General features: G+C 62.9%; 57 protein-coding genes and 1 pseudogene (1 of these 58 running past the window's edge). 33 read left to right on the top strand and 25 right to left on the bottom strand.

What is annotated here, in order from left to right; translation table 11 throughout:
* Window positions 1–195, top strand: partial view of an aldo/keto reductase gene (locus H2O75_RS10225; protein WP_182171657.1) — the final stretch only. Its footprint begins 732 nt before the window's first position; 195 of the gene's 927 nt are visible here — the last part of the coding sequence; its start codon lies off the left edge, out of view; its stop codon occupies window positions 193–195.
* Window positions 196–197: 2 nt separating this feature from the next.
* On the opposite strand, the gene H2O75_RS10230 is transcribed toward H2O75_RS10225, so the two are convergent.
* The gene (locus H2O75_RS10230) at window positions 198–1988 is read right to left on the bottom strand and encodes a glycoside hydrolase family 15 protein (RefSeq protein WP_204736364.1); all 1791 of its coding nucleotides are present in this window, start codon (window positions 1986–1988) and stop codon (window positions 198–200) included.
* Between the two features lie 117 nt (window positions 1989–2105).
* Between H2O75_RS10230 and H2O75_RS10235 the strand changes: the two genes are divergently transcribed.
* The 6 genes from H2O75_RS10235 (at window position 2106) to H2O75_RS10260 (ending at window position 6248) form a co-directional block, all read left to right on the top strand.
* Complete coding sequence (locus tag H2O75_RS10235) at window positions 2106–3350, top strand: glucose-6-phosphate dehydrogenase (RefSeq protein WP_182171660.1); 1245 nt, start codon at window positions 2106–2108, stop codon at window positions 3348–3350.
* A 77-nt stretch (window positions 3351–3427) separates the two neighbouring features.
* Window positions 3428–3826 (top strand): DUF2177 family protein, encoded by a 399-nt coding sequence (locus H2O75_RS10240; protein ID WP_182171663.1) that lies wholly within the window; start codon window positions 3428–3430, stop codon window positions 3824–3826.
* A 133-nt stretch (window positions 3827–3959) separates the two neighbouring features.
* Window positions 3960–4298 (top strand): hypothetical protein, encoded by a 339-nt coding sequence (locus H2O75_RS10245; protein WP_182171666.1) that lies wholly within the window; start codon window positions 3960–3962, stop codon window positions 4296–4298.
* A 160-nt stretch (window positions 4299–4458) separates the two neighbouring features.
* Window positions 4459–5148 (top strand): YqeB family protein, encoded by a 690-nt coding sequence (locus H2O75_RS10250; RefSeq protein WP_182171669.1) that lies wholly within the window; start codon window positions 4459–4461, stop codon window positions 5146–5148.
* A gap of 12 nt (window positions 5149–5160) precedes the next feature.
* Complete coding sequence (locus tag H2O75_RS10255) at window positions 5161–5568, top strand: (deoxy)nucleoside triphosphate pyrophosphohydrolase (protein WP_182171672.1); 408 nt, start codon at window positions 5161–5163, stop codon at window positions 5566–5568.
* 44 nt (window positions 5569–5612) lie between these two features.
* On the top strand, window positions 5613–6248 hold the full coding sequence (locus H2O75_RS10260; protein WP_182171675.1) for a TetR/AcrR family transcriptional regulator: 636 nt from the start codon (window positions 5613–5615) through the stop codon (window positions 6246–6248).
* Between the two features lie 5 nt (window positions 6249–6253).
* On the opposite strand, the gene H2O75_RS10265 is transcribed toward H2O75_RS10260, so the two are convergent.
* From H2O75_RS10265 to H2O75_RS10275, 3 genes are read right to left on the bottom strand one after another with little or no spacing between them, the layout of a single operon-like run.
* Window positions 6254–6823, bottom strand: a complete 570-nt coding sequence (locus H2O75_RS10265) for a hypothetical protein (RefSeq protein WP_182171678.1) — start codon at window positions 6821–6823, stop codon at window positions 6254–6256.
* Window positions 6820–7794 (bottom strand): vWA domain-containing protein, encoded by a 975-nt coding sequence (locus tag H2O75_RS10270; protein ID WP_182171681.1) that lies wholly within the window; start codon window positions 7792–7794, stop codon window positions 6820–6822. The genes H2O75_RS10265 and H2O75_RS10270 overlap by 4 nt, the downstream gene beginning before the upstream one ends.
* Window positions 7776–8765, bottom strand: a complete 990-nt coding sequence (locus tag H2O75_RS10275; protein WP_182171684.1) for a vWA domain-containing protein — start codon at window positions 8763–8765, stop codon at window positions 7776–7778. Before H2O75_RS10275 ends, H2O75_RS10270 begins: the two co-directional genes overlap by 19 nt.
* Window positions 8766–8937: 172 nt before the next feature.
* Here H2O75_RS10275 and H2O75_RS10280 point away from each other — a divergent pair, with 172 nt between their 5' ends.
* On the top strand, window positions 8938–9702 hold the full coding sequence (locus tag H2O75_RS10280; protein ID WP_001389365.1) for an IS6-like element IS6100 family transposase: 765 nt from the start codon (window positions 8938–8940) through the stop codon (window positions 9700–9702).
* A 55-nt stretch (window positions 9703–9757) separates the two neighbouring features.
* Here H2O75_RS10280 and intI1 read toward each other — a convergent pair.
* Window positions 9758–10339: pseudogene (gene intI1 / locus H2O75_RS10285) on the bottom strand (class 1 integron integrase IntI1); the annotation flags it as partial.
* 145 nt (window positions 10340–10484) lie between these two features.
* On the opposite strand from intI1, the gene H2O75_RS10290 reads away from it, so the two are divergent.
* The 3 genes from H2O75_RS10290 to sul1 all read left to right on the top strand — a co-directional run bounded on the left by H2O75_RS10290 (window position 10485) and on the right by sul1 (window position 12627).
* Window positions 10485–11330 carry an ANT(3'')-Ia family aminoglycoside nucleotidyltransferase AadA11 gene (locus H2O75_RS10290; protein WP_048608579.1) on the top strand — a complete coding sequence of 282 codons (846 nt, stop codon included), beginning with the start codon at window positions 10485–10487 and terminating at the stop codon, window positions 11328–11330.
* A gap of 116 nt (window positions 11331–11446) precedes the next feature.
* Window positions 11447–11794, top strand: coding sequence for a quaternary ammonium compound efflux SMR transporter QacE delta 1 (locus tag H2O75_RS10295; RefSeq protein ID WP_000679427.1), 348 nt, complete (start codon window positions 11447–11449; stop codon window positions 11792–11794).
* Complete coding sequence (sul1, locus tag H2O75_RS10300) at window positions 11788–12627, top strand: sulfonamide-resistant dihydropteroate synthase Sul1 (protein ID WP_094980939.1); 840 nt, start codon at window positions 11788–11790, stop codon at window positions 12625–12627. Before H2O75_RS10295 ends, sul1 begins: the two co-directional genes overlap by 7 nt.
* A gap of 21 nt (window positions 12628–12648) precedes the next feature.
* On the opposite strand, the gene H2O75_RS10305 is transcribed toward sul1, so the two are convergent.
* Window positions 12649–13650, bottom strand: coding sequence for an IS481 family transposase (locus H2O75_RS10305; protein WP_182171687.1), 1002 nt, complete (start codon window positions 13648–13650; stop codon window positions 12649–12651).
* A complete protein-coding gene (locus tag H2O75_RS10310) occupies window positions 13647–14828 on the bottom strand; it encodes a Cmx/CmrA family chloramphenicol efflux MFS transporter (protein WP_065247304.1) in 1182 nt (393 codons plus the stop codon). Before H2O75_RS10310 ends, H2O75_RS10305 begins: the two co-directional genes overlap by 4 nt.
* 353 nt (window positions 14829–15181) lie before the next feature.
* Here H2O75_RS10310 and H2O75_RS10315 point away from each other — a divergent pair, with 353 nt between their 5' ends.
* Window positions 15182–15682, top strand: coding sequence for a GNAT family N-acetyltransferase (locus H2O75_RS10315; protein WP_000376623.1), 501 nt, complete (start codon window positions 15182–15184; stop codon window positions 15680–15682).
* Window positions 15683–16188: 506 nt separating this feature from the next.
* Window positions 16189–16953, top strand: a complete 765-nt coding sequence (locus H2O75_RS10325; protein ID WP_001389365.1) for an IS6-like element IS6100 family transposase — start codon at window positions 16189–16191, stop codon at window positions 16951–16953.
* On the opposite strand, the gene H2O75_RS10850 is transcribed toward H2O75_RS10325, so the two are convergent.
* The 3 genes from H2O75_RS10850 to H2O75_RS10340 are packed head-to-tail and all read right to left on the bottom strand — an operon-like array spanning window position 16925 to window position 19192.
* Entirely contained in the window at window positions 16925–17323 is a 399-nt protein-coding gene (locus H2O75_RS10850; protein WP_220462737.1) for a hypothetical protein, read from the bottom strand. The two genes, H2O75_RS10325 and H2O75_RS10850, sit on opposite strands and share 29 nt — an antisense overlap.
* The gene (locus H2O75_RS10335; protein ID WP_182171690.1) at window positions 17316–18170 is read right to left on the bottom strand and encodes a DUF58 domain-containing protein; all 855 of its coding nucleotides are present in this window, start codon (window positions 18168–18170) and stop codon (window positions 17316–17318) included. The genes H2O75_RS10850 and H2O75_RS10335 overlap by 8 nt, the downstream gene beginning before the upstream one ends.
* A gap of 26 nt (window positions 18171–18196) precedes the next feature.
* Entirely contained in the window at window positions 18197–19192 is a 996-nt protein-coding gene (locus tag H2O75_RS10340) for an AAA family ATPase (protein WP_182171693.1), read from the bottom strand.
* A 74-nt stretch (window positions 19193–19266) separates the two neighbouring features.
* On the opposite strand from H2O75_RS10340, the gene H2O75_RS10345 reads away from it, so the two are divergent.
* The 3 genes from H2O75_RS10345 (at window position 19267) to H2O75_RS10355 (ending at window position 22996) form a co-directional block, all read left to right on the top strand.
* Entirely contained in the window at window positions 19267–21261 is a 1995-nt protein-coding gene (locus tag H2O75_RS10345) for a bifunctional copper resistance protein CopD/cytochrome c oxidase assembly protein (protein WP_182171696.1), read from the top strand.
* A gap of 72 nt (window positions 21262–21333) precedes the next feature.
* Window positions 21334–22176 carry a hypothetical protein gene (locus H2O75_RS10350; protein WP_182171699.1) on the top strand — a complete coding sequence of 281 codons (843 nt, stop codon included), beginning with the start codon at window positions 21334–21336 and terminating at the stop codon, window positions 22174–22176.
* A gap of 40 nt (window positions 22177–22216) precedes the next feature.
* Window positions 22217–22996, top strand: coding sequence for a YwiC-like family protein (locus H2O75_RS10355; RefSeq protein ID WP_182171702.1), 780 nt, complete (start codon window positions 22217–22219; stop codon window positions 22994–22996).
* Here H2O75_RS10355 and hisC read toward each other — a convergent pair.
* Window positions 22989–24053 (bottom strand): histidinol-phosphate transaminase, encoded by a 1065-nt coding sequence (gene hisC / locus H2O75_RS10360; RefSeq protein WP_182171705.1) that lies wholly within the window; start codon window positions 24051–24053, stop codon window positions 22989–22991. The two genes, H2O75_RS10355 and hisC, sit on opposite strands and share 8 nt — an antisense overlap.
* A gap of 35 nt (window positions 24054–24088) precedes the next feature.
* Here hisC and H2O75_RS10365 point away from each other — a divergent pair, with 35 nt between their 5' ends.
* Window positions 24089–24472, top strand: a complete 384-nt coding sequence (locus H2O75_RS10365; RefSeq protein WP_182171708.1) for a phage holin family protein — start codon at window positions 24089–24091, stop codon at window positions 24470–24472.
* Window positions 24472–25230 (top strand): fructosamine kinase family protein, encoded by a 759-nt coding sequence (locus H2O75_RS10370; protein ID WP_182171711.1) that lies wholly within the window; start codon window positions 24472–24474, stop codon window positions 25228–25230. The genes H2O75_RS10365 and H2O75_RS10370 overlap by 1 nt, the downstream gene beginning before the upstream one ends.
* 29 nt (window positions 25231–25259) lie before the next feature.
* Here H2O75_RS10370 and H2O75_RS10375 read toward each other — a convergent pair whose 3' ends face one another.
* Window positions 25260–26873, bottom strand: coding sequence for an AMP-binding protein (locus H2O75_RS10375; RefSeq protein WP_182171714.1), 1614 nt, complete (start codon window positions 26871–26873; stop codon window positions 25260–25262).
* Window positions 26874–26974: 101 nt separating this feature from the next.
* Between H2O75_RS10375 and purB the strand changes: the two genes are divergently transcribed.
* Together purB and H2O75_RS10385 are read left to right on the top strand one after the other, a co-directional pair.
* Window positions 26975–28312, top strand: coding sequence for an adenylosuccinate lyase (gene purB / locus H2O75_RS10380; RefSeq protein WP_182171717.1), 1338 nt, complete (start codon window positions 26975–26977; stop codon window positions 28310–28312).
* A complete protein-coding gene (locus H2O75_RS10385; protein WP_182171720.1) occupies window positions 28312–28962 on the top strand; it encodes a DedA family protein in 651 nt (216 codons plus the stop codon). The genes purB and H2O75_RS10385 overlap by 1 nt, the downstream gene beginning before the upstream one ends.
* A gap of 43 nt (window positions 28963–29005) precedes the next feature.
* Here the strand turns inward: H2O75_RS10385 and H2O75_RS10390 are convergent, their stop codons facing one another.
* On the bottom strand, window positions 29006–29944 hold the full coding sequence (locus H2O75_RS10390) for a Ppx/GppA family phosphatase (RefSeq protein ID WP_182171723.1): 939 nt from the start codon (window positions 29942–29944) through the stop codon (window positions 29006–29008).
* Between the two features lie 53 nt (window positions 29945–29997).
* Between H2O75_RS10390 and H2O75_RS10395 the strand changes: the two genes are divergently transcribed.
* From H2O75_RS10395 to pgm, 7 genes are read left to right on the top strand one after another with little or no spacing between them, the layout of a single operon-like run.
* Window positions 29998–31509 carry a hypothetical protein gene (locus H2O75_RS10395; RefSeq protein WP_182171726.1) on the top strand — a complete coding sequence of 504 codons (1512 nt, stop codon included), beginning with the start codon at window positions 29998–30000 and terminating at the stop codon, window positions 31507–31509.
* A 10-nt stretch (window positions 31510–31519) separates the two neighbouring features.
* Window positions 31520–31714, top strand: a complete 195-nt coding sequence (locus tag H2O75_RS10400; protein ID WP_182171729.1) for a hypothetical protein — start codon at window positions 31520–31522, stop codon at window positions 31712–31714.
* Between the two features lie 10 nt (window positions 31715–31724).
* Entirely contained in the window at window positions 31725–34313 is a 2589-nt protein-coding gene (locus H2O75_RS10405) for a lysylphosphatidylglycerol synthase transmembrane domain-containing protein (RefSeq protein ID WP_182171732.1), read from the top strand.
* Window positions 34310–34849 carry a DUF2079 domain-containing protein gene (locus H2O75_RS10410; RefSeq protein WP_259365254.1) on the top strand — a complete coding sequence of 180 codons (540 nt, stop codon included), beginning with the start codon at window positions 34310–34312 and terminating at the stop codon, window positions 34847–34849. The genes H2O75_RS10405 and H2O75_RS10410 overlap by 4 nt, the downstream gene beginning before the upstream one ends.
* Window positions 34850–34851: 2 nt before the next feature.
* Window positions 34852–35013, top strand: a complete 162-nt coding sequence (locus tag H2O75_RS10415; protein WP_374971574.1) for a hypothetical protein — start codon at window positions 34852–34854, stop codon at window positions 35011–35013.
* A 43-nt stretch (window positions 35014–35056) separates the two neighbouring features.
* Window positions 35057–35605, top strand: a complete 549-nt coding sequence (locus tag H2O75_RS10420) for a hypothetical protein (RefSeq protein ID WP_374971584.1) — start codon at window positions 35057–35059, stop codon at window positions 35603–35605.
* A gap of 49 nt (window positions 35606–35654) precedes the next feature.
* Window positions 35655–37319 carry a phosphoglucomutase (alpha-D-glucose-1,6-bisphosphate-dependent) gene (gene pgm, locus H2O75_RS10425; RefSeq protein ID WP_182171738.1) on the top strand — a complete coding sequence of 555 codons (1665 nt, stop codon included), beginning with the start codon at window positions 35655–35657 and terminating at the stop codon, window positions 37317–37319.
* Between the two features lie 40 nt (window positions 37320–37359).
* On the opposite strand, the gene H2O75_RS10430 is transcribed toward pgm, so the two are convergent.
* Window positions 37360–38100 carry a CPBP family intramembrane glutamic endopeptidase gene (locus H2O75_RS10430; RefSeq protein ID WP_182171741.1) on the bottom strand — a complete coding sequence of 247 codons (741 nt, stop codon included), beginning with the start codon at window positions 38098–38100 and terminating at the stop codon, window positions 37360–37362.
* A gap of 167 nt (window positions 38101–38267) precedes the next feature.
* Between H2O75_RS10430 and H2O75_RS10435 the strand changes: the two genes are divergently transcribed.
* Window positions 38268–39383: an App1 family protein phosphatidate phosphatase gene (locus tag H2O75_RS10435; protein ID WP_182171744.1), complete on the top strand. Its 1116-nt coding sequence runs from the start codon at window positions 38268–38270 to the stop codon at window positions 39381–39383.
* A gap of 27 nt (window positions 39384–39410) precedes the next feature.
* On the opposite strand, the gene H2O75_RS10440 is transcribed toward H2O75_RS10435, so the two are convergent.
* Window positions 39411–40373 carry an ADP-ribosylglycohydrolase family protein gene (locus H2O75_RS10440; protein WP_182171747.1) on the bottom strand — a complete coding sequence of 321 codons (963 nt, stop codon included), beginning with the start codon at window positions 40371–40373 and terminating at the stop codon, window positions 39411–39413.
* Window positions 40374–40404: 31 nt separating this feature from the next.
* The gene (locus H2O75_RS10445) at window positions 40405–41484 is read right to left on the bottom strand and encodes a VIT1/CCC1 transporter family protein (protein WP_182175230.1); all 1080 of its coding nucleotides are present in this window, start codon (window positions 41482–41484) and stop codon (window positions 40405–40407) included.
* A gap of 128 nt (window positions 41485–41612) precedes the next feature.
* Here H2O75_RS10445 and H2O75_RS10450 point away from each other — a divergent pair, with 128 nt between their 5' ends.
* The gene (locus H2O75_RS10450; protein ID WP_182171750.1) at window positions 41613–42176 is read left to right on the top strand and encodes a hypothetical protein; all 564 of its coding nucleotides are present in this window, start codon (window positions 41613–41615) and stop codon (window positions 42174–42176) included.
* Between the two features lie 5 nt (window positions 42177–42181).
* Here H2O75_RS10450 and H2O75_RS10455 read toward each other — a convergent pair whose 3' ends face one another.
* Entirely contained in the window at window positions 42182–43189 is a 1008-nt protein-coding gene (locus tag H2O75_RS10455; RefSeq protein ID WP_182171753.1) for an endonuclease/exonuclease/phosphatase family protein, read from the bottom strand.
* A gap of 40 nt (window positions 43190–43229) precedes the next feature.
* Here H2O75_RS10455 and hrpA point away from each other — a divergent pair, with 40 nt between their 5' ends.
* Window positions 43230–47027 (top strand): ATP-dependent RNA helicase HrpA, encoded by a 3798-nt coding sequence (gene hrpA / locus H2O75_RS10460; protein WP_182171756.1) that lies wholly within the window; start codon window positions 43230–43232, stop codon window positions 47025–47027.
* 18 nt (window positions 47028–47045) lie between these two features.
* Here hrpA and H2O75_RS10465 read toward each other — a convergent pair whose 3' ends face one another.
* The 4 genes from H2O75_RS10465 to H2O75_RS10480 are packed head-to-tail and all read right to left on the bottom strand — an operon-like array spanning window position 47046 to window position 50052.
* Window positions 47046–47321, bottom strand: coding sequence for a hypothetical protein (locus H2O75_RS10465; RefSeq protein WP_182171759.1), 276 nt, complete (start codon window positions 47319–47321; stop codon window positions 47046–47048).
* Entirely contained in the window at window positions 47318–48145 is an 828-nt protein-coding gene (locus tag H2O75_RS10470; protein WP_182171762.1) for a DUF4352 domain-containing protein, read from the bottom strand. Before H2O75_RS10470 ends, H2O75_RS10465 begins: the two co-directional genes overlap by 4 nt.
* 28 nt (window positions 48146–48173) lie before the next feature.
* Complete coding sequence (locus H2O75_RS10475; protein ID WP_182171765.1) at window positions 48174–48848, bottom strand: hypothetical protein; 675 nt, start codon at window positions 48846–48848, stop codon at window positions 48174–48176.
* A 7-nt stretch (window positions 48849–48855) separates the two neighbouring features.
* Window positions 48856–50052 carry an NAD(P)-binding domain-containing protein gene (locus tag H2O75_RS10480; protein ID WP_204736172.1) on the bottom strand — a complete coding sequence of 399 codons (1197 nt, stop codon included), beginning with the start codon at window positions 50050–50052 and terminating at the stop codon, window positions 48856–48858.
* 46 nt (window positions 50053–50098) lie between these two features.
* Here H2O75_RS10480 and H2O75_RS10485 point away from each other — a divergent pair, with 46 nt between their 5' ends.
* Window positions 50099–50539, top strand: a complete 441-nt coding sequence (locus H2O75_RS10485) for a SprT-like domain-containing protein (protein ID WP_182171768.1) — start codon at window positions 50099–50101, stop codon at window positions 50537–50539.
* A gap of 127 nt (window positions 50540–50666) precedes the next feature.
* Window positions 50667–51950: an extracellular solute-binding protein gene (locus H2O75_RS10490; protein WP_182171771.1), complete on the top strand. Its 1284-nt coding sequence runs from the start codon at window positions 50667–50669 to the stop codon at window positions 51948–51950.
* On the opposite strand, the gene H2O75_RS10495 is transcribed toward H2O75_RS10490, so the two are convergent.
* Complete coding sequence (locus H2O75_RS10495; RefSeq protein ID WP_182171774.1) at window positions 51947–52516, bottom strand: low molecular weight protein-tyrosine-phosphatase; 570 nt, start codon at window positions 52514–52516, stop codon at window positions 51947–51949. The two genes, H2O75_RS10490 and H2O75_RS10495, sit on opposite strands and share 4 nt — an antisense overlap.
* Window positions 52517–52667: 151 nt before the next feature.
* On the opposite strand from H2O75_RS10495, the gene H2O75_RS10500 reads away from it, so the two are divergent.
* On the top strand, window positions 52668–53387 hold the full coding sequence (locus H2O75_RS10500; RefSeq protein WP_182171777.1) for a hypothetical protein: 720 nt from the start codon (window positions 52668–52670) through the stop codon (window positions 53385–53387).
* A 67-nt stretch (window positions 53388–53454) separates the two neighbouring features.
* On the opposite strand, the gene H2O75_RS10505 is transcribed toward H2O75_RS10500, so the two are convergent.
* The 3 genes from H2O75_RS10505 to H2O75_RS10510 all read right to left on the bottom strand — a co-directional run bounded on the left by H2O75_RS10505 (window position 53455) and on the right by H2O75_RS10510 (window position 55274).
* Window positions 53455–54045 carry an HdeD family acid-resistance protein gene (locus H2O75_RS10505; RefSeq protein ID WP_182171780.1) on the bottom strand — a complete coding sequence of 197 codons (591 nt, stop codon included), beginning with the start codon at window positions 54043–54045 and terminating at the stop codon, window positions 53455–53457.
* A 162-nt stretch (window positions 54046–54207) separates the two neighbouring features.
* Window positions 54208–54555, bottom strand: coding sequence for an MDR/zinc-dependent alcohol dehydrogenase-like family protein (locus H2O75_RS10855; RefSeq protein ID WP_220462738.1), 348 nt, complete (start codon window positions 54553–54555; stop codon window positions 54208–54210).
* Window positions 54552–55274: an MDR family NADP-dependent oxidoreductase gene (locus H2O75_RS10510; protein ID WP_220462739.1), complete on the bottom strand. Its 723-nt coding sequence runs from the start codon at window positions 55272–55274 to the stop codon at window positions 54552–54554. Before H2O75_RS10510 ends, H2O75_RS10855 begins: the two co-directional genes overlap by 4 nt.
* Window positions 55275–55395 lie beyond the last annotated feature (121 nt).

Genomic DNA, 55395 nt, shown 5'->3' on the forward strand with positions numbered 1-55395 from the left:
CTGGCGGACAAGTACGCGGTGGATCCGGCCGCGATCGCCACCGCCTGGATCGCGAGACATCCGGCCGCCATGCAGACCATCGTGGGGACGACCCGGCCCGAGCGGTTGCGTGCCGCGGCCGCTGGCGCCGATCTCCAATTGTCTCGGCCCGAATGGTACGGGCTCCTTCAGGCGGCAGGATGGTCCATTCCCTAGTGTTAGAGGGACGGGTTCCTGCCTGCCACCGCGTCGGCGGCCCGGATGAGGCCGAGGTGGGAGAAGGCTTGAGGATAGTTCCCGGCAAGCCTGCGATGGTGGGGTGAATACTCTTCGGATAGCAGGCCGAGAGGGGAAGCTACGGCGACGAGCCTGTCCATCAGCTCCCGCGCTTCTGCCTTCCGCCCAGACAGGGCATAGTGTTCGACGAGCCAGAAGGAGCAGATGAGGAACGGGTATTCCCCTCCCGGCAGGCCGTCCTTGCCGGTTTCGGTCCGATAGCGGTAGAGGAAACCATCTGGGTCGACGAGGTCGCGTTCGATCCTGGCAACCGTGGACAGCATCCTCGGATCGTCGTAGTCGAGGTAGCCGACGTGCGGCAGCTGAAGCAGGGAGGCATCAACGTCGGTGGACCCGTAGGTCTGCGTATAGGAGCCGATCTCACTGTTCCAGCCGTGCTCTTCGATCTCGGCGGCGAGACTGTCGCGATGGTCTCGCCAGGTGTCGACAGGCCCATCGAATCCATAGTCCTCCACGGCACGAATGCCGCGATCGAACGCGGCCCACATCATGACCCGCGAATGGGTGAACTCTGACAGTTCTCCCCTCATCTCCCAGATCCCATGCTCCGGCCTGTCTCGGTGAGCGGCGGCATAGTCGAGGAGCGCGATCTGAAGGCCCCACGATCGTTCGTCTTCATTGATGCCGGCTTTCCTCATCTTGTCGAGAGCGACCATCACTTCGCCGACGACATCTCCCTGGAACTGTTCAGCCGCACCGTTGCCGATACGGACGGGGGCCGAGTCCTCGTAGCCGGGAAGATGGTCGAGCTCATATTCCGGCAGGTGTCTCTCCCCGCCGAGTCCGTACATGATTCGCAGGCTGTGCACATCACCGGCCAAAGCGCGCAGCAGCCATTGGCGCCACGCCATCGCACCGTCCGTGAACCCGTGTGCGATCAGTGCTTCGATCGTGAGCGCAGAGTCCCGCAGCCACGTGTAGCGGTAATCCCAGTTGCGTGATCCGCCGAATTCTTCTGGGAGCGACGTCGTCGGTGCGGCGACGATCCCGCCTGTTGCATGATCCGTCAGCGCCCGAAGGACAAGGAGTGATCGTTCGACGTGTGCGGCATAGGGTCCGTCGGCTTCGATGAGGTCGGACCAGTCATGCCAGTACTCCAGCGTGTCCGTCAGAAGCTTGTCATAGTTCTCGCGATGAGGGAGGGGGCCATAGCTCAGCGCCCATATCGCATCCCACCGGAGCGTCTCTCCCGCGCGGACGGCAAACACGCCCTGATGGGAGTGGCCCACAGGTTCGGGGAGCGGGCCGGTGAGGTAGACAGCGTTCGGACCCGCAATCGCCACGAGTGCCGGCTGACCGGCAAGGTCGACACGTTCCACCCAGGGGATCGACTCCCCATAGTTGAAACGAATACGGAAATCCATGGACAGTTCCACCTCACCCTCGAGACATGTCGCCTCCCGAATGAGATCCGACTCATCCCCGATATCGCCCCGGGTTGGCATGTATTCGGTGATCATGACCCTCCCGGTCGGAGTCTGCCATTCAGTATCGAGAACGAAAGAGCCGTCACGGTACGTGCGGGACACGATGGTGCCACCGACGGGGGCGAGTTTCCATGATCCGTTCGATTCGTCGCCGAGGAGTGCCGCGAACACGGCTGGGGAATCGAACCGCGGGAAGCACAGCCAATCGATCGATCCCTCCTGCGAGACGAGAGCACTCGTTCGCATATCGGACAACAACGCATACTTCTCAAGGTCAGTACTCACACGACCATCCTGACAGGCACCCACACCACACGTGCCCTATTCGGCGCTGCGCGATATTCGTGCGCACTGGGCCGAAAAGACTCCCTTTCGTTCCTTCCATCACATATCGTGGCGCCGATGGAACGCACTTTTATTATCCTTGGCGGCGCAGGTGATCTCGCCCGCCGGCTGCTCCTGCCGGGAATCGCCCACTACTGCGCCCTCACTGGCACTGACATCACTGTCGTCGGCGCGGGACATTCCTCCGTCGACGACTATGCGGGCCTGGTTCGCGATGCGACGGAGCACGTGGACGCACGGGTAGCGGAGCGCCTTGCCGATCGTGCGACATACTCGGTGACAGATGCGACCGACTCCCGCGACCTGTCTGCGCTCCTCGAGGGACGCGAGAACGCCATCCTCTATTTCGCGCTCTCCCCCACGGTCACGGCCGAGGCGGTTTCCGCTCTTCCTGCCCTCCCGCCGGGCATCACCCTGGCCGTGGAGAAGCCGTTCGGCACCGACCGCGAGTCAGCACGTCAGCTCAATGCGCGCCTGGCAGGCCTCGTCGACGAGCCACGGATTGTTCGGGTGGATCATTTTGTTGAGATGGCGGGGGTTCGGAATCTTCGTGCCCTGCGCTCCGCGAATCGACTCATCACATCCTCCTGGACTCCCGCTGATATCGCCGCGATCGACCTCGCGTGGAACGAAACAATCGGTCTTGAGGGCCGCGCCGACTTCTATGACGCAACCGGCGCCGCCGAGGACATGCTGCAGTCTCATCTGCTCCAGACTGTGGCCCACGTACTTGCCGATGGGGATCTTGCGCCGGAGGACATCCTGCGAGGAATTCGCGTGCAGGGAGAGGTCCGAAAAGGCCGATACTCTGCTGGGGAGGTGAACGGAAAGAGCGTCCCCGCCTATGTCGATGAGGACGGGGTGGATCCCGACCGAGGAACCGAAACCTGGTTCCGCGTCACTGTCGAGGTTGATGTGGACCGGTGGCGGGGCATCCCTATCCGCCTCGAATCGGGGAAGGCTTTCGGCCTCGACCGCGGGAACATCGTCGTCACCTTCCGTCCCAACGGTCCTCACCCTGCCAATACGCTCAGCCTCGACCTCCTTGACCACAGCATGGCGATCTCTCTCGCGGGGGCTGATCTCAGGGGCGGCGGCTCTGCAAACCTGACCCTCCATTCCGCCCTCGCACCTGCACCCCTCTCGGCTTACGGCAGAGTGGTGGAACGACTCATCGACGGTGACGGCGGGCTATCGGCCGACGCTGCCGTGGCGGGGTGGGAGGCTATGTCTCACATCAGAGAACAGCTCAATCGCGCACCGCTGGAAGAGTACCCTGCGGGCACGATGACAATTCCTTGAAGAATGAACCATTTCGTCCCAGACCCTCTCGATTCCCCGATAATCTGACAGTCACACACCCAAGCAAAGGAATGATCATGGCACAGACACGACGCTGGCTGACCGCATTGGGCGGAGCGACGGCAACATTTGCTGTTCTCGACGCCGCCTGGATCGGCGGGGTGGCGAAGAAGGTTTACGACAAGAACATCCCTCATCTCATGGCTTCGCAGGTGAATGCCGCACCCGCTGGTCTCTTCTATGCCGGATATCTCGCCGGCACGGTCTATCTCGCGGTGAAGCCCGGACAGGACCGCACGAGCGTCGAACGGTTCAGGGATGGTGCCATTCTCGGAGCCCTGGCCTATGGCACGTTTGGTTTCACGAACTCTGCCGTCCTCAAGGACTTCCCCGTCAAAGTCGCCGCGAGTGACTGCGCGTGGGGCGCTGTCCTCACGGGAACGACCGCCGTCGTCGCAGGCAAGGTCTCCTCGTAAGACTGGTGGGAGGCCCCCTGTGTGTCTCCCACCAGTGGGGGCGCCACATGCCGCCCGTTTGCCTCTCGCCACCGGGCTGTCATAGTGACAGACTCAGCAGGACAGGCATCGGCCTGCACCAAAGGAGTGGGCCATGAGAACGTTATCTTTCGCAGCCGCTATCGTCAGCAGCTTTGCCGTGTGGGAACTGGAAAGCCGTGGGGGCGAGACGACGCTCCTCATCGCGTCCGTCACGGCTGCCGTTCTTGCCTTCCTGGGCGCCCTGCTCCCGACTCGGCGGGCCCCGGGCCGAACATCGTCTCTCAGCCCGGACTATGCGCCGACGATCGCCCCCGCACCGCCAGCCGACTTCCTGTCCGCCTCGCACTCGACGCCTCGCTCGGCGGCACTGACCTCCGAGCAGCGCACCTCCGCGATCCGCAACGTGCGCGAGCACAGGAAGAACGATGCTGTCCGTGACGTGAAACGGTAGACGGGTTTGGGCACGAAAGAGGCGAGAGATCTTGTCGAGCGTCTCGAGAGAGGCCTCTGACCAGCAACTTCTTCAGGGCCTTCCCGTGCGGCGCACATCCCGGGCATCACTCCCCCGCACACCACTGTTCAAGAAAGACTCAGCAGGGCACAGTAGTTGTATGAACGCGACCACCGTCTCCGTGAGCACACGGCAGCGCCTCACGCTCGGCGCGAGCCTTCTCGTGCTCGGCGGTGCCACCGGAGCTCTCGTCGGTTTCGTCCTCGAATACGCTCTGTCGTTGACGACATTCAACGGCTTTTTCGGCGTTGCCGCACATCCGGGCGAGCCGATCGGGATTCTCATCATGGCAGCAGTCGGCATGATCCTCGGCGTCGTGGCCGCCTCGACGATCGTCGCCGAGTCCCTTCACGTGGAAGTCTCCGACGATGAGATCATCCTCCGGTGGAAGGGCGTGCACGTACGAGTGAGAAAGTCCCTGATCCACGCCACTCACGTGGGCCGCGACATCGTCCTCTACAGCAGGGCTGGTGCCGAACTGGCACGTGTGCGCCTGGCACCGGGCATGACCTTGGCATGTACGCTCATCCACCACGGCTATCCAGCCCCGACCCCGACCGAGTTGGGGGAGGGCGACTTCTCGCCAGACATGTCGGGTTTGGACGACAGGGATCAGCAGCTCGCTGTCGCTCGAGGGAAAGCCCTCCGGGCTGGCAATGATGACATTGCCGAGATCCTGCGCCGTCAACTCGTTGCTCGGGACATCATGGCGCGAGACCGCAAGACCAGTCGGACTGGCGTCATCACCGAATTTCGCCGCCTCCAGCCGATCCCCTCAAGGTCGGCCTGATAGTGTGACGGCGTGTCTCTCGTCGTCGCCGCCGCCATCGTCGATTCCTTCGATCATCCCCGCAGGCTCCTTGCCGCCCAACGCTCATACCCCAGCGATCTGGCAGGGAAATGGGAGCTTCCCGGCGGCAAAGTGGAACCGGGAGAGGATCCCCGGGATGCTTGTGTGCGGGAGATCGTCGAGGAGCTGGGAGTCCCCCCGACGCTGGGTGCTCTCGTGCCCGGCCCCGAGGGCGATTGGCCGATCGGCAAGCACACGATGAGGGTGTGGCTGGCGACCGTCTCGGATGAGCCTGTTCGCGGTACCGACCATTCCTCGCTCCGCTGGTGCACAGCATCAGAGATTCTTGGCCTCGACTGGCTTCCGGGCGATGTGGCGCTCGCACGCGTGCTGTCTCAGCGGCTGTCCGAGTCCCCGTGACACAAGCCCTCGGCCTTCCCGCACGAGTCGCGTAGAATACGGACATGCCCAAGATCTCCGCTCGGACCCTCCTCGAGCATCGCGACAAGACCAGGCGTGTCTTGATGGAAGCGCTCGAGGCTCTCATGACGGAGCGCGGCTTCCAGAACGTCTCAATGTCAGACGTCGCCCACCATTCCGGCATCCGCCGCTCCACCATCTACAATCATTTCCCCGACAAGGAAGCCCTTCTCATCGCGTTCGTCGAGGAGAAGACGTCTGCCTATCTGTCGACGACGAAAGAGATGCTGCACGGGGTTGATACGTCGATTGATCGGCTTCGGATCTATGTCCGCAGCCAGCTGCTTGCCGAGCGCAGCTATTTGATGGCTCCCGGCCCGCCTCTCAAGGATGTTGTCAGTCCCGACACCGGCATGAAGCTGGCTCAGCACGTTCGCCAAACCGCAGGGCTGCTCCGCTCCATCCTCGAGGCCGCCATGTCCGACGGCACGATACCGGTGCAGGACATTCCCACCGCCACCCAGATCATCAACGGCATCCTCGGCGGACGCCGCGTTCCCCGCACGGAACCGGAACGGACAGAGTTCTTCCTCTACACTGAGCGCTTCGTCATCCAGGGCCTGGGGGCGGCATGGCCCGAGGAACTGACCGATCTCGGACCGGTTCCTCCACCGCACTGAGCGGACTACCAGTTCTGCCCGGACCCTCCCCCACGGCCCCATTCCTGATCGTTCTGGCGCTGTTCGCGCGCCTCACGGTCACGCTCCGCAAGCTCCTCCTGCTGCGGATCGGGAGGCTCCTCGGTTCCCTCCGGCTCCTCGGGTTCGCCGCTCTCTCCCTCTGACGGGCTCGGATTGGGGCAGGTCTCGATCACAGCCTGAGCCTCCTCATCGCGCCCCGCTTCTGAATAGCCGAGATAGAGATTGGCCCTGACGAGACACTCGTACGAGTTGGGATCTTTCACTCCGTCGACGACCTCTGCAGTCGGAACCGTGTCGAGGGCCTGCTCGAGCTTCGCGATCCCGGAGAGATCACCCTGGGCGAGAAGGCCCGTTCCCTGGCCGAAGTCGGGACGCCAACGATCGAACGGCGAGATACGCTCCGCCGTCCCATAGAGATCGATCGCTTGCTCATAGTCACCGCGTTCATAGGCTGCGCGGCCCAGCCACATGCTGCCCCAGATCAGGCCGGCCCAGACCGCGAGTGCAACGATCAGGGTTCCCACGACCGCCGTTGCCCCGTGATAGGCCTTCACCGTGTCCTCCTCATCGACCCGATCAGCGGGGTGAGATACCACAGTTCCCACGCGACAAGGCCGGTCAAGAGGAGGCCGATGGGCCAGAGGATGGGTGTTTCTGTGGTTCGCCGACCATCGCCCGCAATGATCTCGGTGGGGATGTCGGCAACGAGGGCACCTGCACCTCCGGGTTGGGTGCGGTGGACGTAGTCGAGGCCCAGCTGTTCGGCCAGAGTCCTCAGGTTCTCGGGATCGATGCGCGAGATCGCATCCTCCCCTGTCTCGGGATCGGTGATGTAGACTCCTGCGTCTTCTTCGCCCCAGAACGAGCGGAGCATGGGGGCACCATCCTCCGTGCCATACCCGAAGACATACCCAGCATCGACAAGATCCGCGACGCTGCCGTAGTCGATATCGGTGTTCTCGGTGTTCTCACCGTCGGTGAAGAAGAGTGCGATGCGCACGTTCTGCGGGTTGTTGTCACGGGCCCGCTCGAGCGCGTCTCGCAGTGCGTCTCGCGGCCGGTTGAGAGAAGAACCGGCGGAATAGTTCGTTGATTCCCTCCGTGCCGCGTCAACCCACGAGCGGACGGCTCGAGCATCGGTTGTCAGCGGCAGCTGCTCGGTTGCCGTGGAGGAGAATGCGATGATCGAGTAGCGGGCTCCCGGGTTCGTGTCGACAATATCGGCGATATCAGCCCGGACGCCCTCGAGACGTTCTTCCGTGCCGTCGTAGTCCTGCGCCGCCATCGAGCCCGTCAGGTCAACGATGAAGAAGTACTCGGCATTCGTTTCACGTTCCGCGACCGGTGTCTGGTGGGCGGGTGTCAGGCCGAGAAGAAGGACGCCCGTCACCATGAGCCCGCGGCGCAGCCATGTCCGGCCGTCCCGGGTGTCACGCCACGCGAGAGCACAGAGTCCATAGAGGAGGATGCTGAGGGGAATGAACACCCACCAGGTCAGGGCGAACGTCATAGCCTGTACCGCCATCCCAATCCGACGAGAAGGGCGATGCTGGCAGCGGCGAGGAACGGCCACGGCCCAGGCCTGTCAACGATGGTCGTGACAGGGTCTGTTCCGAGGTCTGCCGCCTGTTGCGCTTCGATCTCCGCAAGGAGCTGTCCTGCCGCGTCGTCGCCAGCCTGGGCAACATATCCCCCGGCGCCTTCGATGAGGTCCACCATCTCGCGCGCCTGATAGTTATCAGTGCCGTAATACGTTTCGATGTACAGACCATGGATCGTGATGGTGCGCTCTTTCGCGAACTCGACCGCTTCGCGCAGAGAATACACTTGGGCCTCCGGCGTGGACACGTCGTTGTCGGTGGCCAGAATGATGGTCCGTGATCTCTCGGGGCTGTCGAACTGAAGCGCGCAGTTCACGAGCCCGTCCCCGACGAGAGAGGCTCCTCCCGTGCTTTCGAGGTACGTTCCTGCCGTGAAGTCGAGGTAGAGCTCGGGGTCTTTCGGATAGTCCGTGTAGGGATCCGCCTCCAATGCTCGGGCGCCCTCACGGAGAGTCTCTTCGATCAGCGGATAGTCGTTCGTGAGAGGGAGGACAACGCGGGAATTGGAATTCCAGATAACAAGGGCAACGCGTTCCCCCTGGAAGCTGTCGACCATTCCTGCGAACGCTTCCATGACGTCGACATCGAAGCCGAGAACAGAGCCGGACACGTCGAGACAGAGCACGATGTCGCGAGATGCCAGCCCCTCATCGCGCACCTCCACGCCGTGCGGGCGTGCCACGAGGACTGCCGCGGAGACTGAGAGGACACCGACACTGAGCGCCGTCAGCACCGCAGCGATTCTCAGCATCCTCAAACGAGCCCGGTAGCGCGGGAGGAGCCTGCCGGGAAGCGTGTGTGCCACGTAGACGGTGGGTGTGGGGCGTGTCGACCACCGGTAGACGACAATGGAGAGGAGGAGGACGGGGAGCAGGAGCGCCCACTCGTTCACCATGATTGCACCACGTCTTTCGCCTCCGCCATCATCCGACCCGTGTCCCCAACCGCCGTCGGTGCGAAGGCGGGCTCTTCCAGCCGGTGAAGCAGGCTCAGAAACGCCTCATCGGGCTCTGTTGCAAAAATCGTGAAGCTTGAGCATGCTTGGCGGAGATTGGACGGACGGAACGATGACGGATTTCAAGTGGCGCCATTTCCAGGGTGATGTGATCCTGTGGGCGGTGCGCTGGTATTGTCGCTATCCGATCAGCTATCGCGACCTTGAGGAAATGCTGGCGGAACGCGGCATTTCGGTCGACCATACGACGATCTATCGCTGGGTCCAGTGCTACGCCCCGGAGATGGAGAAGCGGCTGCGCTGGTTCTGGCGGCGTGGCTTTGATCCGAGCTGGCGCCTGGATGAAACCTACGTCAAGGTGCGGGGCAAGTGGACCTACCTGTACCGGGCAGTCGACAAGCGGGGCGACACGATCGATTTCTACCTGTCGCCGACCCGCAGCGCCAAGGCAGCGAAGCGGTTCCTGGGCAAGGCCCTGCGAGGCCTGAAGCACTGGGAAAAGCCTGCCACGCTCAATACCGACAAAGCGCCGAGCTATGGTGCAGCGATCACCGAATTGAAGCGCGAAGGAAAGCTGGACCGGGAGACGGCCCACCGGCAGGTGAAGTATCTCAATAACGTGATCGAGGCCGATCACGGAAAGCTCAAGATACTGATCAAGCCGGTGCGCGGTTTCAAATCGATCCCCACGGCCTATGCCACGATCAAGGGATTCGAAGTCATGCGAGCCCTGCGCAAAGGACAGGCTCGCCCCTGGTGCCTGCAGCCCGGCATCAGGGGCGAGGTGCGCCTTGTGGAGAGAGCTTTTGGCATTGGGCCCTCGGCGCTGACGGAGGCCATGGGCATGCTCAACCACCATTTCGCAGCAGCCGCCTGATCGGCGCAGAGCGACAGCCTACCTCTGACTGCCGCCAATCTTTGCAACAGAGCCCACGCGACAGCTGCTCGCGCAGGCTGGGTGCCAAGCTCTCGGGTAACATCAAGGCCCGATCCTTGGAGCCCTTGCCCTCCCGCACGATGATCGTGCCGTGATCGAAATCCAGATCCTTGACCCGCAGTTGCAAACCCTCACTGATCCGCATGCCCGTTCCATACAGAAGCTGGGCGAACAAACGATGCTCGCCTTCCAGAAAACCGAGGATGCGAACCACTTCATCCGGGGTCAGCACCACCGGCAAGCGCCGCGACGGCCGAGGTCTTCCGATCTCCTGAAGCCAGGGCAGATCCGTGCACAGCACCTTGCCGTAGAAGAACAGCAAGGCCGCCAATGCCTGACGATGCGTGGAGACCGAAACCTTGCGCTCGTTCGCCAGCCAGGACAGAAATGCCTCGACTTCGCTGCTGCCCAAGGTTGCCGGGTGACGCACACCGTGGAAACGGATGAAGGCACGAACCCAGTTGACATAAGCCTGTTCGGTTCGTAAACTGTAATGCAAGTAGCGTATGCGCTCACGCAACTGGTCCAGAACCTTGACCGAACGCAGCGGTGGTAACGGCGCAGTGGCGGTTTTCATGGCTTGTTATGACTGTTTTTTTGTACAGTCTATGCCTCGGGCATCCAAGCAGCAAGCGCGTTACGCCGTGGGTCGATGTTTGATGTTATGGAGCAGCAACGATGTTACGCAGCAGGGCAGTCGCCCTAAAACAAAGTTAGACATCATGAGTAACGCAGTACCCGCCGAGATTTCGGTACAGCTATCACTGGCTCTCAACGCCATCGAGCGTCATCTGGAATCAACGTTGCTGGCCGTGCATTTGTACGGCTCTGCACTGGACGGTGGCCTGAAGCCATACAGTGATATTGATTTGCTGGTTACTGTGGCTGCACAGCTCGATGAGACTGTCCGACAAGCCCTGGTCGTAGATCTCTTGGAAATTTCTGCCTCCCCTGGCCAAAGTGAGGCTCTCCGCGCCTTGGAAGTTACCATCGTCGTGCATGGTGATGTTGTCCCTTGGCGTTATCCGGCCAGACGGGAACTGCAATTCGGGGAGTGGCAGCGTAAGGACATTCTTGCGGGCATCTTCGAGCCCGCCACAACCGATGTTGATCTGGCTATTCTGCTAACTAAAGTAAGGCAGCATAGCCTTGCATTGGCAGGTTCGGCCGCAGAGGATTTCTTTAACCCAGTTCCGGAAGGCGATCTATTCAAGGCATTGAGCGACACTCTGAAACTATGGAATTCGCAGCCGGATTGGGAAGGCGATGAGCGGAATGTAGTGCTTACCTTGTCTCGCATTTGGTACAGCGCAGCAACCGGCAAGATCGCACCGAAGGATATCGTTGCCAACTGGGCAATTGAGCGTCTGCCAGATCAACATAAGCCCGTACTGCTTGAAGCCCGGCAGGCTTATCTTGGACAAGGAGAAGATTGCTTGGCCTCACGCGCGGATCAGTTGGCGGCGTTCGTTCACTTCGTGAAACATGAAGCCACTAAATTGCTTGGTGCCATGCCAGTGATGTCTAACAATTCATTCAAGCCGAACCCGCTTCGCGGGTCGGCTTAATTCAGGTGTTAGATGCACTAAGCACATAATTGCTCACAGCCAAACTATCAGGTCAAGTCTGCTTTTATTATTTTTAAGCGTGCATAATAAGCCCTACACAAATTGGGAGATATATCATGAAAGGCTGGCTTTTTCTTGTTATCGCAATAGTTGGCGAAGTAATCGCAACATCCGCATTAAAATCTAGCGAGGGCTTTACTAAGCTTGCCCCTTCCGCCGTTGTCATAATCGGTTATGGCATCGCATTTTATTTTCTTTCTCTGGTTCTGAAATCCATCCCTGTCGGTGTTGCTTATGCAGTCTGGTCGGGACTCGGCGTCGTCATAATTACAGCCATTGCCTGGTTGCTTCATGGGCAAAAGCTTGATGCGTGGGGCTTTGTAGGTATGGGGCTCATAATTGCTGCCTTTTTGCTCGCCCGATCCCCATCGTGGAAGTCGCTGCGGAGGCCGACGCCATGGTGACGGTGTTCGGCATTCTGAATCTCACCGAGGACTCCTTCTTCGATGAGAGCCGGCGGCTAGACCCCGCCGGCGCTGTCACCGCGGCGATCGAAATGCTGCGAGTCGGATCAGACGTCGTGGATGTCGGACCGGCCGCCAGCCATCCGGACGCGAGGCCTGTATCGCCGGCCGATGAGATCAGACGTATTGCGCCGCTCTTAGACGCCCTGTCCGATCAGATGCACCGTGTTTCAATCGACAGCTTCCAACCGGAAACCCAGCGCTATGCGCTCAAGCGCGGCGTGGGCTACCTGAACGATATCCAAGGATTTCCTGACCCTGCGCTCTATCCCGATATTGCTGAGGCGGACTGCAGGCTGGTGGTTATGCACTCAGCGCAGCGGGATGGCATCGCCACCCGCACCGGTCACCTTCGACCCGAAGACGCGCTCGACGAGATTGTGCGGTTCTTCGAGGCGCGGGTTTCCGCCTTGCGACGGAGCGGGGTCGCTGCCGACCGGCTCATCCTCGATCCGGGGATGGGATTTTTCTTGAGCCCCGCACCGGAAACATCGCTGCACGTGCTGTCGAACCTTCAAAAGCTGAAGTCGGCGTTGGGGCTTCCGCTATTGGTCTCGGTGTCGCGGAAATCCTTCTTGGGCGCCACCGTTGGCCTTCCTGTAAAGGATCTGGGTCCAGCGAGCCTTGCGGCGGAACTTCACGCGATCGGCAATGGCGCTGACTACGTCCGCACCCACGCGCCTGGAGATCTGCGAAGCGCAATCACCTTCTCGGAAACCCTCGCGAAATTTCGCAGTCGCAACGCCAGAGACCGAGGGTTAGATCATGCCTAGCATTCACCTTCCGGCCGCCCGCTAGCTGTATGAGGTCATGAGGTTGTTGACTCGTGTCGGTGTCGCAGAGGCGGGCGGTTGCCCGTCGTGAGCGCCGTGGGGACGGTGATAGTTGTAGTGCCGGTTCCACACTTCGAGCGCGGTAGCGCGTTCGTCTTCTGAGCGCCAGGTGCGAGCGTAGAGAAACTCTTCGGCGAGGATCCGGTTGTAGCGCTCGACTTTGCCGTTGTGTCGGGGCGTGTATGGGGTGATGCGCTGGTGTCGGCTGGTCCCGACTGCGTCGCGGAAAGCTGCGGATCGGTAGCAGGAGCCGTTGTCGGTTACGACGCGCTCGATCCCGGCGATGCCGTGCTCGGCGAACCAAGCTCTTGCACGCCCGAGGAACGCGACGGCAGTGACGGCTTTCTCATCCGGCAACGCTTCGGTGTACGCGAGTCGGGTGTGCCCGTCGATGGCCGAATGCAGATAGACGTACCCCGTCTTCGTGCCTCGGGTCTTCTTACGTGCAACAGCTTTAGCCTTCTCGCTGCCTTTGCCGTGCACGCGCCACCCGCCGCCATCGGGGATGCGACCGACCTTCTTCACGTCCAGGTGCACCATGTGGCCGGGACGTTTGGTGGTGATGTGTTGCGGTTCCCGGTTCGTCTCGCCGTTGGGGTCAATAAACTTGCGCTGGTTCAGGCCCAGCTGCGCGAGGAGCCGGGTGATGGTGCGCCGGCTGACCGGTGTTCCCGCTTGCTTGAGCTCGAATGCGATACGCGACGCCGACCATTTATGTTCTCGTCGCATTGACTCGATCTGCTTCACGAGGCGGCCAGGCGTTGCAGAGGGCTGCCGGATCGGCGACGACGAGCGGTCCATTAGGCCGACCTTCCCGAATCGTTTGTATCGGTTGACCCATTTCGAGGCGGTCGCACGGGAGACCCCCATCTCGGCGGCAACATGAGAAATGGGTCGAGTCCGACAGCGCGCGACGAGTCGACGACGACCTTCGACCGTCAGGGGCGCGTTTGCGTGCGTCACTTGACCACCTCGCTCTCGACGGGTGCAATCAGCCGAAGAAGCGGAACTGCGAGCAGTAGTGCCGTGGTGGTCACGAGCACGGCTACCCAAACGGGTCCGAGCGCGCCCGGCATAACGCTGAGTGCGGCAGAGGCGAGCACGGGACCGGCTGCCGCGCCCACGTTGAGTGCCGCTGTCGCGTATGACCCCGCCATGGTGGGCGCACCCGCCGCGGCATAAAGCACTCGCGTGATCAGCGTGCTCCCGACGGCGAACCCCACCACACCCTGAGCGAAAACGAGCCCGAGCAGGGCGACGGGGTTCGTTGCGAAGAGCGCCAGCGCGACCCACCCGAGCACCAGAACGCTGCCACCGCCCACGATGACGATGCGGGGTCGGGCATCCGAGAGCCGTCCCGCAACGGTGACGCCGATGAAGGAGCCGACGCCGAAGAACACAAGCGCCACCGGCACCCACCACTGGGTCAGGCCGGCGGTGTCCGTAACGATCGGCGCGAGAAAGGTCAGCGTGGCGAATGTGCCGGCATTCACAAGGGCAGCGAGCAGCATCGTTAGGACGAGGCGCGGAGAGGACAGCTGCGCCAGCTCCACGCGCAACGAGGTCGAGGACGACTCCTCCTTTGACGAGTCGTCGGCTTTAGTGGTGAAGCCCGCAGCGATGCCGATCGCAGCGGGGATGCAGAGAAGTGCGATCGCCCAGAACGTCGACTGCCAGCCAAGTGCCGTACCAAGTAGCGTACCCGCGGGGACGCCTGCGACGGTGGCGACGGTGGTACCCGCCAGCAGAACCGCCACGGCCCGACCTTTGGCATCGGGTGCTACGAGTTTTGTTGCCGCACCCAACGCGACCGCCAAGAAGCCTGCATTAACGATCGCCGCGATCACGCGCGTGATAAACAGAACAGTGAAGTGCGGGGTGAGAGCCCCGATGATATGGGTCAGCGCGAAACCGATCACGCAACCCAGGAGTGTCGCTTTTACAGGGAGGCGACGAGTGAACGCGGCCATCACAGGTGCACCGATTACCATCCCTGCGGCGAACGCCGACGTCAGGAGACCAGCGGTCCCCACGGAAAGGCCGAAGTATCTGGAAATGTCGGGCACGAGGCCGGCGAGCATGAATTCGGAAGTACCCATGGCAAAGACCACCAGGGCAAGAAGATAAAGAGCGAAAGGCATCGAGATAGCTCCGAAGCGAGAGTACGAACAAGAGAACGTCTCGTCACCACGGTCAGCGCCCAAAGGACACCCGAATGACATGCTGCACGTAGCGGGCAGCAGGGAGCTAGGGGCTCAGCTGAGGTGAGGGGCTGACGGCGTGACCGAAAGCCCCTGAGTGTCCGATTCAGGGCTCGACATACGACTCATCGTAGCCGCTTACGTCGCCACCCACAAAGCACGTCAACAACCTCATGGCCAGCAACAGCTAGCGGACCCTGGTCAGGTTCCGCGAAGGTGGGCGCAGACATGCTGGGCTCGTCAGGATCAAACTGCACTATGAGGCGGCGGTTCATACCGCGCCAGGGGAGCGAATGGACAGCGAGGAGCCTCCGAACGTTCGGGTCGCCTGCTCGGGTGATATCGACGAGGTTGTGCGGCTGATGCACGACGCTGCGGCGTGGATGTCCGCCAAGGGAACGCCCGCCTGGGACGTCGCGCGGATCGACCGGACATTCGCGGAGACCTTCGTCCTGAGATCCGAGCTCCTAGTCGCGAGTTGCAGCGACGGCATCGTCGGCTGTTGCACCTTGTCGGCCGAGGATCCCGAGTTCTGGCCCGACGCCCTCAAGGGGGAGGCCGCATATCTGCACAAGCTCGCGGTGCGACGGACACATGCGGGCCGGGGTGTCAGCTCCGCGCTGATCGAGGCTTGCCGCCATGCCGCGCGAACGCAGGGGTGCGCCAAGCTGCGGCTCGACTGCCACCCGAACCTGCGTGGCCTATACGAGCGGCTCGGATTCACCCACGTCGACACTTTCAATCCCGGCTGGGATCCAACCTTCATCGCAGAACGCCTAGAACTCGAAATCTAACGTCCGTTCGGGCATCGAGGTCCATGTCGGGGTGGGACGGGCCCGTGGCTTCAAGATCACTTGCAGTCCGACCGCGATGTCTTGGTTGCGCGAGAGGTTGTCGATATCCTCCACTTCCATCATCAACCCTGGATAATGCCGCCGCCGTCATCGCCGCCGACGCCCGTGCCGGGCTTTTCGGGCCTGTCAGGCTTGCTCGGCCTTCAGCCTGCCTGGGCGAGATCTCCGGCGGACGGATTAACGGCGGAGCTTCGCCGCCTTTCGTGCGTGTGAAGGCCGAAGATAGTTCTCTCAAAAACATCCGTTTATGAGAGATACCAAATGTCATTTTCAGAAGACGACTGCACCAGTTGATTGGGCGTAATGGCTGTTGTGCAGCCAGCTCCTGACAGTTCAATATCAGAAGTGATCTGCACCAATCTCGACTATGCTCAATACTCGTGTGGGCTCTGTTGCAAAAATCGTGAAGCTTGAGCATGCTTGGCGGAGATTGGACGGACGGAACGATGACGGATTTCAAGTGGCGCCATTTCCAGGGTGATGTGATCCTGTGGGCGGTGCGCTGGTATTGTCGCTATCCGATCAGCTATCGCGACCTTGAGGAAATGCTGGCGGAACGCGGCATTTCGGTCGACCATACGACGATCTATCGCTGGGTCCAGTGCTACGCCCCGGAGATGGAGAAGCGGCTGCGCTGGTTCTGGCGGCGTGGCTTTGATCCGAGCTGGCGCCTGGATGAAACCTACGTCAAGGTGCGGGGCAAGTGGACCTACCTGTACCGGGCAGTCGACAAGCGGGGCGACACGATCGATTTCTACCTGTCGCCGACCCGCAGCGCCAAGGCAGCGAAGCGGTTCCTGGGCAAGGCCCTGCGAGGCCTGAAGCACTGGGAAAAGCCTGCCACGCTCAATACCGACAAAGCGCCGAGCTATGGTGCAGCGATCACCGAATTGAAGCGCGAAGGAAAGCTGGACCGGGAGACGGCCCACCGGCAGGTGAAGTATCTCAATAACGTGATCGAGGCCGATCACGGAAAGCTCAAGATACTGATCAAGCCGGTGCGCGGTTTCAAATCGATCCCCACGGCCTATGCCACGATCAAGGGATTCGAAGTCATGCGAGCCCTGCGCAAAGGACAGGCTCGCCCCTGGTGCCTGCAGCCCGGCATCAGGGGCGAGGTGCGCCTTGTGGAGAGAGCTTTTGGCATTGGGCCCTCGGCGCTGACGGAGGCCATGGGCATGCTCAACCACCATTTCGCAGCAGCCGCCTGATCGGCGCAGAGCGACAGCCTACCTCTGACTGCCGCCAATCTTTGCAACAGAGCCCCTCATCGTGCACAATCCCCCTCATATCGGCAATGGAGAGGCTTGCCAGTGGTATCCCCGTCCGCTCGGTCCCGAAATCCCGCAGCAGTTTCGCCAAGGCCAACGCGTAGACCCGAGAATCATCGCGCCCGTAGACGACATCGAGCTTGTCAATCGCCTCGTGCCATGACGTGACCCGCAGGGGCGCCATGGTCTGCCTGGCAGTCAGCCGCGACACCCGCCACGCTATCCACAGTGCCACCAGTGCGAGAAGGGCACCTGCCAGAACGAGATAGAAGGGGGAGGCGGCGAATGGTGCGACAAGGTTGTCAGCCACGGCGCCTCCGCAGAACATCGACGAGGAGGGGGACCACCTCGTCGGAGGAGGAGATGGTGGCGTGGTGGACGCCGCAATCCTGGAGGAGACGTCGAGTAGTCTCGGCCGCACCCTCACGCTGGTGCTGCACGTGGCGCGCCAGCACACGGTCTCCGCGAACGTAGGCCGGGACGATCTCACCAGTCCCGATATCGACCATCTGATCGACCCCGCCCTCCGTCATCGGCATGTCACCGATGCGGACAGCGAAAAGCTCGTGACGCGACCTGACGCGGCGGATCATGTCAGAGTCCTTGGGCCACGCCTCATCCGTCACGAGAATAATGAGGCTGCGTTGGCGCGTCACCGTCAACGCTCTCGCCAGAAGCCCCGCGACGTCACTCGGGGCGGACGCGTTCTCGTATGCTCTCTCCGCGCTCGCGAGAAGGAACTCGACATGGTCTCGGCCGTGGCGCGCCGGCAGCGCGTGATTCGCTCCCGCATCGCCCCACACGAGACCGAGACGGTCCCCCCGGTGGGATCCCAGATAGGCGAGAACATCGGAGGCCCAGAGGGCGATATCGCTTTTGCGTTCCCTCGATGGGGCTGCGGCCAGCATGTCCCGCCCAGTATCGAGGACGAGCTGAGTGAACACATCAGATTCTCGTTCGAAGCGACGAATGATCGGGTGGCCGGCACGAGCCGACGATTTCCAGTCGATCGAGGACACGTCGTCACCGGGACGGTAGTCGACCTGGTCATCGAAGTCGATGCCGTGGCCGGTGAGTATGGAGGAATGATGACCATCGGTGTGGCCGACTGCCCGCCTGACTGTCGGCAGCTCGAGCCGAGCCCGCACGAGAGCCATGCGGGTGGCGGCACTCCCCCGGCGTGTCACGGTGTCGGCACCGCCGCGAAGACGGAGTCGATCAGCGCCTCGGTGGGAATGTCTGCCGCGAGCGCATCGTATGTCCTGATCATCCTGTGCCGGAGCACCGAATATCTCAACGTCCGAATATCGTCCGGGACGACATAGTTGCGGCCGGCGAGGAGTGCGAGGGACTGCCCTGCCCTCATGAGCGCCAGCGAACCTCGGGGGGATGCTCCGACACGGACGTGTCTGCGCAGGTCCGCGACGGGACGGGGGCCTCCCCCGCGGGTCGTGTTGATGAGGGCGACAATGTAGGCCTTGATCGCATCGTCCACGTACACGCGGCCAGCAATATCTTGGAGGAACAGCACGTCGTCCGTGCTGACGGGCTCTGCCGCCGATTGGCCGAAAGCTCGTTCCGCTGTCTTCGTGAGAATCTCCACCTCGTGTGCCGGTGAGGGATAGGTGAGGACTTCCTTGAGGAGGAATCTGTCCATCTGCGCCTCGGGGAGAATGTACGTCCCCTCCTCATCGACAGGGTTTTGGGTTGCCAGCACCATGAACGGATCGGGCAGGTGATAGATCGTTCCCCCGATCGACGTCTGCCGTTCCTGCATTGCCTCCAGCATCGCGGACTGGGTTTTGGCGGATGAGCGGTTGATCTCATCGAGCAGCACCATGTTGGCGTGGACGGGACCCAGCTGGGTCGAGAACCGGCCAGTTTCATACGTGTAGATCTGGGTTCCGACGATGTCATTCGGCATGAGATCCGGGGTGCATTGGATGCGGGAGAACGTTCCGGATGTGGCGCGGGCGAGAGTCACCGCGGCCGTGGTCTTCGCAAGTCCAGGCACCGATTCGAGGAGGACGTGGCCGCGTGCCATGAGGGACACGATCAGAGCCTGATAGAGGCCCGTCTGGCCGACCACCGTCGCGGCGAAAATATCGTTGACGCGGCCGAGGATCTCTCGTGCCCGCGCCATCTCGTCCGCGTCGATCTTCCCGTTCGCGACCTGCATGGTTCTCCCATCGACTCACTGCTACCGGGTCTCATTCCATCACGTCCGCCCCGGTTAGGACATAACCTTGGGGAGTGACCACTACCCTTCGTCTGCTCAAACCCTCAGGCCTGTCATGGCCGCTCGTTGTCGGAGTTCTCGCCACGATCGCGGCGGGACTCACAACCGGCATCTATGCCGAAGGGCTTCTCGCCGACCCGGGGCTCGTCACTCGCTGGGCTGTCCCGATTCTCACATACGCCAGGGACACAGTTGCCGCATTGACCTTCGGCGGCTTCCTCGTGGCCGCAGCCATCTATTCTCCAACCTTGGAGGAACGGCCGCGACGGGAGGTGTCCTACGACTCTCCCGAATGGTCCCGCATCCTGCGCTTCTGCAGGACGGGCGCGGTGATCTGGCCGATCGTTGAGATCGCACTTCTTGTCGTCACCTACTCGTCGGTTGCCGGGGTCAGCCTGGGGTCGCCCACTCTCGGCCAGGGCATGTGGCAGTTCATCACCGAGATCGAACTGGGCACGATCATGCTCTGGTCCGTCATCCTCACCGTCCTCGTGTCGATCATCGCTGTCACGGCGTCCAGCCTGGCCGGGGCGGCCTGGGGGCTGGGACTGTCCGCTGTCGCCATGATCCCTATCGCACTCACCGGGCACGCGGCCGGGGCGGCCTCTCACACGCTTGCCGTCTCCTCGATCTACCTCCACCTTCTGGCGATGAGCGCGTGGGCGGGCGGACTCGTCGCCTTCCTTGTCACAGCGTCCCCTGACCGCCGTCTCGCCGCCTACACGGCCCGCTATTCGACGATTGCGGGATGGGCGGTCGGTTTGACGATCTACTCGGGTTTCCTGGCCGCCGTGATCCGTTTCAACTCCCCGCTCGAGCTTGTCACGACAGGCTACGGGAGGCTGCTTCTCATCAAGGTCATCGCAACGGGGGCTCTTGCCCTTGCCGGTCTCGCTCATCGGCGGCGGACGATCGGGCAGATCGAGTCGACTCAGCGTCCGTTCGTTCGGCTCGCCGTGGGTGAAGGCCTGCTCATGGCAGGCGTGATCGGCGTGGCTGCCGCCCTCAGCAACTCGGCACCCCCAGTTCCGCAGGACCCGGTTCCCGATCCGTCACCGACATTTCTGCTCTCCCAGTACCCGGTTCCCCCCTACCCTGAGGCGATCAACTATCTGACGCAGTGGCGTCTGGAGCCTATCCTGGCGCTCGTGTCCGTCCTCGGCATCGTCCAGTATGTGCGCTGGGTGCGCCGTCTTCGCCGGCGCGGAGACGCCTGGTCCGGCCTGCGCACAGCCTCCTGGATTGCGGGCATGGTCGTCTTCTTCTGGATCACGAACGGCGGCCCCACCGTCTACGGGGCAGTCCTGTTCTCCTCCCACATGTTCATGCACATGGTTCTCGCCATGGTGATCCCGATCCTTCTCGTTCTGGGGGCACCGGTCACACTTGTCGCCCGGGCCGTGCCTGCCCGTACCGACGGGTCTCGCGGCGGGCGGGAGATCCTCCTGGCCGTCGCCCATTCCCCTTACGCAGGCTTCTGGGCACATCCGGTTGTCGCCGCGATCAACTTCTCGGGGTCTCTGGTCCTGTTCTATTTCACGGACCTTTTCTACCTGTCTCTCACGACGCACGTGGGGCACCTGCTCATGGTTCTCCATTTCACGCTGGCCGGCTACATGTTCGCGAATGCGCTCATCGGGATCGATCCCGGGCCCCGGCGCCCGCCGTTCGCCCTCCGTCTCGTGCTCCTCTTCGCCACCATGGCATTCCATGCGTTCTTCGGCATCGCCGTCATCTCCTCGACGAGCGTTCTCGCGAACGAGTTCTTCGGATGGTTGGGCCTGCCCTGGGGTGTGGATGCTCTGCGGGACCAGGAGGTTGGCGGCGCTATCACGTGGGGTATCGGCGAGTTCCCGACAGTCGTGTTGGCCATCGCTGTTGCCGTCATGTGGGGCATGTCGGACGACAAGCAGGCGAAGCAGCTCGATCGGCGCGCAGACCGGGATGATGATGCGGAGCTCAAGGCCTATAACGACATGCTGGCCGCCCGCGCACACGGCGCAAAGTGACCGCACGTCCCCACCTATGCCAGTATTGACCTAATCCCGCTCCGGGACTTCCGCCGACATGAATGCCACGCTATGAGTGAGAACAAGACACCCTCCCCGAATCTCAGCACGGGGATCAAATCGATGCTCATTATTCTGGGCGTCGCTCTCTCCATCATCATCTTCCTCATCTGGTCCGCGATCATCCAGTCCGGGGGCCGGCTCGCGACAGAGAACATCTTCGCCGATCAGTCCCAGACGCAGACGCAGACGCAGGAGCCTGTCGACAGTGATGATGTGGACCGTGTCGGCCCCGCTCGGGACGCCGTCATCGCGATCGTCAACGCCCCGTCCTGCGAGAGTGTCGAGAATGATGCTGCGGTTCTCGAGGACCTGGTGACAGCCTCGCTCCAGCAGGGCGGGATAGCCGATGATGATCGTCAGCTCATTGTCGACACGCTCAAGAAGATCGACGAGGCCTGCCCGAAAGACTTCAGCCTTTCGCTGTCCGACCAGCTTTCGGGCGCAGGCGTCTCCATCGAACTCGCACAGATCTCGGTCGATGCGAACTGGGTGAGCAAGATGAGGCCCGCACCCGAGGGTGCCCAAGCATTGACGGCACTCACAACAGACGGCCGCAATATTCACTGCACGATCGAGTCCACCCGTGCGGCGTGTTCGATCTATACGTACACGTTCCCCTCCATCCCGGCATCCTGTGAAACCTATACGCAGACCTTTGTCGTCTCGGAGACGGGCGACACGGATGCTCTCTGCTCGTGGCGGCTCCAGGCAGAGAATCTCGTGACCTCCGGGACGTTTGCGAATGACACCTTCGCCTGCGACGTCCGGGACGGCGGTGGGACTGTCGAATGCTGGTCACAGCTCTCCGGCAAGGGCTTCGAGATCAACCGCAACGGTTCGCGGACGTTCTGAACGTCCCATAAGATCACGGTTTTATCCGTGATAATAGGGTATGGCTTCTCCCGGTTGGATCCCGAACTATCACGGCGCGTGGGCGATGATCGTCGTGCCGCCCCTCGTCGGCATCGCACTGTCCTCGTTTCACCCCGAACACATCCTGCTTCTCGGAACATGGTGGGTCGGATACTTCGCATTCTTCGCCATCGGCCTCTGGTTGAAGTCCCGGCGCAAGGCCCGCTACCGCAAGCCTGCTGCCGTCTATAGTGCACTGACGGCCCTCGTCGGCATTCCCCTCGCGCTCCTCGTCCCCGGGCTCCTCATCTGGCTACCCGTGTTCCTGCCGCTTGTCATCATCACGTTCTGGCAGTCGATCGCCCGCCGGGATCGATCCCTGCTCAACGACACCGTGACGGTCCTGGCCGCAGGCCTCATGACACCCGTCGCCTTCCATCTCGCCGTCCTCCTGGGAACGGACCCGGCGGGCAGGGCGGGCTGGGAGGCGTGGAGCTGGATGTGGCTGGCCACCGCCTCCATCACCGCATACTTCATCGGCACAGCGCTCTACGTCAAGACGAACATCCGCGAACGGGGGAACATCCGGTTCTTCCGCATCGCCGTCGGCTATCACGCCATCGCCGCCATGATCGTGACGGCCTTCGCCGCGGCGGGAGCCCTGCCCGCCCTTCATGCGGCACTCTGGTGGGCCCTCGTCATCCGCACGTGGGCGGTGGCGTCCTATTCGGCGAGAATCGGGCGCAGAGTATCCGCGAAGACCATCGGCATGTGGGAGTTCGCCACCACTCTTGCCATCACCGGCTCACTCCTCATGTGAGGAACATCCGAGACGCGTATGCCCCAGCGGCCGCGAGTATGCGGTCATTGGCCTCGCGGGAACCGATGCTGACCCTGACCCCACCGGGGAATGCTCGAACCGTGATCCCCGCCCGGGCAGCATCGGCGACGAATCCGTCTTTGTCCGTGACAGGAAGCCATACGAAGTTCGCCTGAGAGGACGGAACGGCGAAACCGCTCTCCGTCAAGGCGGCCGCGACTCGTGTCCGCTCCCCCATGACCACCCGGCACCGGGCCGCGATCTCGGTTTCTGATTCGAGTGCGGCATGGGCCGCCGCCTGGGCGAGACTGTTCACCCCGAAGGGCGTTGCCACCGCCCGCAGTGTTGCGGCACTGGCGGGATGTGCGAGAGCGTAGCCGACCCGCAGTCCAGCCAGTGAGTAGGCCTTGGAGAAGGTTCGCAGGATGATGAGATTGGGGTGCTTAGCCAACAGCTCGACAGATCTGACAGGGTCTGCCATGTCGACGAAATCGATGTAGGCCTCGTCGAGGACGACGATGACATCGTCACGCACCGTGTGAAGGAAGCGCTCCAGGTCACTGTGGGTGAGAGCGTTGCCCGTCGGGTTGTTCGGTGAGCACACCATGACGACGGCCGTCCTGTCAGTCACTGCAGACAGCATTCCCGCCAGGTCATGGTCGCCTTCGGCCGTGAGGGGGACCGTGATAGCGGTGGCACCGGCGATGGCTATAGCGATCGGGTAGGCCTCGAAACTGCGCCACGGAAGCACCACCTCGCTTCCCGGCTCGCAGGCGGCGTCAAGGATCTTCTCGATCATCGCAACCGATCCGTTCGACACGACCACGCCGGCAGGGTCGATGCGGTGACGGGCCGCGATCCGGGCCGCCAGGCCGGACGCGAACATGTCCGGATAGGAATGGAGTGATCCTACGCCCTGAGCGATCGCCGCCTGCACGCCGGGCAATGGCCCGTATGGCATCTCGTTCGAGGACAGCTTGATGATCGACGAGTCGCTGCCAGGCTTGCCGGGGACATAGGCGGGCAGGCTGGCAAGGTCGTGGCGGAACAGGCTCATGTGATCATCATGCCCGCCTGAGTAGAGTTGTGCCCATGAAGTTCATAGTTCGTACTCTCGTCTCCGCCCTCGCACTCTGGCTGACAAGCCTGCTCCTCACCGGAGTGGAGGCACCGACAGCCCAGACCGACCGGGAGTTTGTCCTCTATCTTCTCGGCGCCGGCGCAATCTATGCCCTCGTCACCGCCATCATTCGGCCCATCCTCGTCGTCCTCTCCATCCCGTTCTACATCCTCACCCTCGGCCTATGGTCACTTGTCGTCAACGCCGCCATCCTGCTCCTGTCATCCTGGCTCGCGAACCAGTTCGGCTGGGGATTGACCATTGCAGACAGGTGGTCGGCCGTGCTGGGTGGACTCGTCATGGCGATCATCATCATGATCGTCGATGGGTTCCTTCCGAAGGATCTCCGGCGCTGATGTCCGAGTACGTCAAGCACGGCAGCCGCCGCCAGATCGCCTTCGAGGCCGCAGGCCTGCGAGACCTGCGTGACCACGGAGCGACCGTTGCCGACCTCGTGTGGGTGCGAGACACGGAACTGGCCACCCGGATGATCGACCATGCTCCGCCGACGGCTGACACTGCGCGCGGCCTGGGACGCATGCTGGCACGCCTGCACGGCACCCACAGTCGCGTATTCGGCCAGGCGCCTCCCGGTTTTGATCTCGGCGTGCACGGGGCGGGGACGATGGGAGGGGAAACCCTCCCGCTCGTGACGGACGGAGCACGCCCGTGGGGAGTGTTCTATGCGGAGGACCGCATCCTCCCCTATCTCCAGTCCGCCCGGGACAACGGCTCGATCGACCAGCAGGGCGCTACCATCATCACCACCCTCGCGGAGCGGCTGCGTGACGGCGACTTCGATACTGATGACCCGCCGTCGATCCTGCACGGAGACCTCTGGTCCGGAAACGTCATATGGTCCCCGGAGGGAGCCATCCTCATCGATCCGGCCTCGCACGCGGGCCACCGGGAATCTGACCTTGCGCAGCTCGCCGTCTTCGGTGCGCCGCTTCTCGACGACATCATGGCCGGCTACGAGGACGCATACCCGCTGGGTGCGGGATGGCAGGAACGAGTCGCCCTCCACCAGCTTCACATCCTCATCGTTCACGCCTCACTCTTCGGCGGCCCCTACGGGACGCGCACGGTCAGCGCAGCAGCGGCATACCTCTGACTTCGACGGGGCAGGCCCTGACCCGGGCCTCATTGGGTGAGGTAGGGCTCGATCTCTGCCCTGACCTGCTTCCGGTCGACCACACCAGACGGCAATGTCGGCAGCTCGAGCACGGGAACGATACGGCGGGGCACAGCATGCTCGGGGAGATGCTGGCGGCACAGTGAGCGAACGTCTTCCGTGTCCAGCGTGACGCCTTTCGCGATGACGACAGCGCCGATGATGTCGGGCCCAGCCCCACGGTCGAAACCGATGACGGCTGCCGCCGCAATGCTCGGATGGGTGATAAGAACACTCTCCACCTCGGAGGGGACGACTGTCATTCCGGCCGTGGCGATGAGATCGCCTATGGGGTCGATGACGGTCACGAAACCGTCCTCGTCCACCGTCACGAGATCACCCGTGTGCAGCCATCCGTCCGCTGACAGTGCCTTTCGCGTCTCCTCCTCATCGCCCCAATAACCCGAGAAGACCTGGGGGCCGCGAAGAAGGAGCTCTCCGTGGCCAGCGGCACGCGGCTCCACTCTCATCTGCGTTGACGGAAGCGGAATACCAGCCGTCCCCGTACGGTGCGAAAGATGGCAGGGGTGCCCCAGTGCGAGGTGGGAGCACTCTGCCATTCCATACGTTTCGATGAGAACGCCGCCCGTGAGAGACTCCCACATGCTCGCGATGTCATCTCTGACGGGAACCGGGGAGATGCTGATGCTCACCGTCAAGTCGACGCCCCGCCGCCGCTCCGCTAGAGCCGCGAACATCGGCGGAACTGTCCACATGACAGTGGGGGCACGTGAGGCGGCAGCATCGAGAACAGCATCGGCATCGGCCGAGTAGAAAAGAACAAGGTTCCCCTCCATCGCCATCCCCACCACCATCACCGTCACGAAGGCATGGGAGGGCACCAGCGCATAGATGGTGGGCCCGGACTGACCCAGCCACGATGCTGCCTGACGGGCGCTCGCGTGCAGGTTGAGATGAGAAAGCATCGCGCCCTTGAAGCGGGCCGTATAGGAGATCATGGCTGGGTCGTCCGCCGCGGGGCGGGGATGATCGTGCGCCAGGGGAGGGTTTGACCTGAGAGAGGCCCACGCCACGGTCCCCTCCGTCGAGGCCGTCAACTCGGCTCTCCTGCTCCGCGATGTCGGGAAGGGCAGACTGAGAGACATTCTCGTACGACGGGATAGCTCGTCGAGGAGGGTGACGGCGACAATCGTATCGAGCGCAAAACCTCTGCCCGAGATCTTGGCAACCGATTTGTCCCACGCTATCGCCACGCGTGCACCATGATCGTGGAACATGGCCCGCAGGTCGCGTTTGGTCGAGCGCGGGTCGTGGTCGACCACGATAGCGCCAAGTCGGAGCACCGCGAAGAACGCGACGACATGCTGGGGGCAGTCGGGGAGCAGGAGCGCAACACGATCCCCGACCCCAACCCCGAGACGACGCAGGCCCTCGGCCACGGACGCCACCTGGCGCCCCAGTTCCGCGTAGCTCGTCTCGCGGCCGTCGAACGTGAGCGCCGGACGATCGCCCGCGCCCGCGACTGCGTCATCGAGGAGGTCGATGAGGGAACCCGTCGGGCTCTCGATATTCTCGGGCACTCCGCGATAGTGCATCGTCCAGGGCTTAGCATGTGACGTCATACGATCATCTTCCGCTCTGGCTCCCGCTGCGCCGCGGGAGACGCGCCACAATGTGAACCCCCTATCCCGTCTCGCCCACCGCGTTCGTTAGGGTGGTGCACATGAGCACACTCAGCCCGCTTGATGGTCGATACGCATCCTACGTCTCCCCACTCGTCGACTACCTCTCCGAGGACGCCCTCAACCGGGCTCGGGTGACGGTCGAGGTCGAGTGGCTCATCTACCTCGTTGACGCCGGCATCCTGCCCGGCGAGTTCAGCGCGGATGAACGCGACGAACTCCGTAACATCCAGGTGGACATCGCCGAACTTGCAGGCATTGAGGCTGAGACGCGCCACGACGTCAAGGCCGTCGAATACTACCTGCGCAAGCGCGTCAAATACCCCGATATCGTGCACATCTTCTGCACGTCAGAAGACATCAACAACCTTGCCTACGCGCTCACGATTCGGGATGCTGTCAACCGAGTCTGGCTGCCTGCCGCACGCAAGCTCACGCAGCAGTTCGCGGATCTCGCGATTGAACACCGCGACCAGCCGATGCTGTCGCGCACGCACGGGCAGACCGCGACCCCCACAACGCTGGGGAAGGAGATGGCGGTGTTCGCGTGGCGGCTCACCCGCCAGCTCGACCGCATCAGCGCCGCCGACTACCTGGGCAAGATCAACGGTGCGACGGGCACGTACGGCGCACATGTCGCCGCCCTGCCCGACGTGGACTGGATCGCGCATTCGCGCCGATTCGTCGAATCACTCGGCCTCACCTGGAATCCGTTGACGACGCAGATCGAATCCCATGACTGGCAGTCAGAGCTCTATGCGGACATGGCACGGTTCAATCGCATCCTCCACAACATCGCAACAGACATGTGGACCTATATCTCGCTCGACTATTTCCACCAGAACCTCGCGGCGCAGGGATCGACGGGTTCGTCGACGATGCCGCACAAGGTGAACCCCATTCGTTTCGAGAACGCCGAGGCGAATCTCGAGATCTCGAGCGCACTCCTTGATGTCCTCGGTGCCACTCTCGTCACGTCCCGCATGCAGAGGGATCTGACGGATTCGAGCACGCAGCGCAACATCGGTGTCGCTTTCGGGCATTCCCTCCTCGCCATCGACAACGTGTCTCGCGGACTCGCCGGCCTCGATGTGGGAACGGAAGCCCTGGAAAGGGATCTCGACAACGCCTGGGAGGTTCTCGGGGAACCCATTCAGCAGGCCATGAGGGCTGCCGCGATCAATGGGGCAGAAGGCATGGAGAATCCGTATGAACGGCTCAAGGACCTCACCCGTGGCCAGAAGGTGACGGAGCCGCTCATGCGTGAGTTCATTGCGTCCCTCGGCATCCCCGCCGATGTGGAGGCGCGTCTCCTCGCACTCACCCCCGCCACCTACACGGGCCTCGCCTCGAAGCTCGTCGACTACCTGGGAGAATAATGGATCAAGAACTGACCGGCGTGGCCGGCTGGGCCGTCGATGTCATGGAGACCCTGGGTGGATTCGGGGCCTTCCTCCTCATCGGGCTCGAGAACCTCTTCCCGCCCCTCCCCTCGGAGATCATCCTCCCCCTTGCGGGATTCACGGCCTCCCTCGGCAGCCTCGGGCTCGTCGAGATGATCCTCTGGTGCACGGCCGGCTCCGTTGTCGGGGCCTGGCTGCTGTATGGCGTCGGCGCAGCCCTCGGCCGCGAACGCACCCGCGCCATCATGGGCGCCCTCCCCCTCGTCAACGTGGACGACATCGTCCGCACGGAGGCGTGGTTCGATCGGCACGGCAAGTGGACCGTCCTCCTGGGACGCATGATCCCGATCTTCCGATCGTTGATCTCGATTCCTGCGGGCGTGACACGCATGAGATTCGTGACCTTCACGGCGCTGACGCTCACCGGCTCCCTTATCTGGAACACGGCGCTGATCTATGCCGGCTATGTTCTCGGCGAGAACTGGACCCGGGTCGAAGGATGGGTGGGCACGCTCTCGAAGATCGTCATCGTCTGCGTCGTCGCATTCCTTGTCTGGTGGATCGGCCGGCGCACCGTCAACAACGTGAGGATCAAGCGCCGCGAGGCGGATGATCCAGAGGCATAGGAGCACCGACAGGGAGGGGAGCAGGTTACTGCTCCCCTCCGCTCTACTCGCCGTTCCGCATCTGACCCTCGAGGTAGTGCAGGATCGCGCCCTCTCTCATCGCCCACGGACATATCTCGATCCGGTCGAGCTTGAGAGATTTCATGGCACGCCAGGCAACTTCGGCGCCTGCCACGATCTGGAAGGTTCGTTCGGGCGTGATGCCGGGAAGCTCGGTTCGTGCCGCTGCCGGGATCTTCGCGAGCCTGCCCACCCAGTCCTCAAGGTCGGAGCGTGACATGCGGCGGCGCTCGGTGGGGCCGACAACGGCGACAAGCTGCCCGCCGAGCCGAGCGAGAGAGCGGAATGTCTTGGACGTGCCGACGACATGGTCAGGGCGGGGAAGCTGCTTGAGAGACTCGGCGAGCGGCTTCATCTCTTTCTTGATGTAGTCCCTCATGAGGGAGATCTGTTCCGGTGTCGGGGGATCATCGTGGAGGAACTTCTTCGTCAGCCGCCCCGCGCCAAGCGGAACAGATGCCGAGAATTCGGGGTTCTCGTCGATTCCGTACGCGGCTTCGAAGGAACCCCCTCCGATGTCGAGGACGAGGAGCCGGCCCGCACCCCAGCCGTGCCAGCGGCGGGCGGCAAGGAAGGTCAGATCCGCTTCCTGCTTCCCGGAGAGGACTGTGAGATTAATGCCGGCGAGTTCTTCAAGACCCGCGAGAACCTCTGGCCCGTTGTCCGCCTCCCGGAGTGCGGACGTGGCCATGCCGATCACTTCTTTCGCTCCGAAGCGTTCCGCGAACAGCATGGCGCGGCTGACGGCCTCCCGGAGTTGGATCACGCCCTCGTCCGTCACCCGATTGTCTTCATCGAGATACTTCATCAGCCGGATCACCGTGCGATCATCGGCTGCGGGAGCCGGCCGGGCTCCATAGTGAGCATCCACGACAAGCATGTGGACGGTATTTGAACCGATATCGAGAACTCCAAGACGCATGGGACTAGCGTAATGCAGTACCCTCGATAGAGGACCAGAAAGATTGAGGAATCGTGTCGAATACTTACACTCTCCCACTGACTCCCGGCCAGCTGCGTGGATACCTGGAGAACGGGCTCGACTATGTTTCGGGCTTGGCCGTGGATTCCGAAGACATTGACGAGATCACGGAGATCGCGGATCTTATCGAACTGTTCCAGATCGGTTTCACAGACAGCCCCTACAAGGCGGACGAGCCGTTCTATGTCTTGGAACTCGTCGCGGGCCCGCTCGTGCAGTCCCGCCACGCGGTCGGCCCCCTGGATCCGCGCGCCTTCCTCGGCGGTATCTTCGAGGTGCTTCCGTTCGATGCGACGGGCGTGGCGAAAGCGGCCGGTATCGAGACGGACCTGCTGTGGATCGAACCGACCCGCGTGACAGAGGGATCGTCGATCTGGAAGTTCGAGCCGGGCCAGTCCGAACCCGACATGGTGGCCGCCTACCACGGCATCGCCTACGGATGGGAGACGGAGAACGGCTTCAAGGCCATCGTTCCCACCAACTTCCTCGGCACCGTCATCAAACGGTCCTGGGGTGAGATCCCGTGCGACGTGGAGCTGGAGGATGGCAAGCCTGTCGCCGTCACCATGGTCTCCCCTGCCGCACCGACCGTCGAGAACGGCTTCGAGCAGATCGACTCGGGACTGTTCGCGAAACGGATCGCCTACACGGATGACATGGAGATCTACGAGGCGCAGAAGATCGCGAAGGTTGACGGTGTGCCGTCTCGCGTGCTCCGCCCCATCCGGCGGGACGGGGAGATGCTCCTCGAAGTGCAGTCGCTCCTCCCCGACGCCCCCTACACGCGGGCCAACGGTTTCTCCCGCTACGCGCCCACCGTGTTCGTCAAGGCAGTCCCCCTCGAGGGCGTCCAGGCCCAGGCTCGTGTCGCCACCCCGAAGACGTGGGTTATCGACGAGATCCAGCCGGCCACGCCAAGCGACCTCATGGGGAAGGATCTGACCGACACAAAGTCACTCATCCCCGATATCTACAGGCTCCTCGTCAACGCCGTGCCCGCGGGCTTCACGTCGATCACGATGTTCATGCAGGTTGTGGGCAACCATTTCGTCTTCCATGCCGAGTACAGCAAGGATGGCGAGAGTACTCGCATCACCTCGATCCCCACCGCGATCGTCCACTACACCCGTCAGCTCAAGAAGAACACGTACTCGAAGGAGGACGGCGGCTTCTTTATCGCGAAGTTCGTTTTCGACGCGACAGGCACCGGCAATTTCGGTTTCAATAAGTCGGACAAGCCGATGTGGGCCGCCCAGGTTCCCGTCGACGAGTGGGAGAGGGACCTTGCGGAGTTCCCGCGCCCCGGTTCCGCCACCCCCGACTGGCTCCTGGATGCTCGGCTCGGCAGGCTTGCCGCCGCACAGCCCGTCACGCCGGAAACTTCAGAGGGTGCCGCGTCAGGCAGGCCCGCAGAGCCGACACAGGAAGCGTCATCTGGCGCCGAGAACACAGAGGAGGACGACTTTGATACAACTCAAGGTTACATCCATCGCCACAGACGCTGACGTTGCCAAGGTGACAGAGCAGCTGGAGAACATCGGCGCCCTGAACGAGATCATGGTGACGTTGACCGCCGATTCGGCGGCCACGATCATCGTGACCGGTTCCGCGAGCGATGATGAGCTTCACGCCGCCATTGCCAAGGCCGGTGACTATTCGCTTGTCGACATTCAACGCCAGGGAATCGATCCCTACAACCGGGACCGCTAGAAACCCAGCTATGAACCGGAGAGCCGCTCTCCTCGTCGATACCGAGGACAGGTGGATACGTCAACCGCGCGATCTTGTCGGCGCGTCCATGTCCCTGCTCGGAATCGTCGCCATTCTCGCCTTCTCGGTCTACGCCTCGTCGACGACGCTGGCGGTGACAACCGACGTGCGGGAGGCCACCAACCACGTCTTGACGACCGTTTTCATCGTGCCCGTCAACGTGCTGGAAGGCCTGCTGACGTTCTTCGCACCTCTCGCGGTCCTCATCGAGCTCATGTGGACGAGACGCTGGCGTGCCCTGTCGAGCGCAGTGCTCGCCATGGCTCTCGCGGGGGCGCTGTCGAACGTGACCGTCTGGTTCCTCAAGGAGTACCTCCCCGAGTCACCGGTCACCACGACATTGGCCGTCGCGGTCGAGGGACAGTCGCTCGTCCTCCTCGTTCCCTATATGGCGATCATTTCTGCCCTGTGCACGGCGGCGGGCACGAGGGGTTCGCTCGTGTCGGTGCGATGGACGTGGCCGCTCCTGTGGACGGTTGTCATCCTGTCTATTCTCCAGGGCCAGCAGACTCTCCCCGGCGCGCTCTCGATCGTCCTCCTCGGATCGATGGTGGGCCAGCTGGTCGTCTTCATCCTCGGCACGATCCCCGAGCGTGCCAGCGGCCTCAACCTCGTTCGTCTCGTTCGACGCGCGGGCATCGACGCGACCGAGATCGTGCGCGTCGGATCCGACATCGACATCGACAACCTGTACGCGTGGCGGGTCACGACGTCTTCTCCCGTGGGCTACCTGGACCGCTTCGGCATCACACAGCTCCAGGAGTTCATCAACCGCACCTTCGATCCGATCGACATCGTCGATGAGGATTCGAAGACGGAATCGATCGTTCCGGAAGCGCTTGTCGACCCGGTCGCGGTCTTCGAGGACTATGAGGCGATGACGGTGCCCACCTCGGACACGGTCTCGCGCAACTACATCATCATCGACAGTGCCGGGGTGGCCCATCACGCCTCAGTGTTGGACGGAGACCGCCATATCCTCTCCTGGCTGTCCTCCACATGGTCGAAGATCCGCCTGCGGATCCAGTACCGGCGGTCAGACTCGACCATTCACGACACGGCCGACCAGGTGGCTCTCATGACCCTGGCGGCCCAGCACAACGGCATCATCGGCCCCGATCTTGTCGGCGTCTCATCCTCGGACGATTCCGCCATCATCGTGACGAAGCTTCTGCGGGCACCGTCCCTCCACAAGGTGCCCGTCGATGATCTGACGGATGACGTCATCGACCAGCTGTGGGATGTGCTCATCACCGCTCATCGAGGCGGTCTCGCCCACCGCAACATCCACGCCGGGATCGTCCTCGTCGACAACGGCGAACTGATCGTCACGAACTGGCATGACGGCACGATCGCATCCTCGGAGATCTCACGCCGCATCGACCTCGCGCAGGGTCTCGCCATGCTGGCCACCATCGTCGGTGTGGAGCGCGCTCTCGCATCGTTCGAGCGGGTCAATGGGCGCGAGCAGCTCATGACGACCGCACCGATCATGCAGCGCAGCATCATGCCCCGCCAGACTCTCTCCCACCTGGACGGCAAGACCTCGAAGAGCCTGCGCGAAGCGATCGCGGCGAAGGTGCCCTCGAGTGACGCCCCCACGCAGATCGAGGTGCGGCGGTTCTCTCCCAAGACGGTCACCTCCGTCATCGTGGGCGTGCTGGCCCTGTACATTCTTCTCGGCTCGATCAACTTCTCTGACGTGTGGGCGGCAATCAGGCAGGCCAACCCCGTCTATCTGGCCATCGCATTCGTCGCAGGATCCGTCCTCACCTATTTCGGGGCCGCCCTCCACCTCAAGGCATACACGCCGGAGAAGCTGCCGATTGCGGAGACCGCGACCGTCCAGGTCGCGGCATCGATCATCACGCTTGTCGTGCCGGCCGGCATCGGCCCCGCAGCCCTCAACCTGCGCTATCTCAACAAGAAGGGCATCCCCACGACGCTCGGCGTCGCTACCGTGTCGCTCGTCCAGATCGCCCAGCTGTTGACGACCATTCTGACGCTGCTGCTGATCTCTCTGCTCACGGGGCAGATCGGTGCTCTGGCGCTGCCGTCAGGGTCCCTCATCTTCACCATCCTCACGATCATCGCCCTGATCGCCGCCCTCCTGCTCATCAAGCCCCTGCGCCGCTGGCTGTTCGCGAAGGTGCGGCCAACGTTCGAGCAGGTGTGGCCCCGCGTGGTCTGGCTGACAACGCATCCTGACCGGATCCTTCTCGGTGTCGCAGGGTCTCTGCTCCAGTCCGTCGGATATGTCATGGCCTTCGGTTTCGCTCTCGCATCCTTCGGCTACTCGCTCCCGGTCATGACGCTCGCGATCACGTTCCTCATCTCCAACACGCTCGGTTCTGTCGTTCCCTCCCCCGGCGGCATCGGCCCCGTCGAGGCTGCTCTGACCGGCGGATTGGCGGTAGCCGGGATCCCCTACTCCATTGCGCTCTCCACGGCTCTCATCTACCGCCTGTTCACCTTCTGGGGGCGGGTCCCTCTCGGCTGGTTCGCGCTCCGCTACCTGCAGCGCAAGGACCTCGTGTGAGACGACTCCTGCTCCCCGCAGGATTCACGGCAGGGGCTTTCGTTCTCTATACGGCGCTGTCGTGGATCATGTGGGACAACTACATCTCGCCCTCGTGGGATCTTGGCATCTTCACCCAGCTCGCGGACGCTTACGCTCGTCTCGACACCCCGATCGTCAACATCAAGGGTGAGGGCTACAACCTGCTCGGGGATCACTTCCACCCGATACTCGTCCTCCTTGCCCCGTTCTTCCGGCTCTTCCCCACCGGTTTCACTCTGCTCGTCATCCAGGCAGGGATGTTTGCCCTCTCGGCGTGGCCGATCGTCAGCCTTGCCGAGGAGAGACTCGGCCGCCGGTCTGCCCTCCTCGTGGGCGCCTCCTACGTCCTCTCGTGGGGCCTGATCAACGCCGTGTGGGCACAGTTCCACGAGATCGCTTTCGCTGTCCCCCTCCTCGCCTTCGGTCTTGTCTGGTCTGGTGGGTGCGAGGATCTCTCCCACAAGCAGCCATCGCCATCTCTCTCCTCGTCTTCGTCAAGGAAGACTTGGGGCTGACGGTGGCGGCGTTCGGTGTTGCTGCCTATCTGCGCGAACGCAGTCGCACGTCGCTCCGCTACGGCGCCTTCTTCGTGGCGTGGGGCGTCTCCTGGTTCGTTCTGGCAACCATGGTCATCCTGCCCGCCCTCAACCCGCAGGGACAGTGGGATTTACACCGATAATCTGTCGCTGCTGAACCAGATCACGGCGGGTGCCGGGGAGAAGATCCTCACTCTTGCCCTCCTCGCCCTGGCGGCGGGGATCATCGGCGTGAGGTCGCCGTGGATGCTCGTCATGGCGCCGACACTGGCGTGGCGCTTCGTCGGCAACGTCACCTACTACTGGGGATGGGAGTTCCACTATTCGGCACCCCTCATCCCCATCGCTGCCGTTGCCCTTATCGACGCCGCGAGAGGCCGCTGGTCGAGGATCGCCCCCCTCATCGCATTCATCACCTCGGTCGGGATGCTGACGCAGACGAACATCTCGATCCTGTGGGATCGCGACGGGTGGGAGGCTGACGCCTCCGGGGCACTCGCCGTGGCTCAGAGCTACGAGACTGTCGCAACCGACCTGTCTCTGCTGGCCTACCTTGCCCCACAGACGGACACCTACTGGTATGGGACGCTGGGGGAGGTTGAACCGGACGCGATCGCCGTCAACTGGTGGCGTCTGGGACGGGACGCCGAGGAGTGGGCTAAGGATCGCTTCGGCGGCGAATGGGCGACGGTGTATCGTCACGAACGCTGGCAGGTCATCGAACCGGTTCGATAGCGGGCGAACTTCCTCCCCATCGCAACCCTTTCAATGGCAAGATTGGGGTATGAGCGATCGCGCAGGAACCCAAGCACGTCCAGAAGACCTCATCGATGTTGACGAGGTATTGTCCGCCTACTACGACCGCGAACCGGTCGAGCCCGTCGTCTTCGGGACCTCCGGGCATCGCGGCTCATCGCTCGATGGCGCGTTCAACGAAGGCCATATCGCTGCCATGACCGCCGCCATCGTCGAATACCGCCGCGAGTGCGGCTACGACGGCGATCTGTACATCGGCCGTGACACGCACGCCCTGTCAGAGCCTGCCCAGCGCACCGCGATCGAAGTCCTGGCCGCCGCCGGGGTCAGGATCCGGATCGATGCTCGAAACGGATACACTCCCACGCCCGCCGTGTCGCTTGCTATCCTTCGGGCCAATGGCGCGGGGACGGAGGAGGGAGTCCGCACCGAGGGCCCGGGCCTTTCGGACGGCATCGTCATCACGCCCTCCCACAACCCGCCGCGAGACGGTGGTTTCAAATACAACCCGCCCACCGGTGGTCCCGCCGACTCGCAGGCGACGAAGAAGATCGCCGCGAGAGCGAATGAGCTCATGAAGGACTGGCGCGCCATCCCCCGCATGCCGTACGAGGAGGCCAGGGTTGCGCGGACGACATGCACGCACGACTTCCTGTCTGCCTACGTCGACGACCTCGAGAATGTCATCGACATGGAGGCGATTCGCCGCGCAGGTGTGAGCATCGGCGCCGACCCCATGGGCGGAGCATCCGTCTACTATTGGGGCGCGATCGCGGAGCGCTACGGGATCGACCTGACAGTGGTCAACCCAGACGTCGATCCGACGTGGCAGTTCATGAGCCTGGACTGGGACGGCAAGATCCGCATGGACTGCTCCTCCCCGTATGCGATGGCGGCGTTGCGCGAGCGCATGAGCGGAGATGCTCCGTTCGACATCGCCACAGGCAACGACGCTGACGCGGACCGGCACGGCATCGTCACCAGGGACGGCGGTCTCATGAATCCGAACCATTTCCTCGCGGTCGCCATCGACTATCTGTACACCCACCGGGATGGTTGGCGCACGGACGCGGGGATCGGCAAGACTCTTGTCTCCTCCGCCCTCATCGACCGAGTCGCGGCCGGCCTGGGCCGCCGTCTCGTCGAGGTTCCCGTCGGCTTCAAGCACTTCGTTCCGGGACTCTTGGATGGTTCTCTCGGCTTCGGCGGGGAGGAGTCCGCTGGTGCGTCCTTCCTCCGCAAGGACGGAACCGTGTGGACAACGGACAAGGATGGTCTCGTCATGTGCCTGCTCGCGGCCGAGATCACCGCCGTCACGGGCAAGACTCCCTCGCAGCTGCATGCCGACCTTGTCGCCACGTACAGCCCGTCTGCCTACGCCAGGATCGATGCCGCGGCATCGAAGGAGGAGAAAGAGAAGCTGGCCGCCCTCTCTCCCTCGGACGTCACGGCAACGGAGCTGGCCGGGGAGACCATCACCGATCGTCTCGTCACAGCCCCCGGCAACGGCGAACCGATCGGCGGGCTCAAGGTCACGACGGAGAACGCGTGGTTCGCGGCCCGTCCCTCCGGTACGGAGGACGTCTACAAGATCTATGCAGAATCCTTCAAGGGCGCTGATCATCTCTCCCAGGTCCAAGACGAAGCGAAGCGTGTCGTCTCAGCCGCGCTTGGGGGCACAACAGCCTCCTGAGTATGTGATGTCCTGCCGGAAACGGCAGGACATCACACCGTCACATGCGGAAGACTGCCGCGGCTGCGAGGGCGCCGAACGCGTTGAACGCCCAGTGGAGCCCGATGGGTGCGATGATCGAGTTGGAGCGGTGCCGCAGCCATGTGAAGGCCACGCCCGCCAGGGACGTCGCGAGCACTGCCAGGCCGATCCCCGCCCACTGTGCGCCAGTTCCAGAGCCCAGTGCGGCCGTCAGCCCCTCGTTGCCTGCCGTGAGGGACAGTGACGATGCGACATGCCAGAGGCCGAAGAGAAGAGAACCGGCCACGAAGACGGTCTTCATGCCGCCAAGACGGCGGAGCGAGCTGTGCAGGATGCCGCGGAAGGCAAGTTCTTCCGGGAGTACGGTCTGGATGGGAATGAGGACGAAAGCCGCGAGAAGCGCCTTCCGTGCAGAGGCATAGCCCTCGTCGAGGAAGAAGTCCCTCGTGAACGGCAGTAGGACACCTGCTATCACGCCGGCCGCAACGACTCCGGCCGCGATCCCGCCATAGGCGAGACCCTTCTTGACATAGCGGGGAGACAACCCGATCTCCGCCCACGTCAGTCCACGCGCCCGGCCGATCGCGAGAATCACGGCAACCCCAGCAGGCACGGTGAAGAACCAGACCGAGAGGGGCGAGAAGTGTGCGAGGGCATTCAGTCCCGCAAGGAGAGCGATCACGGCGAGAACTGTTCCCGCTTCGCGGGCACGGCTGCGCCCCACAACCGGGGCTTCGTGCATATCGAGGAGAGCTGTCATTGCTATGGAGTCTAAGTCTCCCCGCGCATGCACGACAGCGTTTCGGGAACATGTGCCCCAAACGGGGCCAGAGTTCTCCCAGGCTCTTTCCACAGCCCCTCAATGCCGGGTTCTCACCGTCCACAATGTCAACCGTTTCGCCATGACAACGCCGTATGCTTGACGTCATGGCACTCGCTGACGTCGCTCGACGACTCGAAGATTCCCTCAACCGTCGGGGCACGGTCAAACGCGTCAACAGGGGTTGGCGGCCCGCCATCATCGGTTTCACCGGCTATGGCTCGACCTCGTCGCTGCACGTGTTGGGGCGGGCCGTCATGGCCGATCCGGATAGCAAGCCGCTCTTCAAGCCGCCTCGACTCCCACCCGCAACGCACACGGTCCTCGGGCAGGTGAAGGAAGCTTTCGAGCAGGCCGAGAAGCTCTCCGAAACTGCGCAGCGGGGATGGCGGCAGTTCTTCACGACTCAGGTCGGCTTCCTGCCCGTCACCGTTCACGCCGGCGACAAGGTGATCTCCACTCGGACGGATCGGTCCGGCTATATAGATGTTCTCGTCCAGGATCACGGCCTCGAGCCGGGCTGGCATGAGGTGCGGATCGAGGCGGCCGCGGCGGAACCCATCACGGCGAAGGTCTTGGTCGTGAAGCCGACCGCCACGTACGGCATGGTGTCGGATATTGACGACACGGTCATGGTCACGTGGCTGCCCCGTGCGGCCCTTGCCGCATGGAACTCGTGGGTGCGGCACACGAATACGCGCAAGGCTGTCCCTGGGATGGCACGCTTCTACCGTGAACTGTTGGACGACCTGCCCGATGCTCCGGTCTTCTACCTGTCAACCGGGGCCTGGAACACGCTGCCCACGCTCGAGGTGTTTCTCACGCTCAACGGCTTCCCCACGGGCCCGCTCCTGCTCACCGACTGGGGCCCCACCCCCACCGGCATCTTCCGCTCCGGCCAGGAACACAAGAAGACACAGCTGCGCAATCTCATCATCACCTTCCCGGAGATCAAATGGTTCCTCGTCGGTGACGATGGGCAACACGACCCGATCATCTTCGATGAGCTGGCACGAGAGCATCCGCGTCACGTCGCCGGTATCGCCATTCGTCAGCTCAATCCCGTCGAGCAGGTCCTCTCACACGGCCTGACGGAAGCGATCGATGAGCGACGCTTCGACGACGACGAGGCGCGCTATGGGGTTCCGACAATCTCAGGGCAGGACGGCTTCGAGCTCATGGCCAAGATCGACGAGCTGGAGAAGGGCTGTCCCGGCCGATAGCGGTATCTGGCCGGGACCGTTCGATCCTCAGTAGCGGGGCCGGCACTTCTCCACGATCGTCTCACCCAGATCGGCAAGATCCTTGCCCGTCAACCCGGGCCAGCCGTGCACCTCGTAATCGGGTGCGACGTCCTCTCCGAAAGCGGCACCGAGGAGCGCGCCCGCGATCGCGGCCGTCGTGTCAGTATCAGATCCCTGGCGGACGGCCTCGAAAAGACCCTCACGGATCGGATCCTCACGATCCTTGGCCATCACGACAGCATGCCATGCGGATTGCATGGCCGTGATCGTGAAGGAATTCGCCTCCGGCCTGAAATCGGGCTCCTCCGCCTCCTGCAGCGTGGCGATCATGGAGGAATGAACATCGGGATGAAGGAGATCGAGGCCCGCGTAGATATCGATCCGTCCCGTCATGACAGCGTGGCGGATCGCCTCGGACCAGAGCACACACGTGTCCCCCACCATCGGGTCCGTGTGGGTGAGAGCCGCAATCTCACGGGCAGCCTGGGCCGTGAGCTCACGGTCGTAGAGGAACGCCAGACCAACCGGTGCGGTCCTCATGAGGGCACCGTTGCCAGCCGCACGGTCCGAGGTGGCGGAGAAATAGGCTGAGGCGGCCCGCAGACGCTGCGAGGCGGTTCCCTCGCGCCGTCGAGCATCGGCGAGAACCCGAGACGTCTGGATTCCGATATCGGTCGCCCCGTCCTTCGCCCATGCAAGAAACTTTGTCGCGATCTCGTCCTGTGCGGCCTGGGATGTCAGCCGGACTCCTGTCGCGGCAACCTGGGCGATACAGATCGCCATCTGCGTGTCATCAGACCACTCTCCCGGCTCGTAATCGCCCAGCCCGCCGCCGAGCGGCTGGGGGTCGCCCACGAGAGGGATCGTCTCGAACTCGTACGGGACGCCGAGAGCATCTCCAATCGCTGAGGCGAGCAGCGTCCCTCGGGCACGCTTCCTGACGGCATCGGTAATCTCTAGCGTCTCCATACATAGAGTTTAGAGAACTATTGCCACATTGTTAAGCAGTTGTGCCGAAAAGCAGACCGAGAGCAAAGGTGATGATGCCGGCGCTGTAGCCGATGAGGAGCTGCCTCATGGCGCGGGGGAACGGGGGCTTGCCGGAGAGGACGCCCACGACGCCACCGGTGAAGAGCAGGGCGATGCCGACGAGGACGGTCGCGATAAGAACGGCCACCATGCCGGAGGTGAAGATGAACGGGATGATGGGGATGACTGCACCGGTTGCGAAGAACAGGAAGGAGGAGGTGGCCGCACGCCACGGTGAGCCGATCTCCTCGAAATCAGCCGTGTGAGTGTCGAGGGCGTTCACGCTCTCCTGGGCGCGCATCTTCTCGAATGCCGCACCGGCGAGACGCTCCGCCTCGTCCTGGGACAGGCCGCGGGCACGATAGACGAGGGCGAGTTCGTTCGCGTCATAATCGAGCGCCGGAAGCAGGCTGTTCGAGTTCTCGTCCGGGGTCGAGGCGTCGAGGAGTTCACGCTGGGACCTTACCGACACCCATTCGCCTGCCGCCATCGACAGTGCGCCCGCAAGGAGACCCGACGCTCCGGTGAGGAGGACGGTCGAGTTGTCGATGCCGGCGGCGGCAACACCGATGACGAGGGCAAGGTTGGAGACGAGACCATCGTTCGCGCCGAAGACTGCCGCGCGGAAGGTGCCCGACATCGAGTTGCGGCCGCGCGTTGCAAGGGCCCGGATGACCTCCGCGTGAACGGCCTCATCCGCTGCCATCGACGGGGTACCCCAGTCGTCATCATCCGAGCGGCGTTCAGTGGCGCGCTCCTCGGAGGTCTGGATGAGTGCGAGAGCGAAGACGAAGCCGAACCAGCGCGCCAACAGCCCGAGGAGGAGCGTTCTGAAGGACGGACGCAGCGGCTTGCCCACCTTGTCGCCGAGAAGCATCTCCCAGTGCAGCGCGTGTCGCTTCTCCGCTTCGGCAAGTTCGAGGAGGATCTCTCGTTCCTCGCCATCGCGCTTCTGCGCGAGGCGCCGATAGATCCTGTATTCGGCAAGCTCTTCGGCGAGATTCCTCCGCCATTCCAGGATCTGACGGTCGCTTGCACTCTTCTTGCTCATCACCGATCTATTGTGTACCAGGGTCGGGCTCGGGATCTCTATTCGCTGCGAAGATGGAACGGTGATCACAGGCCGCCCGCCCTGATGAAAGTCACCAATCGCACGGCTGACAGGCGTAAGGTCGTGGTATGGCCGAGCATGGAGAAACAGCGGATACGCCAGTATTCGAGGAGTCGGACTCGACAATCCTCAAAGCGACGGGACGCTCCCAGGAGGAATGGTTCGAGCTCCTCGACGAGGCGGGTGCAGCATCGTGGGATCATGCCACGATCGCCCGCTGGTTGGGCGGCAAACACGAGGTCGATGCGTGGTGGGCGCAGGGCGTGACGATCCGCTATGAACAGTCTCGCGCTCCCGGCCACACGGGAGAGGGAAGCTTCGAGGTCAGCCACTCGAAGTCGATCTCGGCCGCCGCGACGGCCGTGTGGCCCTACGTGACGGACGATGATCTGCGCCGTGACTGGCTCGATCTGGAACTCAATGCTCTCTCCCAATCATCGGCATCGATCCGTTTCGATGGCGGGGAGCGAACGCGTGTCACGTTCTTCATCGAGCAGGCGCCGCCCACGAAGAGCGGACGCCCCCGGTGCCGGTTGAGCGTCACCCACACGCGCCTTCAGCGGGAGTCGGTGCAGGAGACGACCGAGTTCTGGACTGACTCCCTCAGCCGCCTGGCCGCACTCTTCGAGTAGCCCTGTTAACGGCTGAGACGGACGAGCACGCCTCGATGGTCAGAGTTTCCCACCTCGACGACGGCGGCCGCCTTTGTCGTCCAGTCCGTGAAGACATTGTCGATCGGTGATCCGAAGATCCCGGGGACAGATGCCGGCCATGTCCCATATCCGCCGACGTAGCCGTCGAGAGCCGACCGGCAGCTCGCACCAGTCGCCAGCATATGGTCGATGGTGGAGTTGAAATCACCAGCCATGATCGTATTGGCGGCTCCGCACTGGGCGTAGACACGTTCGATGTCCGATCGCCACGATTCCTCGAGGCCACGCACGGGGGCAACGGGGTGGACGGCGATGATGTCGGGGCCGCCCGAGACGGAGCGCAGATGGAGGGAACCCCAGGTCAGCCCGATATCGGGGCCTTGACGGTATTCGCCGAGAGCATCGGATAGTACGACGACCGTCGATTCGATCTCGGGATTGTACGGATCGGCTCCCGACGAGTAGACGGTGAAGCCCTGCCCTGCCGCCGCGAGTGAGGCGGCAAGAGCCTCCCCGTTCGCCGTGGATGTCTCCGACAGGACGACAACGTCAACGCCGTTGTCCATCACGATCGTCGCGATATCTGTCATCGCCGTCTCGCCGCCCAGCGTATTGTACGAGAGGACTGTTACTTCCCCGGTTCCCTCTGCCACGTGGGTGAGGCCGTAATCCGGTGGAAGCGCACCCGGGTTGTCCAGCCCTCGATCTGACAGAATGAGCAGATGTCCGCCGGCGATGGCGAGGAGACCGACGCCGAGGACAGCAATGAAGGCACCCTTGCGGAACATGAGGGCTCGAACGAGCGCCATGATGAGAACAATGATGCCGACGAGCCCACAGACAGCGGCGACAACACCGCGAACCGCGATCATCTGGTTGACCGGATAGATCAACGAGAGCGGTGTTCCGCCGACAGACACGAGCGATGGATCGAGCGTCAGCGCCCCCACCGCAAGGATCAGGACAACCAGCAATGCGTATACGTATTTCATCCACGCTCCTTCAGGCCCGATAATAGGTGACGATGCTGATATGAGTACCCGTGAATTACGGCGCGCCGCCGTTCCGACCATCATCTATCCCGATCTGCCAGTTTCGGCACGGCGGGACGACATTGCGAACGCGATCGCGAACCATCAGGTTGTCGTGGTCGCCGGCGAGACGGGTTCTGGCAAGACCACGCAGCTGCCGAAGATCTGTCTCGAACTGGGGCGCGGAATCGACGGCATCATCGGACACACCCAGCCGCGACGTATCGCGGCCCGGTCTGTCGCTGAACGCCTGTGCGACGAGCTCGGTGTGACGCTTGGCGAGCAGGTCGGCTACCAGGTCCGGTTCACGGATCAGGTCTCTGACACGACTCTGATCAAGCTCATGACAGATGGCATCCTGCTCGCGGAGATCCAGGGTGACCCGCTGCTGCGCAAGTACGACACGATCATCATCGATGAGGCACACGAACGGTCCCTCAACATCGACTTCCTCCTCGGATACCTCGCACAGCTCCTCCCTCAGCGCCCCGATCTGAAGCTCATCATCACGTCGGCAACGATCGATTCGGAACGGTTTGCTGAACACTTCGGACCCTGCCAAGCGGTGCCCGAAGAGTCCGCCCCGATCATCCACGTCTCGGGACGCACCTATCCTGTCGAGATTCGCTACCGCGAACTCGAGGACGGCGATCACATTGCCGGGATTGTCGACGGTGTCGACGAGCTGCTCGCCGAAGGCCCGGGAGACATCCTCGTCTTCCTCTCCGGGGAGGGCGAGATCCGCGACGCCGATAAGGCTCTCCAGGAGTCTCTGCGGGACTACGCGGCACCCGGTCACGGCAGACCGGGCTCGATCGAGGTGCTGCCCCTTTTCGCTCGACTCAGCGCTGCCGAGCAGCACAGGATCTTCGCGGCACACGACTGGCGCAGGATCATTCTCGCCACGAACATTGCCGAGACCTCCCTGACGGTTCCCGGAATCCGCTACGTCATCGACCCCGGAACGGCTCGCATCTCACGCTACTCGAACAAGACGAAGGTCCAGCGCCTCCCCATTGAGAGCATCTCCCAGGCGAGCGCGAACCAGCGGTCGGGCCGATGTGGGCGCGTCGCGGACGGTATTGCCCTGCGCCTCTATTCCGAGGACGATTTCCTGTCCCGGCCCGAGTTCACCGAGCCCGAGATCCAGCGAACCTCTCTCGCGTCCGTGATTCTGCAGATGGCGGCGCTGGGGCTGGGAGACGTGGCAAAGTTCCCGTTCGTCGACCCTCCCCAGATCACCGCCGTGCGGGCAGGCCTGCAGCTTCTCGACGAGATCGGCGCGATCCGATCCGGCAGACTCACCGCCATCGGTTCGAAGCTGGCCCGCCTGCCCATCGACCCTCGTCTCGGACGGATGCTTGTCGAGGCGCAGCGAAACGGAGTCGTCTCCGAGGTGCTCGTCATCGTCGCGGCACTCTCCGTTCAAGACGTTCGGGAACGTCCCGCTGAGAAGCGCCCCGAGGCAGATGCCTACCACGATCGCTTCACCGATCCGCATTCCGATTTCATCGGCTACCTCAACGTGTGGCGCTACCTCAACGTCATGGAGCGGGATCTCTCCGGTTCCGCATTCCGGCGACTGTGCCGTGCCGAGTACCTCAACTACCTGAGGTTCCGTGAGTGGCGGGACGTCGTCCTGCAGCTGCGCCACGTGGGGCGCTCCCTTGGCGCGAACCGGATCGGCATCCCAAGCTCCCGCATGATCGACGAAGCGGGCGACGTGGCGACCGCCGTGCGCGCCTTCGACCGTTCGAAGACGGAGGAGATCCACAAGTCCCTCCTCGTCGGCCTCCTCTCCTCCCTCGGATCGTGGGATGAGAGGAAGCGAGACTATGAGGGTTCGCGCGGATCGCGCTTTATCATCTGGCCCGGGTCGGGGCTCGCGAAGAGGCACCCTGCGTGGGTCATGGCAGCCGAACTCGTCGAGACCTCCCGATTGTTTGCGCGCACCGTCGCCCAGATCGAACCCGAATGGGTGGAACCCTTGGCCTCCCACGTCATGAACAGGGTTCATTCCGAACCGTTCTGGTCGACGAAGCTCGGGGCCGCGATGGTGCATGAAAAGGTCATGCTGTACGGCATGACTCTCATCGCGGACAGGCAGGTTCTCCTCTCGAAGGTGGGAACGATCCAGGCCCACGAGCTTGCCCGGGAGATGTTCATTCGGCACGCGCTTGTCGAGAACCAGTGGCGCGATAACTGGCATCCTTTCATCGCGGCCAACAAGGCCGCCATCGAGGAGGCTCGAGAGGTTGAGCGTCGCCGCCGCGTGCACGGCCTGCTTGCAGACCAGCGTGACCTCGAGAGGTTCTTCGATGAACGGATACCCGGCGATATCGTGTCGGCAGCCCACTTCAACGCCTGGTACAAGAAGAACAAGAAGTCTGTCGACCTGTGCTATCCGAGGGCGCTCCTGCTCGGTGAGACGGAAGCAAGGGCAGAGGACTATCCGGACACGTGGGTGCAGCGCGGACACTCCCTCTCGATCGACTACGACTTCAATCCGGGCGGCCGTCGTGACGGGATGACGATCACCGTTCCCGTCACGCTTCTGCCGCAGCTCACGGACGACGGTTTCGACTGGCTCGTTCCCGGCATGATTCCCGAACTCACCGAGGCAACGATCCGATCCCTGCCCAAACGGATCCGCCGCGAACTGGTCCCAGCCCCGGACGTGGCCCGCGCCATCCTCGAACGGCTGCCCGCGTGGGCGGATGTGAGCGGAGGAGAACCCGGTTCACCCTCGTTCCGGGAAGCCTTCGCTGCCGCGGTCCAGGATCTTCGCGGAGTGAGCATCGACGAATGGGGGGACCTGCCCTCACACCTGTCCGTCACATTCCGTGTCGTCTCTGGCCGCGGCAAGGTTCTCGCCGAAGGCCCCTCGATCGCGCACCTTCAGAAGAAGCTCGCACCCGATACTCGCCAAGCCGTCTCGACGGCCGTGAAGAAAGCCGTCGCATCAGCGATCAGACCATCCCTGCCCGAGACGGGGTTCGGCCCTGACGGGCTGCCGCTGTCCGTGGAGGCAGGCAACGCCAAGGGTTATCCTGCACTCGTGGAACGCGGCGGGACCGTGCGAGTCGACGTCGTCGATACGCCGCGCGCCCAGGCGCGAGAACACCGCCGCGGCGTCCTTGCCCTGGCAGTCCAGCAGGTCGCTCTGCCGGTTGCCCGGGTCACGTCCCGATGGTCTCCCACCCTGTCGTTGACGATGGCGGGGTCACCGTACTCATCGACAGAATCACTCGTTGCCGACCTGCAGTGGGCCGCGGTCCGCAACCTGGCAGGGCCGGTCACCGGTATCCGCACCCAGGAAGCATTCGATGCGGTGATCGTGAAGATTCGCGACTCGGTCGAGGATGAGGTGTTCCGTCTCGCGCAGATCACGGGCCGTATCCTCACGGCATGGCGGGACGTGCTCGCAGACATCGAACACGCTCCACCATCCATGGCAGGCGTCCGCGTTGATGTCCGGGAGCACGTCGATGGTCTCGTCTACGACGGCTTCCTCAAGGAGACACCCGGCGAATGGCTGCCCCATCTGCCCCGCTATCTCGCCGCCGCGTCTGTCCGCTTGACGACGAGTCTTGATCTCGCGGCGGACGATGAGAAGGCACACCAGGTCATGGAGGCGGAGGACTACCTTCGAAGCTTCACACCCGCGAGCGCGGAGGAGGACGCCGCCGCGGTCCGGGCACGGTGGCTCATCGAGGAGCTGCGGGTCTCGCTCTTCGCGCAGAGGCTGGGAACATCGGTCAAGGTGTCACTGCCCCGCATCCGCAAGCTCCTCAGCTAGAGGATGCTTTCCCAGAACTCACAGGAGGATGAGGAGGGCTGCCACGACGGCCAGGACAGCTGTCGCGCCCGCCCATCCCCACATCGCGGCAGGGAAGGGATTGGCTGCCCCTGATCTGGCGGGTTCCGCTTCGATGAGAGGTTTGAGCGGGTCGCGCGGTTTGAACAGGTCGTCGAGGAACGTGTCGATCGTTCGCGGTTCAGGCTGCGGGGAGGGCGCGGCGACGGGGCCAAGATCGAGCGGGGCCGCATGGGGCGGATGGTAGTGTCCGTCCGTGCCGTCCGACGCACTCACGGCAGCTCCATGAGAGTGTCGTACGCGGGGGAACGAATAAGGTTGACGCGGAGATAACCGCCCTCGGGCACGTCCTTGGGGACTTCGAAATACAGCCATCCGTCGTATTCGTAGTCCGCAATGCCGGCACTGCTCAAGCATCCCGTGCCGCAGTAGTGTTGCGTATATTCCTGCCCGCTCGGGGTGATGTAGGAGAAGAGGAACGCGTCCTCGAGGAGAGTGGCGTTATCCGTCGATTCAACCGCCAAATCAATTCCCACATACTTCATCCCGCTGTTCGGAGCCGGCATGCTCGTCGACTCGTCGGCCTGCGCCCCAGCATCCCACGCGGTGCCTTCGACATCGACTGTCCACGTCACAAAGTCCGCGGTGCCCTCGAACAGTCCCCCGGGGGACACGATCGTCATGTCCGAATATCCGACATGGGTGTGCGGGTCGAAGCTCTCTCCGCCCGTCGAATGCTGCCCATCCACGGCGGCGATGACGAGCATGCCGCAGAAGACGACGACGGCGCCGATGCTTGCCCACGCCCACCACGGCATCATCCCGGTATCCCGCTCGTGCCCGAGAACGGCAGGCTGACCATCCCTCACGATCGGCGCCTGAGGAGGAACAGCTCCATTGACCCCTACGGGGGCCTGCCAGGCCGTCATCGGCCGGCCCATGGTCAACGGCGGCTGTGGACCCTGGAACGTGTAGGGCGGCTGCGGCATGGGAGGACGCCGCGTCGAGGGTGGGCGTGCGGGGGGCTGGCGTGAAGGTGTCGGGGCGGAGCCGTCCCCTTCAATCTCTGGATCCCATGTCGCGTCTGATGCCACCGTCACCCCTTTCCTTGGACCAGGATACGGGTGTTCACACGCTTTGGAGCAGTGTGAACATGATGCTGGCGCCGACACCCACCGCCATATAGAACTCGAGTGCGGACGAGAAGGGCTTGCGCTCCAGGGGAGTGCGCCGTCCCACCAGGATCGGTGCCCGATTGGATACGAGCTTCGGGTTCTTCGCCCAACGCTCCATGAGAGCACGCTGCTCATCCGTTGCCGGGGCCATGGCAAGGTCGCCGATGCCGGGCTCTACCTGCCGCAGGGCCATGAGGGTGCCGGGAGCGAGATCCTTCGCGGGCTCCTTCGACTCGGAGCTGGACAGGACGATGGAGCGGAAGTCTGCTCCCTCGAGAGGCCGCACGACAACGGGACACACCACATCCCCAGCCCGGGTACGCCGCTCCGCTGCCGTCTCAGAGGTTCCCAAGACCTTTGCCACGACAGGGACAGACCGATCGACATCGTTCCGCTTCACCATCAGCCAGGTGACATACCCGACGGCAGCGAGGATGAAGGCACCGATGAAGGGGATCGCGTATCCGATGAGTGCCATCGTGTTCGAGTAGAACAGGATCGACACCATCGCGCCCAGAAGGAAGCCGAAGAAAGCGCCGGTGAAGATGCGCTGGACGTGATCCTGTGGGCGGTTGGCAGGCACGAGGCCCGCCTTCGTGATGCTGGCGACAAGAGCGGTAGAAGACATAGTGGGACTAGTTTAGCCCGAGGACGCCAACGAGTTCACGGACAGCCTTCCGCGCCCCCCATCGCGCACCGATCGTGGACGCTGTCGGACCGTAGCCGAGAAGGTGGATGGTCGGCTCCCCGGCTACCGCAGTCCCCCGCATCATGATCCCACCGTCTCTCGTGCGCAGGCGAAGCGGAGCAAGATGGCGCAGTTCCGAACGGAAACCGGTCGCCCACAGGATCATGTCCGCACGCCACAGCTTCCCGTTCTCCTGGACGAGACCGTCGGGTTCGATGCGGGTGAACATGGGCCGGCGGTCAAAGACACCCGCTGCTCTCGCCTCGCGCACAGCATCGGTCACCAGCAGGCCGGTGGCTTCCACGACCGATAGCGGCCTCAAGCCCTGCTCGACACGGGCCCGCACGGCCGCCTCAACAGCTCGCCCGGACTGGAGCTTGCCCCCGGTATCCACCCATCGAGGCTCCCGCCGAGTGAACCACGCTGTCGCCTTCGCACCCGGCGCAATCTCAGCCAAGTGCTGGGTGGCAGAGATACCGCCTCCGACAACAGCAACCCTGTGCCGCTCGAACTGGGCTGGCCCACGATAATCCTGCGTGTGCAACTGCACCCCCGCGAAGCTCTCCTGGCCCGGATAGTACGGCACGAAGGGCCTCGTCCATGTTCCCGTGCAGTTGATGATCGCACGCGCCTGCCACGTGCCGCCCGTCGTTGAGACACGATACCCGTCATGCCGGCGCACCGAATGAACGAGGGCTGGCCGCAGGATCGGGAAATCGAACGTTTCCTCGTACGTCGTGAAATAGTCCGGGATCACGTGAGCTGCGAGATCATCGCCGTCGAAGGGGCCGACCTTCAGACCCGGCAGATCGGCGATATCGTTCACCGTCGCCATCGTCAACGTCGGCCACCGGTGCTGCCAGGCACCACCCGGACGCACCTCCGCATCGATCACCTGATACGTGCCGGTGATCGCCGTACCGTCCGCATATCCCCTCATCCCGCTCCGGTGCAGCTCGTGGGCGGCGGCGAGTCCGGCCTGTCCCGCGCCGATGACAAGAACGTCGACGTCGCGCGGCGTGGACTGGACCGGTCCGGAGGAGGCATCGAGCCATGCTGGCTGGGTACCCCAGTGCGAGCCGCTCGGGCTCCAGGCGCCCGGGACGAGCGCAGAACTCTGCGCCGACGTTGCCAACCATTTCACTCTCTCAACGGTACGTCATGGATCGAGGCCGTGATGGAATAGTGGAATGGAACTTGAGTCAGCACGCCGCCTCGCACTCGACCTCCTGGAGAGACACGGCCTCGACTGGGAGTTCGGCTGGGACAATGCTCGACGGCGGGCTGGCCAGACGAACTACACCCATCGGAAGATCACTCTGTCGAAGCATCTCACGCCGCTGTGCACGGAGGATCAGGTGCGGCAGACGATCCTTCACGAGATCGCTCACGCCCTCGTTGGACCCGGCCACGGCCACGGCCGAGTGTGGGCGGAGATGGCGGGACGAATCGGTGCCGAGCCGAGGAGACTCACTGGCCGCGACTTCCCGTCGGTCAAAGCCCCGTGGACGGCGACGTGCGCAGCCGGGCACGTTCACGAAAGATTCCGCCTGCCGAAGAATGAGGTGAGCTGCGGATACTGCTCGCGATCGTACTCCCCCCGCCACGTCTTGGCCTGGACACGCTCGTAGAAGGCCATTTGCTCCCTCCCAGACGGTAGGGGGATCTCCTCACCGGCACCCACCCGGGAACGGAACGGGGTTCGCACTGGGGTAAACTTGACGAACAACCATGTCGGCACTCAGTGGGGAGACGCCAGTGAAGCGATTGCTATCAACGGCCCTCCTCGTGAGCCTCGCACTTGCCGCGTGCTCGGATGCCAGCGAGGAGACGACCACACCCCCGGAACCCGTGAAGAGTGTCGAGTTGACGTTCCGAACGTGGGACGAGGCATCGATCCCCGCGTACGAAGAGTCCTTCGACGCATTCACTGCGGCGAACCCGTCGATCACGGTCACCATCGAGACCATCGACGAAGACGAGTATTGGCAGCGGCTCGAATCAGACCTCGACGCCGGCACCGCCGCTGACGTGTTCTGGCTGAACCCGGCAAACGTCGCCGACCATGCGAGAGATGACGAGATCGTGACGATCGAGACGGTGCGAAGCGACTGGGAGGAACACCTCGTCGACCTTTTCACGGTTGACGAGGCTCTGCGGGCGGTGCCGCAGATGTGGAACTCTGTCGCGCTCTACTACAACCGGGATCTGTACTCTGAGGTTGATACTCGAGTCGAAAACCTGACGTGGGGGACAGAGGAGGACACCCTCCTCGACACCGCGCGGCAGTTGACGCTCGACGCGGAGGGCCGCACGGCGGGCTCGGACGACTTCGACCAGGATTCGATCGTGCAATACGGATTTTCACCCGATCCTGATCTGACGACGGCATTCGTACCTTTTCTTGTGCAGGCCGGGGGGCAGTTCCAGGCCGAGGATGGAACGTTCACGTTCGCGAGTGAGGCCGGAGAACTATCGACCCAGTATCTCGTCGATCTCGTCAACACCGCGGCAGTCTCACCCGAACTCGTGGAGGACGACGATGCTCAAGACCTGTTCCGCGACGGCAACCTCGTTCTCTATCAGTCCGACTCCGATTCTCTCGCTACCATCGCGGCAGAGGCAGACTTCGACTGGGCCATCGCCCCGATCGTAGGCGGCCCAGACGGCAAGATCTCCGTGCTCGACGGCGTGGCGGCTGCGGGGTATACGGGAAGCGATCACCCCGACGAGGTGATGCTCCTCCTCGAATGGTTGGGCACCGCCCAGGGGCAGGATCCCCTCGCCGCCAACGGCATCGCATTCCCCGCCGCTCTTCGGGCACAGGACACGTACGTCAACTATTGGGCGAAAGAGGGCGTCGACGTGTCGGTCTTCATCGAGAGTTCAAGCAATTCGGTGACAATCTCGTCCCACAACCTCGACATTCATTCCGCCCTGGAAACGATCCAGTCATCCTATCGGGACATGCTTCGCGGCGACCTGTCCGTCGATGAGGGACTCTCCGAGGCACAGCAGGCCGGCAACGCAGCCCTCCGCTAACGGACGGTGTCCCGCACCCAGGCGATAATGCCGGCGGCTCCGCTTTCAACGGCTGACAGCGTGTCGTAGAAGCCGTCCTCCCCGCCATACCACGGGTCTGGAACATCCCACTCCCCATCGGAAGAATAGAAAGCAGAATAGCCTGCGGAGGACCTCTCCTTGCCTTCCAGGATCCCGCCCGGCCCGAAAGCACCATGTGGGGCGATCTCGAGGGGTACATTGTCGTCGAACTCGCTCCACAGGTGGATAACGGAGGGATCGATCCCGTTGCTTTCGGCTACTTTCTTCAACTGCCGAGCATGGCCCACCGTCATCGCCAGCACAAGGTCAGAATCTGCAAGATCGGCAGGAGTGACCTGGCGTGCCGCCCGCCTCGGGACGTCATAGCCCGCTTCGCGAAGGACCTTGGCGGCACGCGAGTCGACAGGCCGACCGCTCTCCTCATCGGATACGCCGACCGAGTCGACATCGACATCGATACCTGCCTGCGCGAATCGCTCTCGGAGCACAATCTCCCCCATGGGGGAACGGCAGATGTTTCCTGTACAGACAACGAGAATACGCATGATGAGATCCTAACCCACCACGATCCGGGGCGATCCGGGCCCGCGCGGTGCGGCACGAGTGGCTCGATTCCTTGGAGAACCCGGGGAGTATGAATGTGATTCCCAGCAGCGGACCGGTAGGGTGCTCGACAACTCCCGTAGGCTGGTCACCATGATCAGACGTACCACCATCCTGGCAGCCGCGGCACTCCTCACGCTCAGTGCCTGCTCAAGCGAAGAAGGCACTTCGAGCACCGCGACCCCGACGCCTGCTGCCGACCAAACGACGGAGCCCGTCTCGTACGAGTGCACCGACCCCCTGGCGGGCTCCCCCTCCGAGGTCGATGCGTTCGATCTCATCGTCTGCTCGACACTCGCGCTCGCAGCAACAGACGGCTACGTCACCACATCCACCGTCGAGGGGTCCGGGACGACGGTCCTCCGTGTCAACGGGGATCCCTTCACCGTCGAGGTGAGCTACCCCGACGACACCGCGATCATCGCGAACGAAACCGACGCCTGGGTCGATAACGGGAGCGGTGAATGGCAGCGCGCGGACGTCACATCGAGTGACTACCTGATTGCCCAAGCCTCCCAGGTCTTCGACACGTACAAGAATTCTCAGGACCCCGCGAAGTCAACCGCGGATATCCCCGAGGGCACGACGTACACGGTCGAAGGAACCGAGGAGATCGACGGCGTCGAGTACCACATCCTCTCCGCCGAGTTCAACGACGGTTCGTCCACGAGTACGCTCCGCATGTGGATCGGTCCCGACTACCGCCAGCAGAGAATGCTCGTCTCGATCGTCTCCGAGGATACGAACCCGCTCCTCGTCGAGACCGAGTATGTCGAGTGGGACGTAGCGCAGGACATCACGCTTCCCGAATAGGAAGAGAAAACGACGCGGGAATGGAGAATGGGGGAGCATATGCTCCCCCATTCCATTACGTAAGGTCTTAGCGACGTGCCTTGGGCGTCCTACCCGTGACGGCTCGGACCACGTTGAGGCCACCGAGAACGACCATCGAGATACCGACGAACCACCAGAGGAACACTGCTCCCCACAGGGCGTTGCTCAGAAGCGTCGCTCCAGCGATCACGGAGATCACGGCGTAGACGATCGTGGGAACCTTCGACTTGGCGTTGCCAAGGGTGAAGAGTGCAGTGAAGCCCTCGATCACCCACATGACGCCGACCATGATCGTCAGCAAGAGGAAGAGGAAGGCCGCCGACTGCTGGAGGGACGAGAAGGCATAGATACCGGCGACGAGGTAGAGGCCGGCCAGAAGCAGGTGGGCGACTCGGCCGCCTGCACCGATCTTCTTGGAGAAGACGCCGATCGAGGCGTAGACAAGACCAGCAATAATCGCGTAGAGAGCGATCACGCCGGTCAGAGTCACGGCGGCCTTGGTCGGCCAGACCAGGATGGCGATACCGAAACCAACGGTGATGAGGCCGCCTGCGATAAGGGCGAGACGGGTGGTCTCCTCCGGGCCGGAATCTTCAGAAATCACGATGGTGGACGCCGGAGCGTTGTTGTTTGACATGGTCTTCTCGACTTCTTGCAAGTGTGTAGGCAAGCGGATTCGCTTGGGTTGTAGCATACCAAACACAATTTCGCATCATATAAACATCTCACCTGGAGCATCGACAGTGCTAAAGCACCCACTACTCCATTGCGATTGACAGCAAGCTGTTGTCGCCGCCGACTATTTCAACTCGCTTCCGTGGGTGCCGACTGATGTCGCCTCGCTAGCCCCGACACGCACGAGCATCTTTCCGGTGTTCCCCCCGCGCATCATGTCAAGAAAGGCATCCACCGTGTTCTCAATCCCGTCCACAATGGTCTCGTCATAGGCGATCTCTCCGGCCGCGAACCACTCGGCCATGCGCGCACCAAACTCGGATGACAGGTCAAGGTGGGCGGCGAGGGTGAATCCTTGGATCGAGAGCGCCCGGGTGATGACATTCATCATGTTGTCGGGCCCAGGTGTAGGGCCGGCAGTGTTGTAACCAGCGATTGCACCGCACAACGCCAACCGACCATTGTCGTTCATAACGTCGAGTGCGGCCTCGAGGTGGTCTCCCCCACATTATCGAAGTAGACGTCAACACCCTCAGGCGCTGCGGCCGCGAGCTGTTCCCGGATAGGCGCTTCCTTGTAGTTCAGCGCAATGTCATAGCCGTACTTCTCGGTGAGCAGACGCACCTTCTCGGCGCTGCCGGCGGACCCGATGACACGCTTAGCACCGAGCAGCCGTGCGATCTGCCCGGCTGCGGTTCCCACGGCACCAGCGGCACCTGAGATGAACACGGTGTCACCCGCACTCATCGGTGCGATCCGCGTCAGGCCGACGTAGGCGGTGAGGCCTGTCATGCCAAGAATGTGCAGCGACAGCGAGAGCGGCACCCCGTCACGTTCCGGCACAGCGTGAAACGTCGAGGCATTGGCCTGGATGAGATCAGACCACCCGTGCTGGTGCTGCACCACGGTTCCCACCGGCAGCGACTCATCCTCGGACTCCACGACACGGCCGATCGCGCCGCCCGTGATGCGCTCCCCCAACGCGTAGGGTGCGACGTAGCTGCGCGTGTCGTTCATGCGCCCCCGCATATAAGGGTCAACCGAGATGAAGGCGTTCGCAACTCGCACCTCACCGGGCTGAAGCGGCCCGAGTTCCACGGTCACGATCCTGAAGTCATCGTGAGTTGGCCAGCCCGATGGCCGGGCGGCAAGCTGGATCTGCGTGCTGAGTGCGGTGCTGCTGGTAGTCATCGAGTTCAACTTCTCGTGAGTTACTGCCGCAAGAGCGGACAGGGTTGGTACGAGCGACAAGGCACCGGCATATGTCCCGATCGCAAGAATGCGACTGTTCAACATGTGGCTTCCCTTGTAC

Source organism: Flaviflexus equikiangi (genome assembly GCF_014069875.1).
Classification (GTDB): domain Bacteria; phylum Actinomycetota; class Actinomycetes; order Actinomycetales; family Actinomycetaceae; genus Flaviflexus; species Flaviflexus equikiangi.

What these genes read in the sequence shown, in the direction of transcription:
- pgm (WP_182171738.1), top strand. Translation starts at nt 35,655, where the DNA reads ATGAGCGATCGCGCAGGAACCCAAGCACGTCCAGAAGACCTCATCGAT.
- purB (WP_182171717.1), top strand. Translation starts at nt 26,975, where the DNA reads ATGAGCACACTCAGCCCGCTTGATGGTCGATACGCATCCTACGTCTCC.
- H2O75_RS10275 (WP_182171684.1), bottom strand. Translation starts at nt 8,765, where the DNA reads ATGGTGAACGAGTGGGCGCTCCTGCTCCCCGTCCTCCTCCTCTCCATT.
- H2O75_RS10405 (WP_182171732.1), top strand. Translation starts at nt 31,725, where the DNA reads ATGAACCGGAGAGCCGCTCTCCTCGTCGATACCGAGGACAGGTGGATA.
- H2O75_RS10495 (WP_182171774.1), bottom strand. Translation starts at nt 52,516, where the DNA reads ATGCGTATTCTCGTTGTCTGTACAGGAAACATCTGCCGTTCCCCCATG.
- H2O75_RS10450 (WP_182171750.1), top strand. Translation starts at nt 41,613, where the DNA reads ATGGCCGAGCATGGAGAAACAGCGGATACGCCAGTATTCGAGGAGTCG.
- H2O75_RS10270 (WP_182171681.1), bottom strand. Translation starts at nt 7,794, where the DNA reads ATGGCGGTACAGGCTATGACGTTCGCCCTGACCTGGTGGGTGTTCATT.
- H2O75_RS10235 (WP_182171660.1), top strand. Translation starts at nt 2,106, where the DNA reads ATGGAACGCACTTTTATTATCCTTGGCGGCGCAGGTGATCTCGCCCGC.
- H2O75_RS10430 (WP_182171741.1), bottom strand. Translation starts at nt 38,100, where the DNA reads ATGACAGCTCTCCTCGATATGCACGAAGCCCCGGTTGTGGGGCGCAGC.
- hisC (WP_182171705.1), bottom strand. Translation starts at nt 24,053, where the DNA reads ATGAGCCTGTTCCGCCACGACCTTGCCAGCCTGCCCGCCTATGTCCCC.
- H2O75_RS10440 (WP_182171747.1), bottom strand. Translation starts at nt 40,373, where the DNA reads ATGGAGACGCTAGAGATTACCGATGCCGTCAGGAAGCGTGCCCGAGGG.
- hrpA (WP_182171756.1), top strand. Translation starts at nt 43,230, where the DNA reads ATGAGTACCCGTGAATTACGGCGCGCCGCCGTTCCGACCATCATCTAT.
- H2O75_RS10315 (WP_000376623.1), top strand. Translation starts at nt 15,182, where the DNA reads ATGGACAGCGAGGAGCCTCCGAACGTTCGGGTCGCCTGCTCGGGTGAT.
- H2O75_RS10375 (WP_182171714.1), bottom strand. Translation starts at nt 26,873, where the DNA reads ATGACGTCACATGCTAAGCCCTGGACGATGCACTATCGCGGAGTGCCC.
- H2O75_RS10310 (WP_065247304.1), bottom strand. Translation starts at nt 14,828, where the DNA reads ATGCCTTTCGCTCTTTATCTTCTTGCCCTGGTGGTCTTTGCCATGGGT.
- H2O75_RS10485 (WP_182171768.1), top strand. Translation starts at nt 50,099, where the DNA reads ATGGAACTTGAGTCAGCACGCCGCCTCGCACTCGACCTCCTGGAGAGA.
- H2O75_RS10240 (WP_182171663.1), top strand. Translation starts at nt 3,428, where the DNA reads ATGGCACAGACACGACGCTGGCTGACCGCATTGGGCGGAGCGACGGCA.
- H2O75_RS10325 (WP_001389365.1), top strand. Translation starts at nt 16,189, where the DNA reads ATGACGGATTTCAAGTGGCGCCATTTCCAGGGTGATGTGATCCTGTGG.
- H2O75_RS10855 (WP_220462738.1), bottom strand. Translation starts at nt 54,555, where the DNA reads ATGAACGACAATGGTCGGTTGGCGTTGTGCGGTGCAATCGCTGGTTAC.
- H2O75_RS10295 (WP_000679427.1), top strand. Translation starts at nt 11,447, where the DNA reads ATGAAAGGCTGGCTTTTTCTTGTTATCGCAATAGTTGGCGAAGTAATC.
- H2O75_RS10390 (WP_182171723.1), bottom strand. Translation starts at nt 29,944, where the DNA reads ATGCGTCTTGGAGTTCTCGATATCGGTTCAAATACCGTCCACATGCTT.
- H2O75_RS10350 (WP_182171699.1), top strand. Translation starts at nt 21,334, where the DNA reads ATGAGTGAGAACAAGACACCCTCCCCGAATCTCAGCACGGGGATCAAA.
- H2O75_RS10385 (WP_182171720.1), top strand. Translation starts at nt 28,312, where the DNA reads ATGGATCAAGAACTGACCGGCGTGGCCGGCTGGGCCGTCGATGTCATG.
- sul1 (WP_094980939.1), top strand. Translation starts at nt 11,788, where the DNA reads ATGGTGACGGTGTTCGGCATTCTGAATCTCACCGAGGACTCCTTCTTC.
- H2O75_RS10250 (WP_182171669.1), top strand. Translation starts at nt 4,459, where the DNA reads ATGAACGCGACCACCGTCTCCGTGAGCACACGGCAGCGCCTCACGCTC.
- H2O75_RS10435 (WP_182171744.1), top strand. Translation starts at nt 38,268, where the DNA reads ATGGCACTCGCTGACGTCGCTCGACGACTCGAAGATTCCCTCAACCGT.
- H2O75_RS10335 (WP_182171690.1), bottom strand. Translation starts at nt 18,170, where the DNA reads ATGGCTCTCGTGCGGGCTCGGCTCGAGCTGCCGACAGTCAGGCGGGCA.
- H2O75_RS10510 (WP_220462739.1), bottom strand. Translation starts at nt 55,274, where the DNA reads ATGACTACCAGCAGCACCGCACTCAGCACGCAGATCCAGCTTGCCGCC.
- H2O75_RS10475 (WP_182171765.1), bottom strand. Translation starts at nt 48,848, where the DNA reads ATGTCTTCTACCGCTCTTGTCGCCAGCATCACGAAGGCGGGCCTCGTG.
- H2O75_RS10280 (WP_001389365.1), top strand. Translation starts at nt 8,938, where the DNA reads ATGACGGATTTCAAGTGGCGCCATTTCCAGGGTGATGTGATCCTGTGG.
- H2O75_RS10445 (WP_182175230.1), bottom strand. Translation starts at nt 41,484, where the DNA reads ATGAGCAAGAAGAGTGCAAGCGACCGTCAGATCCTGGAATGGCGGAGG.
- H2O75_RS10290 (WP_048608579.1), top strand. Translation starts at nt 10,485, where the DNA reads ATGAGTAACGCAGTACCCGCCGAGATTTCGGTACAGCTATCACTGGCT.
- H2O75_RS10455 (WP_182171753.1), bottom strand. Translation starts at nt 43,189, where the DNA reads ATGAAATACGTATACGCATTGCTGGTTGTCCTGATCCTTGCGGTGGGG.
- H2O75_RS10260 (WP_182171675.1), top strand. Translation starts at nt 5,613, where the DNA reads ATGCCCAAGATCTCCGCTCGGACCCTCCTCGAGCATCGCGACAAGACC.
- H2O75_RS10340 (WP_182171693.1), bottom strand. Translation starts at nt 19,192, where the DNA reads ATGCAGGTCGCGAACGGGAAGATCGACGCGGACGAGATGGCGCGGGCA.
- H2O75_RS10500 (WP_182171777.1), top strand. Translation starts at nt 52,668, where the DNA reads ATGATCAGACGTACCACCATCCTGGCAGCCGCGGCACTCCTCACGCTC.
- H2O75_RS10505 (WP_182171780.1), bottom strand. Translation starts at nt 54,045, where the DNA reads ATGTCAAACAACAACGCTCCGGCGTCCACCATCGTGATTTCTGAAGAT.
- H2O75_RS10355 (WP_182171702.1), top strand. Translation starts at nt 22,217, where the DNA reads ATGGCTTCTCCCGGTTGGATCCCGAACTATCACGGCGCGTGGGCGATG.
- H2O75_RS10370 (WP_182171711.1), top strand. Translation starts at nt 24,472, where the DNA reads ATGTCCGAGTACGTCAAGCACGGCAGCCGCCGCCAGATCGCCTTCGAG.
- H2O75_RS10365 (WP_182171708.1), top strand. Translation starts at nt 24,089, where the DNA reads ATGAAGTTCATAGTTCGTACTCTCGTCTCCGCCCTCGCACTCTGGCTG.
- H2O75_RS10245 (WP_182171666.1), top strand. Translation starts at nt 3,960, where the DNA reads ATGAGAACGTTATCTTTCGCAGCCGCTATCGTCAGCAGCTTTGCCGTG.